Source organism: Escherichia sp. WS1451 (assembly GCF_046487365.1).
Classification (GTDB): Bacteria; Pseudomonadota; Gammaproteobacteria; order Enterobacterales; family Enterobacteriaceae; genus Escherichia; species Escherichia coli.
In genome coordinates, this window is the sequence record NZ_JBJQJP010000020.1 from 1 (window position 1) to 57,671 (window position 57,671).

General features: G+C 51.2%; 50 protein-coding genes, 2 rRNA genes, 1 pseudogene and 1 riboswitch (1 of these 54 running past the window's edge). Of the genes and pseudogenes, 33 read left to right on the top strand and 20 right to left on the bottom strand.

The window, feature by feature from the left end:
* Both ACJHX7_RS20440 and rrf read left to right on the top strand, forming a co-directional pair.
* Positions 1-222: ribosomal RNA gene (locus ACJHX7_RS20440) — 23S ribosomal RNA — on the top strand; the annotation flags it as partial.
* A 94-nt stretch (positions 223-316) separates the two neighbouring features.
* Positions 317-432 (top strand): 5S ribosomal RNA (rrf, locus tag ACJHX7_RS20445).
* Between the two features lie 125 nt (positions 433-557).
* Here rrf and ACJHX7_RS20450 read toward each other — a convergent pair.
* Positions 558-1,001 carry an acetyltransferase gene (locus ACJHX7_RS20450; RefSeq protein WP_000236990.1) on the bottom strand — a complete coding sequence of 148 codons (444 nt, stop codon included), beginning with the start codon at positions 999-1,001 and terminating at the stop codon, positions 558-560.
* Between the two features lie 156 nt (positions 1,002-1,157).
* Here ACJHX7_RS20450 and metA point away from each other — a divergent pair, with 156 nt between their 5' ends.
* The 4 genes from metA to aceK all read left to right on the top strand — a co-directional run bounded on the left by metA (position 1,158) and on the right by aceK (position 7,101).
* A complete protein-coding gene (gene metA / locus ACJHX7_RS20455) occupies positions 1,158-2,087 on the top strand; it encodes a homoserine O-succinyltransferase (RefSeq protein WP_001122786.1) in 930 nt (309 codons plus the stop codon).
* Between the two features lie 268 nt (positions 2,088-2,355).
* On the top strand, positions 2,356-3,957 hold the full coding sequence (gene aceB / locus ACJHX7_RS20460) for a malate synthase A (protein ID WP_094030395.1): 1,602 nt from the start codon (positions 2,356-2,358) through the stop codon (positions 3,955-3,957).
* A 29-nt stretch (positions 3,958-3,986) separates the two neighbouring features.
* Positions 3,987-5,291 carry an isocitrate lyase gene (gene aceA / locus ACJHX7_RS20465; protein WP_000857856.1) on the top strand — a complete coding sequence of 435 codons (1,305 nt, stop codon included), beginning with the start codon at positions 3,987-3,989 and terminating at the stop codon, positions 5,289-5,291.
* 85 nt (positions 5,292-5,376) lie between these two features.
* On the top strand, positions 5,377-7,101 hold the full coding sequence (gene aceK / locus ACJHX7_RS20470) for a bifunctional isocitrate dehydrogenase kinase/phosphatase (protein WP_001137238.1): 1,725 nt from the start codon (positions 5,377-5,379) through the stop codon (positions 7,099-7,101).
* A gap of 16 nt (positions 7,102-7,117) precedes the next feature.
* On the opposite strand, the gene iclR is transcribed toward aceK, so the two are convergent.
* Positions 7,118-7,942, bottom strand: coding sequence for a glyoxylate bypass operon transcriptional repressor IclR (gene iclR, locus ACJHX7_RS20475; RefSeq protein WP_000226403.1), 825 nt, complete (start codon positions 7,940-7,942; stop codon positions 7,118-7,120).
* A 199-nt stretch (positions 7,943-8,141) separates the two neighbouring features.
* On the opposite strand from iclR, the gene metH reads away from it, so the two are divergent.
* From metH to ACJHX7_RS20495, 4 genes are all read left to right on the top strand, one after another.
* A complete protein-coding gene (gene metH / locus ACJHX7_RS20480) occupies positions 8,142-11,825 on the top strand; it encodes a methionine synthase (RefSeq protein ID WP_094030394.1) in 3,684 nt (1,227 codons plus the stop codon).
* Positions 11,826-11,884: 59 nt separating this feature from the next.
* Positions 11,885-12,205: a hypothetical protein gene (locus ACJHX7_RS20485; RefSeq protein ID WP_052925210.1), complete on the top strand. Its 321-nt coding sequence runs from the start codon at positions 11,885-11,887 to the stop codon at positions 12,203-12,205.
* Between the two features lie 42 nt (positions 12,206-12,247).
* Positions 12,248-12,697, top strand: a complete 450-nt coding sequence (locus ACJHX7_RS20490; protein WP_001189562.1) for a hypothetical protein — start codon at positions 12,248-12,250, stop codon at positions 12,695-12,697.
* A gap of 170 nt (positions 12,698-12,867) precedes the next feature.
* A complete protein-coding gene (locus ACJHX7_RS20495; RefSeq protein ID WP_094030393.1) occupies positions 12,868-14,499 on the top strand; it encodes a Na/Pi cotransporter family protein in 1,632 nt (543 codons plus the stop codon).
* A gap of 89 nt (positions 14,500-14,588) precedes the next feature.
* Here ACJHX7_RS20495 and pepE read toward each other — a convergent pair whose 3' ends face one another.
* The 9 genes and pseudogenes from pepE to ACJHX7_RS20540 form a co-directional block, all read right to left on the bottom strand.
* Entirely contained in the window at positions 14,589-15,278 is a 690-nt protein-coding gene (pepE, locus tag ACJHX7_RS20500; protein WP_000421763.1) for a dipeptidase PepE, read from the bottom strand.
* Positions 15,279-15,400: 122 nt separating this feature from the next.
* A pseudogene (locus tag ACJHX7_RS20505) lies at positions 15,401-16,213 on the bottom strand (shikimate 5-dehydrogenase).
* Positions 16,206-17,435, bottom strand: coding sequence for an L-sorbose 1-phosphate reductase (gene sorE, locus ACJHX7_RS20510; protein WP_000858564.1), 1,230 nt, complete (start codon positions 17,433-17,435; stop codon positions 16,206-16,208). The pseudogene ACJHX7_RS20505 and the gene sorE overlap by 8 nt, the downstream one beginning before the upstream one ends.
* Before the next feature lie 51 nt (positions 17,436-17,486).
* Positions 17,487-18,311 carry a PTS system mannose/fructose/sorbose family transporter subunit IID gene (locus ACJHX7_RS20515; RefSeq protein WP_000437897.1) on the bottom strand — a complete coding sequence of 275 codons (825 nt, stop codon included), beginning with the start codon at positions 18,309-18,311 and terminating at the stop codon, positions 17,487-17,489.
* 10 nt (positions 18,312-18,321) lie between these two features.
* The gene (locus ACJHX7_RS20520) at positions 18,322-19,119 is read right to left on the bottom strand and encodes a PTS mannose/fructose/sorbose transporter subunit IIC (RefSeq protein WP_000406332.1); all 798 of its coding nucleotides are present in this window, start codon (positions 19,117-19,119) and stop codon (positions 18,322-18,324) included.
* Between the two features lie 65 nt (positions 19,120-19,184).
* A complete protein-coding gene (locus tag ACJHX7_RS20525; RefSeq protein ID WP_001027853.1) occupies positions 19,185-19,679 on the bottom strand; it encodes a PTS system mannose/fructose/N-acetylgalactosamine-transporter subunit IIB in 495 nt (164 codons plus the stop codon).
* Complete coding sequence (locus ACJHX7_RS20530; RefSeq protein WP_000245623.1) at positions 19,679-20,086, bottom strand: mannose/fructose/sorbose PTS transporter subunit IIA; 408 nt, start codon at positions 20,084-20,086, stop codon at positions 19,679-19,681. The genes ACJHX7_RS20525 and ACJHX7_RS20530 overlap by 1 nt, the downstream gene beginning before the upstream one ends.
* Positions 20,087-20,095: 9 nt before the next feature.
* Complete coding sequence (locus ACJHX7_RS20535) at positions 20,096-20,902, bottom strand: SDR family oxidoreductase (protein WP_001195408.1); 807 nt, start codon at positions 20,900-20,902, stop codon at positions 20,096-20,098.
* 69 nt (positions 20,903-20,971) lie between these two features.
* Positions 20,972-21,919, bottom strand: coding sequence for a sugar-binding transcriptional regulator (locus ACJHX7_RS20540; protein WP_000431660.1), 948 nt, complete (start codon positions 21,917-21,919; stop codon positions 20,972-20,974).
* Between the two features lie 347 nt (positions 21,920-22,266).
* Here ACJHX7_RS20540 and rluF point away from each other — a divergent pair, with 347 nt between their 5' ends.
* Positions 22,267-23,139, top strand: coding sequence for a 23S rRNA pseudouridine(2604) synthase RluF (gene rluF, locus ACJHX7_RS20545; protein WP_000936365.1), 873 nt, complete (start codon positions 22,267-22,269; stop codon positions 23,137-23,139).
* On the opposite strand, the gene ACJHX7_RS20550 is transcribed toward rluF, so the two are convergent.
* Positions 23,140-23,412: a DUF3811 domain-containing protein gene (locus ACJHX7_RS20550; protein ID WP_001207638.1), complete on the bottom strand. Its 273-nt coding sequence runs from the start codon at positions 23,410-23,412 to the stop codon at positions 23,140-23,142.
* A 252-nt stretch (positions 23,413-23,664) separates the two neighbouring features.
* Positions 23,665-25,014 carry a lysine-sensitive aspartokinase 3 gene (gene lysC / locus ACJHX7_RS20555; RefSeq protein WP_001290321.1) on the bottom strand — a complete coding sequence of 450 codons (1,350 nt, stop codon included), beginning with the start codon at positions 25,012-25,014 and terminating at the stop codon, positions 23,665-23,667.
* Between the two features lie 91 nt (positions 25,015-25,105).
* Positions 25,106-25,302, bottom strand: a riboswitch (Lysine riboswitch).
* 236 nt (positions 25,303-25,538) lie between these two features.
* Here lysC and pgi point away from each other — a divergent pair.
* The 5 genes from pgi (at position 25,539) to ACJHX7_RS20580 (ending at position 31,366) form a co-directional block, all read left to right on the top strand.
* On the top strand, positions 25,539-27,188 hold the full coding sequence (gene pgi / locus ACJHX7_RS20560; protein WP_000789981.1) for a glucose-6-phosphate isomerase: 1,650 nt from the start codon (positions 25,539-25,541) through the stop codon (positions 27,186-27,188).
* A gap of 353 nt (positions 27,189-27,541) precedes the next feature.
* Complete coding sequence (gene yjbE / locus ACJHX7_RS20565) at positions 27,542-27,784, top strand: exopolysaccharide production protein YjbE (protein ID WP_000757333.1); 243 nt, start codon at positions 27,542-27,544, stop codon at positions 27,782-27,784.
* 113 nt (positions 27,785-27,897) lie between these two features.
* Positions 27,898-28,536: a YjbF family lipoprotein gene (locus tag ACJHX7_RS20570; protein WP_001314342.1), complete on the top strand. Its 639-nt coding sequence runs from the start codon at positions 27,898-27,900 to the stop codon at positions 28,534-28,536.
* Positions 28,533-29,270 carry a capsule biosynthesis GfcC family protein gene (locus tag ACJHX7_RS20575; protein ID WP_094030392.1) on the top strand — a complete coding sequence of 246 codons (738 nt, stop codon included), beginning with the start codon at positions 28,533-28,535 and terminating at the stop codon, positions 29,268-29,270. The genes ACJHX7_RS20570 and ACJHX7_RS20575 overlap by 4 nt, the downstream gene beginning before the upstream one ends.
* The gene (locus ACJHX7_RS20580; protein ID WP_024225438.1) at positions 29,270-31,366 is read left to right on the top strand and encodes a YjbH domain-containing protein; all 2,097 of its coding nucleotides are present in this window, start codon (positions 29,270-29,272) and stop codon (positions 31,364-31,366) included. The genes ACJHX7_RS20575 and ACJHX7_RS20580 overlap by 1 nt, the downstream gene beginning before the upstream one ends.
* Positions 31,367-31,412: 46 nt before the next feature.
* Here the strand turns inward: ACJHX7_RS20580 and ACJHX7_RS20585 are convergent, their stop codons facing one another.
* Positions 31,413-31,691 (bottom strand): periplasmic protein, encoded by a 279-nt coding sequence (locus ACJHX7_RS20585; RefSeq protein ID WP_001295279.1) that lies wholly within the window; start codon positions 31,689-31,691, stop codon positions 31,413-31,415.
* Positions 31,692-31,905: 214 nt separating this feature from the next.
* On the opposite strand from ACJHX7_RS20585, the gene psiE reads away from it, so the two are divergent.
* On the top strand, positions 31,906-32,316 hold the full coding sequence (psiE, locus tag ACJHX7_RS20590) for a phosphate-starvation-inducible protein PsiE (RefSeq protein ID WP_000202902.1): 411 nt from the start codon (positions 31,906-31,908) through the stop codon (positions 32,314-32,316).
* A 93-nt stretch (positions 32,317-32,409) separates the two neighbouring features.
* On the opposite strand, the gene malG is transcribed toward psiE, so the two are convergent.
* From malG to malE, 3 genes are all read right to left on the bottom strand, one after another.
* The gene (gene malG, locus ACJHX7_RS20595; protein WP_001252058.1) at positions 32,410-33,300 is read right to left on the bottom strand and encodes a maltose ABC transporter permease MalG; all 891 of its coding nucleotides are present in this window, start codon (positions 33,298-33,300) and stop codon (positions 32,410-32,412) included.
* A 14-nt stretch (positions 33,301-33,314) separates the two neighbouring features.
* Positions 33,315-34,859, bottom strand: coding sequence for a maltose ABC transporter permease MalF (gene malF / locus ACJHX7_RS20600; protein WP_001361466.1), 1,545 nt, complete (start codon positions 34,857-34,859; stop codon positions 33,315-33,317).
* Positions 34,860-35,012: 153 nt separating this feature from the next.
* Positions 35,013-36,203 carry a maltose/maltodextrin ABC transporter substrate-binding protein MalE gene (gene malE / locus ACJHX7_RS20605; protein WP_000695387.1) on the bottom strand — a complete coding sequence of 397 codons (1,191 nt, stop codon included), beginning with the start codon at positions 36,201-36,203 and terminating at the stop codon, positions 35,013-35,015.
* Positions 36,204-36,567: 364 nt separating this feature from the next.
* Here malE and malK point away from each other — a divergent pair, with 364 nt between their 5' ends.
* The 6 genes from malK to ubiA all read left to right on the top strand — a co-directional run bounded on the left by malK (position 36,568) and on the right by ubiA (position 43,670).
* A complete protein-coding gene (malK, locus tag ACJHX7_RS20610) occupies positions 36,568-37,683 on the top strand; it encodes a maltose/maltodextrin ABC transporter ATP-binding protein MalK (protein ID WP_000179165.1) in 1,116 nt (371 codons plus the stop codon).
* Positions 37,684-37,754: 71 nt separating this feature from the next.
* Positions 37,755-39,095: a maltoporin LamB gene (lamB, locus tag ACJHX7_RS20615; protein ID WP_000973665.1), complete on the top strand. Its 1,341-nt coding sequence runs from the start codon at positions 37,755-37,757 to the stop codon at positions 39,093-39,095.
* 241 nt (positions 39,096-39,336) lie between these two features.
* A complete protein-coding gene (gene malM / locus ACJHX7_RS20620; protein ID WP_000783444.1) occupies positions 39,337-40,257 on the top strand; it encodes a maltose operon protein MalM in 921 nt (306 codons plus the stop codon).
* A gap of 227 nt (positions 40,258-40,484) precedes the next feature.
* Positions 40,485-42,065, top strand: coding sequence for a SopA family protein (locus ACJHX7_RS20625; protein ID WP_097465957.1), 1,581 nt, complete (start codon positions 40,485-40,487; stop codon positions 42,063-42,065).
* 222 nt (positions 42,066-42,287) lie between these two features.
* Complete coding sequence (gene ubiC / locus ACJHX7_RS20630; RefSeq protein ID WP_001308201.1) at positions 42,288-42,785, top strand: chorismate lyase; 498 nt, start codon at positions 42,288-42,290, stop codon at positions 42,783-42,785.
* A 12-nt stretch (positions 42,786-42,797) separates the two neighbouring features.
* On the top strand, positions 42,798-43,670 hold the full coding sequence (gene ubiA / locus ACJHX7_RS20635) for a 4-hydroxybenzoate octaprenyltransferase (protein WP_000455227.1): 873 nt from the start codon (positions 42,798-42,800) through the stop codon (positions 43,668-43,670).
* A 154-nt stretch (positions 43,671-43,824) separates the two neighbouring features.
* Here ubiA and plsB read toward each other — a convergent pair whose 3' ends face one another.
* Positions 43,825-46,248: a glycerol-3-phosphate 1-O-acyltransferase PlsB gene (plsB, locus tag ACJHX7_RS20640; RefSeq protein WP_001361470.1), complete on the bottom strand. Its 2,424-nt coding sequence runs from the start codon at positions 46,246-46,248 to the stop codon at positions 43,825-43,827.
* A gap of 170 nt (positions 46,249-46,418) precedes the next feature.
* Here plsB and dgkA point away from each other — a divergent pair, with 170 nt between their 5' ends.
* The 4 genes from dgkA to ACJHX7_RS20660 all read left to right on the top strand — a co-directional run bounded on the left by dgkA (position 46,419) and on the right by ACJHX7_RS20660 (position 49,228).
* Positions 46,419-46,787 (top strand): diacylglycerol kinase, encoded by a 369-nt coding sequence (gene dgkA / locus ACJHX7_RS20645; protein ID WP_000002907.1) that lies wholly within the window; start codon positions 46,419-46,421, stop codon positions 46,785-46,787.
* A 109-nt stretch (positions 46,788-46,896) separates the two neighbouring features.
* Positions 46,897-47,505: a transcriptional repressor LexA gene (lexA, locus tag ACJHX7_RS20650; protein WP_000646078.1), complete on the top strand. Its 609-nt coding sequence runs from the start codon at positions 46,897-46,899 to the stop codon at positions 47,503-47,505.
* 72 nt (positions 47,506-47,577) lie between these two features.
* A complete protein-coding gene (gene dinF, locus ACJHX7_RS20655) occupies positions 47,578-48,903 on the top strand; it encodes an MATE family efflux transporter DinF (RefSeq protein WP_001562441.1) in 1,326 nt (441 codons plus the stop codon).
* 115 nt (positions 48,904-49,018) lie between these two features.
* Positions 49,019-49,228 carry a CsbD family protein gene (locus tag ACJHX7_RS20660; RefSeq protein WP_001296638.1) on the top strand — a complete coding sequence of 70 codons (210 nt, stop codon included), beginning with the start codon at positions 49,019-49,021 and terminating at the stop codon, positions 49,226-49,228.
* Between the two features lie 41 nt (positions 49,229-49,269).
* Here the strand turns inward: ACJHX7_RS20660 and zur are convergent, their stop codons facing one another.
* Positions 49,270-49,785 (bottom strand): zinc uptake transcriptional repressor Zur, encoded by a 516-nt coding sequence (gene zur / locus ACJHX7_RS20665; protein WP_000416263.1) that lies wholly within the window; start codon positions 49,783-49,785, stop codon positions 49,270-49,272.
* Positions 49,786-50,102: 317 nt separating this feature from the next.
* On the opposite strand from zur, the gene ACJHX7_RS20670 reads away from it, so the two are divergent.
* The 3 genes from ACJHX7_RS20670 to pspG all read left to right on the top strand — a co-directional run bounded on the left by ACJHX7_RS20670 (position 50,103) and on the right by pspG (position 52,882).
* A complete protein-coding gene (locus tag ACJHX7_RS20670; protein ID WP_000014228.1) occupies positions 50,103-51,107 on the top strand; it encodes a DUF2713 family protein in 1,005 nt (334 codons plus the stop codon).
* 361 nt (positions 51,108-51,468) lie between these two features.
* Positions 51,469-52,506: a tRNA dihydrouridine(20/20a) synthase DusA gene (gene dusA / locus ACJHX7_RS20675; RefSeq protein WP_001298868.1), complete on the top strand. Its 1,038-nt coding sequence runs from the start codon at positions 51,469-51,471 to the stop codon at positions 52,504-52,506.
* Positions 52,507-52,639: 133 nt separating this feature from the next.
* A complete protein-coding gene (gene pspG / locus ACJHX7_RS20680) occupies positions 52,640-52,882 on the top strand; it encodes an envelope stress response protein PspG (RefSeq protein ID WP_000891407.1) in 243 nt (80 codons plus the stop codon).
* A 165-nt stretch (positions 52,883-53,047) separates the two neighbouring features.
* Here the strand turns inward: pspG and ACJHX7_RS20685 are convergent, their stop codons facing one another.
* Entirely contained in the window at positions 53,048-54,031 is a 984-nt protein-coding gene (locus ACJHX7_RS20685) for a quinone oxidoreductase (RefSeq protein WP_000235517.1), read from the bottom strand.
* 82 nt (positions 54,032-54,113) lie between these two features.
* Between ACJHX7_RS20685 and dnaB the strand changes: the two genes are divergently transcribed.
* The 3 genes from dnaB to tyrB all read left to right on the top strand — a co-directional run.
* Positions 54,114-55,529: a replicative DNA helicase gene (gene dnaB / locus ACJHX7_RS20690; protein WP_000918363.1), complete on the top strand. Its 1,416-nt coding sequence runs from the start codon at positions 54,114-54,116 to the stop codon at positions 55,527-55,529.
* A 52-nt stretch (positions 55,530-55,581) separates the two neighbouring features.
* Positions 55,582-56,661 (top strand): alanine racemase, encoded by a 1,080-nt coding sequence (alr, locus tag ACJHX7_RS20695; protein WP_001147328.1) that lies wholly within the window; start codon positions 55,582-55,584, stop codon positions 56,659-56,661.
* A 252-nt stretch (positions 56,662-56,913) separates the two neighbouring features.
* Positions 56,914-57,671 carry the 5' portion of an aromatic amino acid transaminase gene (tyrB, locus tag ACJHX7_RS20700; RefSeq protein ID WP_000486954.1) on the top strand. 436 nt of this gene lie beyond the right edge of the window, so the window shows 758 of its 1,194 coding nt (coding positions 1-758); it begins with the start codon at positions 56,914-56,916; the stop codon falls past the right edge of the window.

Consider the following 57,671-nt stretch of genomic DNA (forward strand, 5'->3'; position numbering starts at 1 on the left):
CTGGTGTTCGGGTTGTCATGCCAATGGCACTGCCCGGTAGCTAAATGCGGAAGAGATAAGTGCTGAAAGCATCTAAGCACGAAACTTGCCCCGAGATGAGTTCTCCCTGACTCCTTGAGAGTCCTGAAGGAACGTTGAAGACGACGACGTTGATAGGCCGGGTGTGTAAGCGCAGCGATGCGTTGAGCTAACCGGTACTAATGAACCGTGAGGCTTAACCTTACAACGCCGAAGATGTTTTGGCGGATGAGAGAATATTTTCAGCCTGATACAGATTAAATCAGAACGCAGAAGCGGTCTGATAAAACAGAATTTGCCTGGCGGCCTTAGCGCGGTGGTCCCACCTGACCCCATGCCGAACTCAGAAGTGAAACGCCGTAGCGCCGATGGTAGTGTGGGGTCTCCCCATGCGAGAGTAGGGAACTGCCAGGCATCAAATTAAGCGAAAGGCCATCCGTCAGGATGGCCTTTTTGCATTGGCGCAGAAAAAATGCCGGATGCGACGCTGGCGCGTCTGCTCCAGCTTACGCAGGCACGATAGCACGATAGGGGGCAGCTTATTCCCCCACATATGCCAGATTCAGCAATGGATACGGTTTCCCCAAATCGTCCACCTCAGAGCGTCCCGTAACCTTAAAACCCACCTTCTTATAGAACCCAACCGCCTGCTCATTTTGCTCATTAACATTGGTTGTCAGTTCCGGGGCCATTGAGAGCGCATGCTTCACCAGCATCCGACCCACGCCGCAGCCGCGCACATCAGGATCGATAAACAGCGCATCCATATGCTGCCCACTTAACAACATAAACCCAACCGGCCGATCCCGCTCATTAACCGCGACCCACAACGGCGCTTCCGGCAGGAAGGAACGAACTAGCTCCTCCAGCTCGGCCCGATACTCTGCTGATAAAAAATCGTGAGTGGCATCGACAGAACGACACCAAATCGCAACGAGTTCCTCCCCTTCCTCATGCCGTGAGCGGCGAATACTAATAACCATTTTCTCTCCTTTTCGTCATTCTTATATTCTAACGTAGCCTTTTCCTTGAAACTTTCTCACCTTCAACATGCAGGCTCGACATTGGCAAATTTTCTGGTTATCTTTAGCTATCTGGATGTCTAAACGTATAAGCGTATGTAGTGAGGTAATCAGGTTATGCCGATTCGTGTGCCGGACGAGCTACCCGCCGTCAATTTCTTGCGTGAAGAAAACGTTTTTGTGATGACAACTTCTCGTGCGTCTGGTCAGGAAATTCGTCCGCTAAAGGTGCTTATCCTTAACCTGATGCCGAAGAAGATCGAAACTGAAAATCAGTTTCTGCGCCTGCTTTCAAACTCACCTTTGCAGGTCGATATTCAGCTGTTGCGCATCGATTCCCGTGAATCGCGCAACACGCCCGCAGAGCATCTGAATAACTTCTACTGTAACTTTGAAGATATTCAGGAACAAAACTTTGATGGTCTGATAGTTACCGGCGCGCCGCTGGGCCTGGTGGAGTTTAATGATGTCGCTTACTGGCCGCAGATCAAACAGGTGCTGGAGTGGTCGAAAGATCACGTCACCTCGACGCTGTTTGTCTGTTGGGCGGTCCAGGCCGCGCTCAATATCCTCTACGGCATCCCTAAGCAAACCCGCACCGACAAACTCTCTGGCGTTTACGAGCATCATATTCTCCATCCTCATGCGCTTCTGACGCGTGGCTTTGATGATTCATTCCTGGCACCGCATTCGCGCTATGCTGACTTTCCGGCAGCGTTGATTCGTGATTACACCGATCTGGAAATTCTGGCAGAGACGGAAGAAGGGGATGCATATCTGTTTGCCAGCAAAGATAAGCGCATTGCCTTTGTGACGGGCCATCCCGAATATGATGCGCAAACGCTGGCGCAGGAATATTTCCGCGATGTGGAAGCCGGACTAGACCCGGAAGTACCGTATAACTATTTCCCGCACAATGATCCGCAAAACAAACCGCGAGCGAGCTGGCGTAGTCACGGTAATTTGCTGTTTACCAACTGGCTCAACTATTACGTCTACCAGATCACGCCATACGATCTACGGCACATGAATCCAACGCTGGATTAATCTTCTGTGATAGTCGATCGTTAAGCGATTCAGCACCTTACCTCAGGCACCTTCGGGTGCCTTTTTTATTTCCGAAACGCACCTCAGTAGGTGAATAAAATTTATTCATATTGTTATCAATAAGTTATCAAGTATTTTTAATTAAAATGGAAATTGTTTTTGATTTTGCATTTTAAATGAGTAGTCTTAGTTGTGCTGAACGAAAAGCGCACAACGATCCTTCGTTCACAGTGGGGAAGTTTTCGGATCCATGACGAGGAGCTGCACGATGACTGAACAGGCAACAACAACCGATGAACTGGCTTTCATAAGGCCGTATGGCGAGCAGGAGAAGCAAATTCTTACTGCCGAAGCGGTAGAATTTCTGACTGAGCTGGTGACGCATTTTACGCCACAACGCAATAAACTTCTGGCAGCGCGCATTCAGCAGCAGCAGGATATCGATAACGGAACGTTGCCTGATTTTATTTCGGAAACAGCTTCCATTCGTGATGCTGGCTGGAAAATTCGTGGTATTCCCGCGGACTTACAAGATCGTCGGGTAGAGATTACCGGCCCGGTTGAGCGCAAGATGGTGATCAACGCACTGAACGCCAATGTGAAAGTCTTTATGGCCGATTTCGAAGATTCACTGGCCCCGGACTGGAACAAAGTGATCGACGGGCAAATTAACCTGCGCGATGCGGTTAACGGCACCATCAGCTATACCAATGAAGCAGGCAAAATTTACCAGCTCAAGCCCAATCCAGCGGTGTTGATTTGTCGGGTACGCGGTCTGCACTTGCCGGAAAAACATGTCACCTGGCGTGGTGAGGCAATCCCCGGTAGCCTGTTTGATTTTGCGCTCTATTTCTTCCACAACTATCATGCACTGTTGGCAAAGGGCAGCGGTCCCTATTTCTATCTGCCGAAAACCCAGTCCTGGCAGGAAGCGGCCTGGTGGAGCGAAGTCTTCAGCTATGCAGAAGATCGCTTTAATCTGCCGCGCGGCACCATCAAGGCGACGTTGCTGATTGAAACGCTGCCCGCCGTGTTCCAGATGGACGAAATCCTTCACGCGCTGCGTGACCATATTGTTGGTCTGAACTGCGGTCGTTGGGATTACATCTTCAGTTATATCAAAACGTTGAAAAACTATCCCGATCGCGTCCTGCCAGACAGACAGGCAGTGACGATGGATAAACCATTTCTGAATGCTTACTCACGCCTGTTGATTAAAACCTGCCATAAACGCGGTGCTTTTGCGATGGGCGGTATGGCGGCATTTATTCCGAGCAAAGATGAAGAGCGCAATAACCAGGTGCTCAACAAAGTAAAAGCGGATAAATCGCTGGAAGCTAATAACGGTCACGATGGCACATGGATTGCCCACCCAGGCCTTGCGGATACGGCAATGGCGGTATTCAACGACATTCTCGGCTCCCGTAAAAATCAGCTTGAAGTGATGCGCGAACAAGACGCGCCGATTACTGCCGATCAGCTGCTGGCACCTTGTGATGGTGAACGCACCGAAGAAGGTATGCGCGCCAACATTCGCGTGGCTGTGCAGTACATCGAAGCATGGATCTCCGGCAACGGCTGCGTGCCGATTTATGGCCTGATGGAAGATGCGGCGACGGCTGAAATTTCCCGTACCTCAATCTGGCAGTGGATCCATCATCAAAAAACGTTGAGCAATGGCAAACCGGTGACCAAAGCCTTGTTCCGCCAGATGCTGGGCGAAGAGATGAAAGTCATTGCCAGCGAACTGGGCGAAGAACGTTTCTCCCGGGGGCGTTTTGACGATGCCGCACGTTTGATGGAACAGATCACCACTTCCGATGAGTTAATTGATTTCCTGACCCTGCCAGGCTACCGCCTGTTAGCGTAAACCACCACATAACTATGGAGCATCTGCACATGAAAACCCGTACACAACAAATTGAAGAATTACAGAAAGAGTGGACTCAACCGCGTTGGGAAGGCATTACTCGCCCGTACAGCGCGGAAGATGTGGTGAAATTACGCGGTTCAGTCAATCCTGAATGCACGCTGGCGCAACTGGGTGCGGCGAAAATGTGGCGTCTGCTGCACGGCGAGTCGAAAAAAGGCTACATCAACAGCCTCGGTGCACTGACTGGCGGTCAGGCGCTGCAACAGGCGAAAGCGGGTATTGAAGCAGTCTATCTGTCGGGATGGCAGGTAGCGGCGGACGCTAACCTGGCGGCCAGCATGTATCCGGATCAGTCGCTCTATCCGGCAAACTCGGTGCCAGCTGTGGTGGAGCGGATCAACAACACCTTCCGCCGTGCGGATCAGATCCAATGGTCCGCAGGCATTGAGCCGGGCGATCCGCGCTATGTCGATTACTTCCTGCCGATCGTTGCCGATGCGGAAGCCGGTTTTGGCGGTGTCCTGAATGCCTTTGAACTGATGAAAGCGATGATTGAAGCCGGTGCAGCGGCAGTTCACTTCGAAGATCAGCTGGCATCAGTGAAGAAATGCGGTCACATGGGCGGCAAAGTTTTAGTGCCAACTCAGGAAGCTATTCAGAAACTGGTCGCGGCGCGTCTGGCAGCTGACGTGACGGGCGTTCCAACCCTGCTGGTTGCTCGTACCGATGCCGATGCGGCGGATCTGATTACCTCCGATTGCGACCCATATGACAGCGAATTTATTACCGGCGAGCGTACCAGCGAAGGCTTCTTCCGTACTCATGCAGGTATTGAACAAGCGATCAGCCGTGGCCTGGCGTATGCGCCATATGCTGACCTGGTATGGTGTGAAACCTCCACGCCGGATCTGGAACTGGCGCGTCGCTTTGCACAAGCCATCCACGCGAAATATCCGGGCAAACTGCTGGCTTATAACTGCTCGCCGTCGTTCAACTGGCAGAAAAACCTCGACGACAAAACTATTGCCAGCTTCCAGCAGCAGCTGTCGGATATGGGCTACAAGTTCCAGTTCATCACCCTGGCAGGCATCCACAGCATGTGGTTTAACATGTTCGATCTGGCAAACGCCTATGCCCAGGGCGAAGGTATGAAGCACTACGTTGAGAAAGTGCAGCAGCCGGAATTTGCCGCCGCGAAAGATGGCTATACCTTCGTATCTCACCAGCAGGAAGTGGGTACAGGTTACTTCGATAAAGTGACGACCATTATTCAGGGCGGCACGTCTTCAGTCACCGCGCTGACCGGCTCCACTGAAGAATCGCAGTTCTAAGCAACCTACAAACGTTGCTGACTGTAGGCCGGATAAGGCATTTACGCCGCATCCGGCAATTCTCTGCTCCTGATGAGGGCGCTAAATGCCGCGTGGCCTGGAATTACTGATTGCACAAACCATTTTGCAAGGCTTCGATGCTCAGTATGGTCGATTCCTCGAAGTGACTTCCGGGGCGCAGCAGCGTTTCGAACAGGCCGACTGGCATGCTGTCCAGCAGGCGATGAAAAACCGTATCCATCTTTACGATCATCACGTGGGTCTGGTGGTGGAGCAACTGCGCTGCATTACCAACGGCCAAAGCACGGACGCGGCATTTTTACTGCGCGTCAAAGAGCATTACACGCGGCTGTTGCCGGATTACCCGCGCTTCGAGATTGCGGAGAGCTTTTTTAACTCCGTGTACTGTCGGTTATTTGACCACCGCTCGCTTACTCCCGAGCGGCTTTTTATCTTTAGCTCCCAGCCAGAGCGCCGTTTTCGTACCATTCCGCGCCCGCTGGCGAAAGACTTTCACCCCGATCACGGCTGGGAATCTCTGCTGATGCGTGTTATCAGCGACCTGCCGTTGCGTCTGCGCTGGCAGAATAAAAGCCGTGACATTCATTACATCGTTCGCCATCTGACGGAAACGCTGGGGACAGACAACCTCGCGGAAAGTCATTTACAGGTGGCGAACGAACTGTTTTACCGCAATAAAGCCGCCTGGCTGGTGGGCAAACTGATCACGCCTTCCGGCACATTGCCATTTTTGCTGCCGATCCACCAGACGGACGACGGCGAGTTATTTATTGATACTTGCCTGACGACGACCGCCGAAGCGAGCATTGTTTTTGGCTTTGCGCGTTCTTATTTTATGGTTTATGCACCGCTGCCCGCAGCGCTGGTCGAGTGGCTACGGGAAATTCTGCCAGGTAAAACCACCGCTGAATTGTATATGGCTATCGGCTGCCAGAAGCACGCTAAAACCGAAAGCTACCGCGAATATCTCGTTTATCTACAGGGCTGTAATGAGCAGTTCATTGAAGCGCCGGGTATTCGTGGCATGGTGATGCTGGTGTTTACGTTGCCGGGTTTTGATCGGGTCTTCAAAGTCATCAAAGACAGGTTCGCGCCGCAGAAAGAGATGTCTGCCGCTCACGTTCGTGCCTGCTACCAACTGGTGAAAGAGCACGATCGTGTGGGCCGAATGGCGGACACCCAGGAGTTTGAAAACTTTGTGCTGGAGAAGCGGCATATTTCCCCGGCATTAATGGAATTACTGCTCCAGGAAGCAGCGGAAAAAATCACCGATCTCGGCGAACAAATTGTGATTCGCCATCTTTATATCGAGCGGCGGATGGTGCCGCTCAATATCTGGCTGGAACAAGTGGAAGGTCAGCAGCTGCGCGACGCCATTGAAGAGTACGGTAACGCTATTCGCCAGCTTGCCGCCGCTAACATTTTCCCTGGCGACATGCTGTTTAAAAACTTTGGTGTCACCCGTCACGGGCGTGTGGTGTTTTATGATTACGACGAAATTTGCTACATGACGGAAGTGAACTTCCGCGACATCCCACCGCCGCGCTACCCGGAGGACGAACTTGCCAGCGAACCGTGGTACAGCGTCTCGCCGGGCGATGTTTTCCCGGAAGAGTTTCGCCACTGGCTATGTGCCGACCCGCGTATTGGTCCGCTGTTTGAAGAGATGCACGCCGACCTGTTCCGCGCTGATTACTGGCGCGCACTACAAAACCGCATTCGTGAAGGGCATGTGGAAGATGTTTATGCGTATCGGCGCAGGCAGCGGTTTAGCGTTCGATTCGTATAAATCAGAGGCGAAAAAGTCAGCGCATTCCACCGTACGCCAGCGTCACTTCCTTCGCCGCTTTAATCACCATCGCGCCAAACTCGGTCACGCGGTCATCGGTAATACGTGAAATCGGTCCGGAAATAGAAATTGCGGCAAACGGTTCACGGTGCTCATCGAAAATACACGCTGCAAGGCAACGTAGCCCCAGCGCATGTTCCTCATCGTCAAATGAATAACCCCGTTTGCGCGTTTGGGCGAGATCTTCTTTTAAATGCACAGGAGACACCAGCGTTGCGTGGGTATAGGCATGTAATCCTTTGCGGTGCAACAGCTTCGTCACCTGTTCTTCGCTCAGTTGGGCTAAAAAGGCTTTACCCGCACCGGAAGCGTGCATAGGTAATTTACCGCCGATAGGCGCGGACATTCGCATCAGGTGGGTACACTGTACCTGGTCGATAATAATCGCTTCATGATCGCTTTGATCAAGCACCGCCATATTGACCGTTTCGCCAGACTCTTCCATTAGATTGCGCAGGATAGGGTGAACAATTGCTAACAAATTACGGCTCTGGAGAAAGCTGCTGCCGACCATAAAGGCATGTGCGCCGATTGCCCAGTGTCCCAGTTCACCGACCTGACGTACGAAACCCTGCTGTTGCATCGTGGTTAGCAGGCGGTGGGTCGTGGAATTGGGTAACCCGGCTTGTTGTGCCAGTTCCGTGAGTGCCACACTGCCATTGGATTCGGCAATCCACTCCAGTAATTTCAGGCCACGCGTTAAAGACTGAACCTGTCCAGTCGCTGGTGCGGTGGCAACGGCGGGTTTTCTGCCGCGTTTCGCGGGAATGGGTGCGACCATGACAGTCTCCTTTTTCTGTATCGTGGAAATCATTTTCATTTTTATTGTTAGCTAATGCAATAGTTGCTGAACTGATCCGATGAGTTAATGTTGAACAAATCTCATGTTGCGTGGTGGTCGCTTTTACCACAGATGCGTTTATGCCAGTATGGTTTGTTGAATTTTTATTAAATCTGGGTTGAGCGTGTCGGGAGCAAGTGTGAGCAGCAAAGTGGAACAACTGCGTGCGCAGTTAAATGAACGTATTCTGGTGCTGGACGGCGGTATGGGCACCATGATCCAGAGCTATCGACTGAACGAAGCCGATTTTCGTGGTGAACGCTTTGCCGACTGGCCATGCGACCTCAAAGGCAACAACGACCTGCTGGTACTCAGTAAACCGGAAGTGATCGCCGCTATCCACAACGCCTACTTTGAAGCGGGCGCGGATATCATCGAAACCAACACCTTCAACTCCACAACCATTGCGATGGCGGATTACCAGATGGAATCCCTGTCGGCGGAAATCAACTTTGCGGCGGCGAAACTGGCGCGCGCCTGTGCTGATGAGTGGACCGCGCGCACGCCGGAGAAACCGCGCTACGTTGCCGGTGTTCTCGGCCCGACCAACCGCACGGCGTCTATTTCTCCGGACGTCAACGATCCGGCATTCCGCAACATCACTTTTGACCAGCTGGTGGCGGCCTATCGCGAATCCACCAAAGCGCTGGTGGAAGGTGGTGCGGATCTGATCCTGATCGAAACCGTTTTCGACACCCTTAACGCCAAAGCGGCGGTTTTTGCGGTGAAAACGGAGTTTGAAGCGCTGGGCGTTGAGCTGCCGATTATGATCTCCGGCACCATCACCGACGCCTCCGGGCGCACGCTCTCCGGGCAGACCACCGAAGCGTTTTATAACTCTCTGCGCCACGCCGAAGCGCTGACTTTCGGCCTTAACTGTGCGCTGGGGCCAGACGAACTGCGCCAGTACGTGCAGGAGCTGTCACGGATTGCGGAATGCTACGTCACCGCGCACCCGAACGCCGGGCTACCCAACGCCTTTGGTGAGTACGATCTCGACGCCGACACGATGGCAAAACAGATACGTGAATGGGCGCAAGCGGGTTTTCTCAATATCGTCGGCGGCTGCTGTGGCACCACGCCACAACATATTGCAGCGATGAGTCGTGCAGTAGAAGGATTAGCGCCGCGCAAACTGCCGGAAATCCCCGTAGCCTGCCGTTTGTCCGGCCTGGAGCCGCTGAACATTGGCGAAGATAGCCTGTTTGTGAACGTGGGTGAACGCACCAACGTCACCGGTTCCGCTAAGTTCAAGCGCCTGATCAAAGAAGAGAAATACAGCGAGGCACTGGATGTGGCCCGCCAGCAGGTGGAAAACGGCGCGCAGATTATCGATATCAATATGGATGAAGGGATGCTCGACGCCGAAGCGGCGATGGTGCGTTTTCTCAATCTGATTGCCGGTGAACCGGATATCGCTCGCGTGCCGATTATGATCGACTCCTCAAAATGGGATGTCATTGAAAAAGGTCTGAAGTGTATCCAGGGCAAAGGCATTGTTAACTCTATTTCGATGAAAGAAGGCGTCGACGCTTTTATCCATCACGCGAAACTGTTGCGTCGCTACGGTGCGGCAGTCGTGGTAATGGCTTTTGACGAACAGGGCCAGGCCGATACCCGCGCACGGAAAATCGAGATTTGCCGTCGGGCGTACAAAATCCTCACCGAAGAGGTTGGCTTCCCGCCAGAAGATATCATCTTTGACCCGAACATCTTCGCGGTCGCAACTGGCATTGAAGAGCACAACAATTACGCGCAGGACTTTATCGGCGCGTGTGAAGACATCAAACGTGAACTGCCGCACGCACTGATTTCCGGCGGCGTTTCTAACGTTTCTTTCTCATTCCGTGGCAACGATCCGGTGCGCGAAGCCATTCACGCGGTGTTCCTCTACTACGCTATTCGCAATGGCATGGATATGGGGATCGTCAACGCCGGGCAACTGGCGATTTACGACGACCTACCCGCTGAACTGCGCGACGCGGTGGAAGATGTGATTCTTAACCGTCGCGACGATGGCACTGAGCGTTTACTGGAGCTTGCCGAGAAATACCGCGGCAGCAAAACCGACGACACCGCTAACGCCCAGCAGGCGGAGTGGCGCTCGTGGGAAGTGAATAAACGTCTGGAATACTCGCTGGTCAAAGGCATTACCGAGTTTATCGAGCAGGATACCGAAGAAGCCCGCCAGCAGGCTACGCGCCCGATTGAAGTGATTGAAGGCCCGTTGATGGACGGCATGAACGTGGTCGGAGACCTGTTTGGCGAAGGGAAAATGTTCCTGCCACAGGTGGTGAAATCGGCGCGCGTGATGAAGCAGGCGGTGGCCTACCTCGAACCGTTTATTGAAGCCAGCAAAGAGCAGGGCAAAACCAACGGCAAGATGGTGATCGCCACCGTGAAGGGTGACGTCCACGATATCGGTAAAAATATCGTTGGCGTGGTGCTGCAATGCAACAACTACGAAATTGTCGATCTCGGCGTGATGGTGCCTGCGGAAAAAATCCTGCGTACCGCCAAAGAAGTGAATGCTGATTTGATTGGCCTTTCGGGGCTGATCACTCCGTCGCTGGACGAGATGGTTAACGTGGCGAAAGAGATGGAGCGTCAGGGCTTCACCATTCCGCTATTGATTGGCGGCGCGACCACCTCAAAAGCGCACACGGCGGTGAAAATTGAGCAGAACTACAGCGGCCCGACGGTGTATGTGCAGAACGCTTCACGCACCGTTGGTGTGGTGGCGGCGTTGCTTTCCGACACTCAGCGTGATGATTTCGTTGCTCGTACCCGCAAGGAGTACGAAACCGTGCGTATTCAGCACGGACGAAAGAAACCACGCACACCACCGGTCACGCTGGAAGCGGCGCGTGATAACGACTTCGCTTTTGACTGGCAGGCTTACACGCCGCCGGTGGCGCACCGTCTCGGTGTGCAGGAAGTCGAAGCCAGCATCGAAACGCTGCGTAATTACATCGACTGGACGCCGTTCTTTATGACCTGGTCGCTGGCCGGGAAGTATCCGCGCATTCTGGAAGATGAAGTGGTAGGTGTTGAGGCGCAGCGGCTGTTTAAAGACGCCAACGACATGCTGGATAAATTAAGCGCCGAAAAAATGCTGAACCCGCGTGGTGTGGTGGGCCTGTTCCCGGCAAACCGTGTGGGCGATGACATTGAAATCTACCGTGACGAAACGCGTACCCATGTGATTAATGTCAGCCACCATCTACGCCAACAGACCGAAAAAACCGGCTTCGCTAACTACTGTCTCGCTGACTTCGTTGCGCCGAAGCTTTCTGGTAAAGCAGATTACATCGGCGCATTTGCCGTGACTGGCGGGCTGGAAGAGGACGCACTGGCTGATGCCTTTGAAGCACAGCATGATGATTACAACAAAATCATGGTGAAAGCGCTTGCCGACCGCCTGGCGGAAGCCTTTGCGGAGTATCTTCATGAGCGTGTGCGTAAAGTCTACTGGGGCTATGCGCCGAACGAGAACCTCAGCAACGAAGAGCTGATCCGCGAAAACTACCAGGGCATCCGCCCGGCACCGGGCTATCCGGCCTGCCCGGAACATACGGAAAAAGCCACCATCTGGGAGCTGCTGGAAGTGGAAAAACATACCGGCATGAAACTCACGGAATCCTTCGCCATGTGGCCCGGTGCATCGGTTTCGGGTTGGTATTTCAGCCACCCGGACAGCAAGTACTACGCGGTGGCGCAAATTCAGCGCGACCAGGTCGAAGACTATGCCCGCCGTAAAGGAATGAGCGTCTCAGATGTTGAGCGCTGGCTGGCACCGAATCTGGGGTATGATGCCGAGTAAGTGATAACACCGGGGTATTTGCCCCGGTTTTTAATGTCATAAATAATGGATTATTGAACATGATAAAAATCGATGAAATAGATTTTTTTGCTTTCGAAGGATGTTCAGAGTCCGAAGTTACTGAACTATTAGGAAAAAAACCAACAGGTTATAATGATTGGATAATTAATATAAAAACAGGTGTGGAGTGGGTATTTTATGATGGTCGTTTTTGGTTAGATTTTCGTAAATCCAAAGAGGGTATAAGGTGTATCTCATGCAGTATTCTGTATCACGATAAAAGTAAAGGGCGTATCGATGTCTTGTTTAGTGAAGGTATGGCTGACAGGATTTTTAAAAATACGGGTGGAGTGTTAATCCAAAAACGCCCGCAATTATAATAATTCCTGGTAATATTTGTTTTCGTAAAAAGGATTTACTTTATGCAACGTCAATATAAAAAATACATTCTTCTTTTTTGGGGTGTCATGGATGTTATCGCGATAGCCACATATTTGTTCTACTCGCTTGGTAATGGTCGTATCCCTTTTTATTCCGATATCGTTCATTCACTTTCTTTACTTAAGGATATCGGTGTTGAAGGCGGTTTTTACGCTTATGCAGTCGCCACTGTTACGCTACAAATAGTATTATTGTTCTCTTTATTCTTTTCTGCGCAATGTTTTTTAAGACAAGAATTATTTAGTTTCTCTTTTTTGGCGATTCAGGAGTTTATGCGTTTTGCTACCGTAAGCTGTTCAATCTCCGTAATACCGTTGTTACTTAATTATTTTCATTCACAGGATCTGGTCTTAAATATTTCGTTGTTTATCTTCTCAGAGGTCACAAAAGTGACAACGATTATCTGGTGTAAACGACAGGGGAAAGTGTGACAGAAATAGCAACAGATACAGGTGGATTTTTATATAAATGCCTTTTTAAATGCTTTCTTGTATAAATCTCTTATACTGAAAGTACATACAAGAGAAATGCCTGGATAAAAACAACGTGATTAGAAAAATCTTAACAGGAAAATGCATAACAAAAAGGAGAACCTGATTCCGTGCTAACTTTGCTTCACCTGCTTTCTGCCGTCGCCCTGCTGGTCTGGGGGACTCATATTGTTCGAACAGGCGTAATGCGCGTCTTCGGCGCGCGTCTGCGTACTGTCCTTAGCCGGAGCGTCGAAAAAAAACCGCTCGCCTTTTGCGCGGGGATCGGCGTTACCGCACTGGTGCAGAGCAGTAATGCCACCACCATGCTGGTGACCTCGTTCGTCGCTCAGGATCTGGTTGCTCTCGCGCCTGCGCTGGTGATTGTGCTGGGGGCTGATGTCGGGACGGCGCTAATGGCGCGGGTCCTCACCTTCGATTTATCCTGGTTGTCACCGCTGCTCATTTTTATTGGCGTGATTTTTTTCCTCGGACGCAAACAGTCACGCGCCGGGCAACTGGGCCGCGTCGGTATTGGTCTTGGGCTGATTTTGCTGGCGCTGGAGTTGATTGTGCAGGCTGTAACGCCGATCACCCAGGCAAACGGCGTTCAGGTGATCTTTGCTTCGTTGACTGGCGATATTCTGCTGGATGCGCTGATTGGCGCGATGTTCGCCATTATCAGCTACTCCAGCCTTGCTGCTGTACTGCTGACCGCGACTCTGACCGCCGCAGGCATCATCTCCTTCCCGGTGGCGCTCTGTCTGGTAATCGGAGCCAACCTCGGTTCCGGCCTGCTGGCGATGCTCAACAACAGTGCCGCCAATGCCGCCGCTCGCCGTGTTGCGATGGGTAGTTTGTTGTTTAAGTTGGTGGGGAGCTTGATTATCCTGCCATTTGTCCATGTTCTGGCTGAATCAATGGATAAACTGCCTTTGCCAAAAGCGGAACTGGTGATCTATTTCCACGTCTTCTACAACCTCGTTCGTTGCCTGGTCATGCTGCCGTTTGTCGATCCAATGGCGCGATTTTGCAAAACGATTATTCGCGATGAACCTGAGTTGGATGCCCATCTGAAACCAAAACATCTGGACGTTAGTGCGCTGGATACTCCGACTCTTGCTCTGGCGAATGCCGCCCGTGAAACACTGCGCATCGGTGACGCGATGGAACAGATGATGGAAGGGCTGAATAAAGTGATGCACGGCGAGCCACGGCAGGAGAAAGAGCTGCGTAAGCTGGCAGATGATATCAACGTTCTCTATACCGCCATTAAGCTGTATCTGGCGCGGATGCCAAAAGAAGAGCTGGCGGAGGAAGAGTCGCGCCGCTGGGCGGAGATCATCGAAATGTCGCTCAACCTTGAACAGGCCTCCGATATCGTCGAGCGCATGGGGAGCGAAATTGCCGATAAATCGCTGGCAGCACGGCGGGCATTTTCGCTTGATGGCTTGAAGGAACTGGATGCGCTCTATGAGCAATTGCTCAGTAATTTAAAACTGGCAATGTCGGTTTTCTTCTCTGGCGATGTTACCAGCGCCCGTCGTTTGCGCCGCAGCAAGCATCGCTTTCGCATTCTTAATCGCCGTTATTCCCATGCTCACGTCGATCGCCTGCATCAGCAAAACGTGCAAAGCATTGAAACCAGTTCGCTACATTTAGGCTTACTGGGAGATATGCAGCGTCTGAACTCGCTGTTTTGTTCGGTGGCTTACAGTGTGCTGGAACAGCCGGATGAAGACGAAGGACGGGACGAGTATTAATACCGTGACCCTGTAGGCCTGATAAGACGCGTAAAGCGTCGCATCAGGCACGATGAACAAGATGCCGGATCATGCATCCGGCAATTCATTTAAAAACGGTGACCCGCTTCCAGCGGAACCGCTTCTTCACCAGCCTTAAACACATAAGTGGTGTTCGGGCCACCCAGCGTAGCGTGACCTTTACTCACCGTGATCCAGTTACCTTCCGGTAGACCAATAATTGTGAGTTCTGGCGCGACGACCAGCAGTTCGCGAATACGCTGCTCACGCGTTTCACCTTTATGGCCTTCCGGCAGCGCGTTGGTGAAGTGCGGGTTGATTTGCAACGGGAACAGATTCAGCGCATCGAAACCTTGCGGATCGACAATCGGCATATCGTTGGTGGTACGAATGGTTGGGCAAGCAAGGTTAGCGCCTGCGCTCCAGCCAATATACAGCGCGCCACGTTTCACCACGTCAGTAATTGGTGCCAGCAGCCCGCGCTCGCGGCACTGTTTCAGCAACTGGAAAGTATTCCCGCCGCCGACAATCACGATCTCAGCATTTTCAATCGCGGCAACGGGATCGACAACGCTATGAATACCGGTGACAGAAACACCCAGCGGAGCGAGAACCGCAGCCGTTTTCGCTGTGTAATCATCCCAGGTCTGCGTTACGCCAGCGAAAGGAATAAATACCGCTGAACGGCGACCCTGCAACTGTTCAGCAATCAGCGGCAGCGCATGTTCCAGCCAGGCTTTACCCGGCAGCGTCGAGTTACTCAATAAAAGCAGTTCCATTACTTCTCCGGTTAGTAAGAAATCACGGGAGCCATGCTACCACTGTGATTTTAACCGCTTACTGACATGGCTCACGATGTTGCGCATTGCTTCTGGCGTGGCAAACAAGGCGCTGATGTTTCTTATCCTTCTCGTGCAAATTGTGCCGCCTCAGCAATCAGTTGCGCATCAGGCCGTACGCCGGTATACATTGCGAACTGCTCGACGGCCTGTAAAGCAATCACCTCCGCACCGCTAATCGTCTGCTTATCAAGCCGTTGCGCCAGGCGAATGAGCGGCGTTTCCGGCGGCAAGGCCACGACATCAAAAACGACGCTTGCCGTTGAGACCATCGCTTCGCTGAAGGCCAGCTCATGGCTCTCTTTACCGCCGCTCATGCCAACGGGCGTCACGTTGACCAGAATGTCGCAGGCGATGCCTTCCGGCTGCGGTTGCCACTGAAACCCATACTGCTTCGCCAGCGCCGGGCCGCTCTCGCGGTTGCGGGCGGCAATGATAACATCCGTAAACCCCGCGTCGCGAAAGGCGGCAATCACCGCTTTGCCCATGCCGCCACTGCCGCGAATCATCACTCGCGTGGTGGTATTGAGCTGGTGGTGGGTAATCAGGCTTTTCACCGCGATATAGTCGGTGTTAAACCCGGTCAGCCTGCCGTCGTCATTCACGATGGTATTCACGGAATCAATGACCTTCGCCGACGGATCGATCGCGTCGAGAAAAGGCATGCAGCTTTCTTTAAACGGCATCGACACAGCGCAACCGCGAATACCCAACGCGCGAATCCCTTTCACCGCCGCTGCAATATCCTGGGTGGTGAACGCTTTATAGATGAAATTCAGCCCCAGCTATTCATAAAGATAATTGTGAAAACGCGTGCCGAAGTTACCGGGGCGGCCGGCCAGCGACATGCAGAGTTGAGTATCGCGATTAATCATGGGAAATCGCCTCTGCATGGGCGAGCAGGTACTGCTCCGCCTCGCCGGACCAGACTCCCTGATGACGCGCCAGAATCGCCGCCAGTTCTTCATCCTGAATCTGCGTGAGTGATGTCAGCGGCAGATATTTCCCGGTATACACCAGTTTTTTCCCGCCGCCGACGGCAGGCAATTCAAGCGTGGTTTCGCCCGCGGCATTCAGCCCAAGAATATGTGTTACCACTTTTGCGGCCTGCACTTTTTTCTCTTCGATCAGTTTGACCGCCGCGCGCATGTCGTCGGTATTGCCGCCTGACGTGCCCACGTAGTGGGTAAATGCATAATGCACATCGTAGAAATTAATTGGCGCGCTGAAATGTTTATCCTGCGGTCCGGCGAAGAAATTCAGGCAACCATCTGTCGCCAGCAAGGAAGAGGCGAGAGTCACCAGTCCTTCATTAGGCACAAAGACGAAAATATCATCGAAGCCGTGACCGCCACTCAGCGCCATTAACGTATCAAATGCTGCATCGGTGGCATTGAGATAATGAATCAGTGTTTGCGGTTCTGATGGATAGTGCTTGCGCGCATAACTCAATTTGTCGTTGTCGGTATCGGTAATAACGAGCAGCGACGGGTTAACGGGTCCATGCAGCGCATAATCAATCGCCAACAGTCCCATTGGTCCGGTGCCGCCGAGGATCAGCGTGCGCCCTTGCGGGCGAATCCCCATCGTGTGGTTATAACTACCTTCCTGAAGATGATAGTTGGCGTTGAACGCGCCAATCACGCAGGAAAGCGGTTCAACCAGCGAGCCTTCAAAATAGGTTTCGCCGTCGTATGCCAGCAGGCAATCTTGTTCCATGACCTCGTTGGGAATAACCACATGCGTCGCTTCGCCGCCTACCCACGGGAAGGAGTAGCCGGGGCAGTCCGGGCGGTCGGGGAGTTGCAGGTTGGCCTGAATCACATAACGCTGACCCGGCTGGAATTTGTGCTGCCACTTTTTACCCACGGCCAGAATATCGCCGCAAAATTCGTGGCCGATGATGATGGGATTGGTCGCCACATCGTCGGGTACTTTTTTATGGTTTTCCCCCAGATTGGCCTCTTTCCAGGAAGAGAGGCACAGGCTGTCAGTGACCACCGTCGCGAGGATTTCATCCTCCTGCATTTCAGGAAGGTCAAAGGTTTCCAGACGCAGGTCACGTTTGCCATAAAGACGCAGAGCTGTTGTTTTCATAAACCACCTCATGTTGAGCGATGACCCCGGCAGTCGTGCCGGGGCGAAGAATCAGGACAGGAAGCCCAGCGCATTACCGATAATCCCTAAACCAAACAGGGCGAAAATCAGCCATACCGGGTTAATTTTTTTGTTGAGCAGACGTACCATCAGCAGCGTCAAACCGAGCGCCAGCAATCCAGGGCAAAGCTGGTCGAGAATGTTCTGTACGGTCATAGTGACGGTGGCACCATCGGCGGCAGGCGTTTGTGAAACCACTAACGGCACGTTGATCGATGTCCATTTGGTCACCAGTACGCCCATTACAAACAGCCCGAGAATCGACGCGCCTTCGGTCAGTTTTTGCAGCAAATTACCGCCCATATCGCTGACGATATTCACCCCTTTACGAAAGCCCAGTTGCAGCCCATACCATTTCATTGCCAGACGTACTGCATTGAAAATAAAGAAGAACAGCAGGGGGCCGAGAATGTTGCCCGAAAGTGCCAGAGATGCGCCGAGCGCGGCGGTAATCGGGCGCAGCGTTCCCCAGACCAGTGGATCGCCAACACCTGCCAACGGTCCCATCAGGCCGACTTTGATGCCGTTAATGGTACCGTCATCAATTTCCGCGCCGTTGGCTCGCGCCTCTTCCATGGCGGCAGTGACGCCGATGACCGGGCCACATACGGCTGGCGTGGTATTGAAGAACACCAGGTGTCGCCTGAGCGCCGCAACCTGATCCTCTTTTAATGGGTAAAGTCGTTTGATGGCGGGGATCATGTCGTAGCAAAAACCCAGCCCGTGAATACGTTCAAAGTTAAAGGATGCCTGTTGCAGGTTGGAGCGCAGAAACATGCTCACCAGATCGCTGCGTGTAATTTTTCTCTGTTCCATGATGGCTCCGTTAATCATCAAGTTGGTCAAGGGCGGTGATAGTGGTGGTCTGGGGATGTGGTTCAGCTTTACGCCACTGTGGATTTAACTGGATGTAGAGCAGGGCCATGATCACGCCGACGCCACCGAACGCCAGCAGACTGAGATCGAGGTAGCCACCTGCGAGGAAACCGAGGAAAAAGAAAGGCATCAAATATTTCACGCCCATCATGCGAAGCACCATGGCGTAACCGACCACCACGATAAAACCGCCAGCAATCTGCAGTCCACGGGTCACAAATTCGGGAATGGCGCTCAGCATATTGCTCACCATATCGGCGCTGACGAACAGCGAGACAATCAGTGCCGGAATAGCAACGCGCAGCGCCTGCACGCCAAGCGCGGAGACATGCAGAATATCGAGAGTGCGAAACCGCGCCTCTTCTGCTGCTTTATCCGCCGCGTGCTGGAACACTACTGTGATGGTACGGGCAAACACCGTCAGCACCTGGCCTGCCGCAGCCACAGGCAACGCGATGGCGATTCCGGTGGCGATGCTTTGCTGACCAACGATAACCAGAATGGCGGAGATTATGCTGGCGAGTGCAGAATCCGGAGATTGCGCCGCGCCGACGTTCATCCAGCCGAGAGCTATCAATTCCAGCGTACCACCGAGCATAATTCCGGTTTTTAAATCACCGAGAATTAAACCAATCACCGTACAGGCAATTAACGGACGATGAGTCTGAAATTCATCCAGCACGCTGCCCATTCCGGCAATACAGGAAAAAAGAAATATAGCAATAATTTGTAGGGTACTTATTTCCATGATTTGTCACCTTTTAAGTGTCATCATCCCTGCCTGTTAAAGCATATGTACACAGGCGCTATTATTTAATTTGCGATTAACTGTTCGTTTATTTTGTCGATAATATTGATTGAGGGATCTGACGCTACGACGCGTAAATCCAGTATGACGCCAAGATTATTTAACTCATGAAATGCGTTAATATCATCGTCATCTAATGAAACTGCTTTGGTTAACTGTTTCTTACCAGGACGCCAGGCCATACCGCCAATATTCAGGGTACCTATTTTTACCCCCTGGCGAACCATTGCTAAGGCATCTTGTGGGCGAGTGAAAAGATAAAAAACGGTTTCGTCCTGATATTGCGGGTTGTGATAAACCGCGACGGCTTTTTCAATATTGACCACGTTAACCTTCATTCCCGGTGGCGCAGCCTGACGCAATAATGTCCGGCGAACTTCATCGTTATAAACTTCGTCATTGCAGATAATAATGCGTTGGGCGTTAGCCACCTTAGACCAGACGGTAGTGACCTGGCCGTGGATCAGGCGGTCATCAATGCGGGCGAGCGTAATGTTCATCAGAAATCCTCCTCCGCTGTTGCCACCTGTCTCCAGACGACGCAGATTTGCTTTGCGATTTGCGTCAGGTGTTCACACAGTTCATCAATATTCATGCTGTCCTGGTTATCAACCAGTTCGAGCGCCAGCGGCAGAGAAAGGCCGCTGATTACCCGCAGACGAGGATTGCGCATCGCAAGCATCGCTGCCGCATTCCACGGGCTGCCGCACTGTAAATCCACGGCGATTAGCCACTCGTCATGATTGTGAATGCTCACTAACTTCTCCAGCTTTGCCACAATGTCTCCGGCGTTCTCGCCGGGCACAAATTCAACGGCCTCGACCCTGGCATCGCCGTACACCATCTGAACCGATTCCAGCATGGCGCAGGCTAATTTGCCGTGGGCGCAAAAAATGGCATTGACCATAAAGCCTCCTTAGCCGCGCGTTTTGCCGCCCGCAATGTTAGTGGTTACTCCGGTGATATAGCTGGCGCGTTCAGACAGCAGATAACAAACAAAATCAGCCACTTCTGCTAATCTTCCGGCGCGCCCAATAGGAATGGCGTTTTTGGTATAGCCTTCACGCAGCTGCTCGACGGTGATATTGCGCGTCCACGCCAGCGCTTCTTCATATTCCGGCGTACGCAGTCCTGTTTTTTCCAGAATCCCCGGCGCGATACCGACCACACGGATACCGTGCTTACCCAGCTCTTTCGACCAGGAGCGCGTGAAGCTATTGAGCGCGGCTTTGGTCGCGGCGTAACAGCTTTGGCCTTCTGAGCCTTCCAGCCCACTTTCTGAGGAAACATTCACAATCACGCCATCATGTTGTTTGACCATCTGTCGCGCCACCGCCTGCGACATCAGAAAAACGCCTTTCTGGTTGATATTGACCATTTTTTCGAATGCCGCTTCGTTGAGTTCATACTGCCCGGCAGGCGCTTTCTCATCGACCAGCAGACGCGGGAAATTGACCCCGGCGTTATTGACCAGACCGTCGATGCGACCAAAACGCTGGATAATTTCTGCTACCGTATGATTTACCTCTTTGGCGCTGGAAATATCGGTCGGCCAGAACTGATAACCTTTATGGTTTTCATATTGACCATCGCCACCGTGAATATCGACCATCTGTACATTCGCGCCTTGTGCTAATAATTCATCCACAATCGCCAGACCAATACCGGATGCGCCGCCGGTGACAATAATGATTTTATCCTGCAAATTTAACCACGTTTGCATAACAGACTCCTGATTTTAGATAATAGGGACCCGCCGTAATTTTTATTACGGTAAACATCGGGAAGATTTTTATTTCAGTAATAGTTCAGCTGTGCTGCTATTCGTTACCAGACAATTAATATATTTTCCACGCAGTGCACCAACAATTCCGCTGTATTTTTCTTCGCTCATGGCAATGCCAATGGAATACCGTGCCTGCTTTAATTTATTCATTTCGATAGAGAGTGTTTTTTCGCTCATATTCGTTTCAACCATTGCGCCGTGAATATCAAAAAAGCGCGAGCAAATATCGCCAGCAACCTGGCGGGCATTCAGGTCGTCACTCTCTTCACCACCATAAAACGCATGCCAGTTAGCGCCGTCGCGAATGGCCGGTGAGCCAATTCCCACCAGGGCGACATCCAGATTATCCCAGTAGGCAGAGATGGTTTTAAAGTGCTGAGACTGCATGATCCCATTACGAATTAATGGGTTATCCAGCAGAGCCGGAAAATCCGCGAGATGCGATTCCCCTTTCAGCTTCGCTGCCGCGCTGTAGGTTAATGTGTTTACGTGATAGCGGCTTTCGAGTTTACCGGACGGGCCGCCAATAATCGGCACGCAAATTAACTGCCGCGATTGCCCCGCCTGCGGCAAGTTTTCAACCAGTGCGCTCACCGCGCGGCCCCAGGAAAAACCGACAATATCGCCAGGTTCCAGCAAGCGATCCAGCAGTTGCGCGCCGTGTAACCCCATCATCGCCAGTTGAGTCTCTTCATCCTCATCATTTCCCGACACCACCACAACGTCTTTCAGGCCAAACTTTTGCTTCAGTTGCTGCTCCAGCCAGAGATTTTCGTTGTAGTCATAGTTGATGGCGATGGTGACAATTCCCTGATCGCGGCCTCGTTTAAGCAAGCGGCTGATGGTGGTGCGGTAAATACCCAGTTCGCGCGCGATTTGCGCCTGCGTCATATCCTGTTCGTAATAGAGTTGGGCAATCTTCACAATCAAACGGATATCGTCACTGTTTTCCATTGCCGCCTCCTGGTTCTGCACATTTGTGCAAATACGCTTTCTCACCGCTTGATCTGATATAACCCCATCATGATGGCCTTTCAAAGCGATTTTTCACTCTTTGCATGGGGAGAAATAGCGCTTTCTCTTGCACATTTGTTTCTCTGCGTAGTAGTCATCAGCACAGGTGTGCAGCGATTCGTAATATGTTGATTATCCTTATTTTGCCAGGCGAATTTGCATCGTACTTCCGGAGACACTTTTGTGATAAAAGGCGTGGCAGATCACATTTAATTTCGACGTTGCCGCATAACCCTGTTTTTCCCCGCTAAGAGGTACGGTATATTCCGCGTTTTACAGGAGAATTTATGCTGCCCGACTCATCAGTCCGTTTAAATAAATACATCAGCGAAAGCGGAATTTGCTCACGCCGCGAAGCGGATCGCTATATCGAGCAAGGCAATGTGTTCCTTAATGGCAAGCGAGCCACCATTGGCGATCAGGTGAAACCCGGCGACGTTGTGAAAGTAAACGGTCAGTTGATTGAGCCTCGGGAAGCCGAAGATTTGGTACTTATCGCCCTGAACAAGCCCGTCGGTATTGTCAGCACCACCGAAGATGGCGAGCGCGATAACATTGTCGATTTCGTTAACCACAGCAAACGCGTGTTCCCGATTGGCCGCCTGGATAAAGATTCCCAGGGGCTGATTTTCCTCACCAATCACGGCGATCTGGTGAATAAGATCCTCCGTGCGGGTAACGATCATGAGAAAGAGTATCTGGTGACGGTTGATAAACCGATTACCGATGAATTTATTCGTGGTATGGGGGCGGGAGTACCGATCCTCGGGACGGTGACGAAAAAGTGCAAAGTCAAAAAAGAAGCGCCGTTTGTCTTCCGCATTACCCTGGTGCAGGGGCTGAACCGTCAGATCCGTCGCATGTGCGAGCACTTTGGTTACGAAGTGAAAAAGCTGGAACGTACGCGCATTATGAACGTCAGTTTAAGCGGCATTCCGCTGGGTGAGTGGCGCGATTTAACCGACGATGAGTTAATCGACCTCTTTAAGCTCATCGAAAATTCCTCTTCCGAGGCAAAACCTAAAGCGAAGGCCAAGCCGAAAACGGTAGGCATCAAACGTCCAGTCGTCAAGATGGAAAAAACGGCGGAAAAAGGCGGTCGCCCGGCGTCCAACGGTAAGCGTTTTACCTCGCCGGGGCGAAAAAAGAAGGGACGTTAATCAGCGCCTGCCGCGCGTCGACGTATTTGCTGACCAGCTAAATGACGCCTCAGGATCCGGTTTATAAGCCTGCTTTTTCTTTAACTGGCGGGCTTTTTTCGCTTCAGCCTCACGCTCGACCATTAATTTATCGATGTACTCTTTCTTAATGCTGTTGGTTTCGGAGTTGGTCAGTACGCGACCATGCGCAATCCGCGCCCGATCCAGCAGTGTTTTAAGTTCACGCTGCTCGCGTTCAGTCATCTCTTTTTGGGTAATACGGGGGAGTGCCATGATGGTGCCCTCAGTGAGCCAGAGAGTTCAGTGTACGGGAATTCGTTTGCGAGCAGAACTGATAATATTCATTTTGCCTTCTCTTAACTATTTATCTCTTTCGATAATTAATTAGAGATGCAGATAAAAAAATTAAAGGCAATTATTCTCCGATAAAGACGTTGGTTAACAGAGTACAGGCTCGTTTATTGATAAGCATAGTGACAGGAAAATCAATACGGCCCGAAATATAGCTTCCAGGCCATACAGTATTTACTCAAATAAATTAAAATGCAGCTTCTGCACCACCTGCTCGGCATCTTCGCCGGGCACCAGGAAGCACAGGTTATGGCTGGATGCGCCGTAACAAATCATGCGAATGTTGAACGGTTCCAGTACGCCGAATACCTCTTTGCCAACGCCGCAGGCTTTTGACAGGTCATTGCCAATCAACGCGACCAGCGCCAGCCCCTCTTCCACTTCCACCCGGCACAGTGCGGAAAGCTCCATCAGCAGGGATTGCGTCAGCAACGTATCGCCAGTGGAGGTTGAACCGGTGGTATCAAGGGTTAATGCCACGCTCACTTCTGATGTGGTGATTAAGTCTACCGAAATATTATGCCGCGCGAGGATGCCGAAAACTTCCGCGAGGAAACCGCGAGAATGCAGCATATTCAGGCTGTGCAAAGTGAGCAGAGTCTGATTGCGACGAAGCGCCAGCGCGCGGAACAGCGGCGGATTTTCAGTTTTATTGCACACCAGCGTACCACCTGCGCGTGGGTCTTTGCTGGAGCCGACAAAGACCGGGATATCGCTGCGTACTGCGGGTAGCAACGTTGCCGGATGCAGTACTTTTGCACCAAAAGTTGCCATCTCTGCCGCTTCGGCAAACGCGATTTCATCAATGCGTTTTGCTGCGGAAACCACGCGTGGATCGGTGGTGTAGATGCCCGGGACGTCGGTCCAGATATCAACACGAGATGCGTGTAAAGCCTCCGCCAGCAAGGCTGCCGTATAATCGCTGCCTCCACGGCCAAGCGTCGTTGTCCGACCTTTATTTTCGCTACCGATAAATCCCTGGGTGATCACTAAGCCTTCATTGAGGCGTGGGAGCAGCTGCAGCGCGGCCAGTTCCGCCAGCGCGGCTACATCTGGCTCTGCACGACCAAATCGGTCGTTGGTACGCATCACTTTACGTACATCAAACCACTGTGCCTGAACATCGCGTTCGCGCAGGATTTCGACAAACAGCAGGGTCGACATCAGCTCGCCGTGGCTGACCAGTTCATCTGTCAGCGCCGGAGACGTTGCCAGCGCCGCCGCTTCTGCCAGAACAGTAATGTTCTCCAGCAGACGTTCAATCTCTTCACGGATAACGTTCGGGTAACGCAGACGTTCCAGAATGGCAAACTGGATATTGCGGATTGCGTCGAGTTTTTCGAATCGCTCGCCAGGTTCCAGTCCTTCAGCTAAAGCGACCAGCAGATTAGTGATACCAGCAGAAGCCGAGAGGACAACTAAACGCACGTTGGCATCAGAAAGCACAATATCAGCGCTGCGGTTCATGGCGTCAAAATCAGCTACGCTGGTACCGCCAAATTTGGAGACAACAATTTCAGACATAACTACCTCGTGTCAGGGGATCCATTTTCAGCCTTGGCACAAGGGAAGAGCGGAAGACGGGTGGGCGCAGAGCGATACTTCGCTACTATTTTCACCCAGAAGTGCTCCACCACTTGCGAAACGCCCGACTGCGAACGCTTCTGGTGACAACCCAGGGGATTCAGCCCCTGTAGCCGATGATGAACGTGGCCAGCCGTTCAATCACCTCGGCGATGCACCCCCTCAGGTGTTATCACAGGACTGGCTCCTCCAACACCGTTACTTGGGCAACGCGCCTCTTCTGGCCTGCGCTAGCGCAGGTAGTACATTTATAAATAAAGGGTGAGCGGGGCGGTTGTCAACGATGGGGTCATGCGGATTTTTCATCCACTCCTGGCGGTCAGTAGTTCAGCTAATAAATGCTTCACTGCGCTAAGGGTTTACACTCAACATTACGCTAACGGCACTAAAACCATCACATTTTTCTGTGACTGGCGCTACAATCTTCCAAAGTCACAATTCTCAAAATCAGAAGAGTATTGCTAATGAAAAACATCAATCCAACGCAGACCGCTGCCTGGCAGGCACTACAGAAACACTTCGATGAAATGAAAGACGTTACGATCGCCGATCTTTTTGCTAAAGACGGCGATCGTTTTTCTAAGTTCTCCGCAACTTTCGACGATCAGATGCTGGTGGATTACTCCAAAAACCGCATCACTGAAGAGACGCTGGCGAAATTACAGGATCTGGCGAAAGAGTGCGATCTGGCGGGCGCGATTAAGTCGATGTTCTCTGGCGAGAAGATCAACCGCACTGAAAACCGCGCCGTGCTGCACGTAGCGCTGCGTAACCGTAGCAATACCCCGATTCTGGTTGATGGCAAAGATGTTATGCCGGAAGTCAACGCGGTGCTGGAGAAGATGAAAACCTTCTCGGAAGCGATTATTTCCGGTGAGTGGAAAGGCTATACCGGCAAAGCAATCACTGACGTAGTGAACATCGGGATCGGCGGTTCTGACCTCGGCCCGTACATGGTGACTGAAGCACTGCGTCCATACAAAAACCACCTGAACATGCACTTTGTTTCTAACGTCGATGGGACTCACATCGCGGAAGTGCTGAAAAAAGTAAACCCGGAAACCACGCTGTTCCTGGTAGCATCTAAAACCTTCACCACTCAGGAAACCATGACCAACGCCCATAGCGCGCGTGACTGGTTCCTGAAAGCGGCAGGTGATGAGAAACACGTTGCGAAACACTTTGCGGCGCTTTCCACCAACGCCAAAGCCGTTGGCGAGTTTGGTATTGATACTGCCAACATGTTCGAATTCTGGGACTGGGTCGGCGGTCGTTACTCTTTGTGGTCAGCGATTGGCCTGTCGATTGTTCTCTCCATCGGCTTTGATAACTTCGTTGAACTGCTTTCTGGCGCACACGCGATGGACAAGCATTTCTCCACCACGCCTGCCGAGAAAAACCTGCCTGTCTTGCTGGCGCTGATTGGCATCTGGTACAACAATTTCTTTGGTGCGGAAACTGAAGCGATTCTGCCTTATGACCAGTATATGCACCGTTTCGCGGCGTACTTCCAGCAGGGCAATATGGAGTCCAACGGTAAGTATGTTGACCGTAACGGTAAGGTTGTGGATTACCAGACTGGCCCGATTATCTGGGGTGAACCAGGTACGAACGGTCAGCACGCGTTCTATCAGCTGATCCACCAGGGAACCAAAATGGTACCGTGCGATTTCATCGCTCCGGCTATCACCCATAACCCGCTCTCTGATCATCACCAGAAACTGCTGTCTAACTTCTTTGCTCAGACCGAAGCGCTGGCGTTTGGTAAATCCCGCGAAGTGGTTGAGCAGGAATATCGCGATCAGGGTAAAGATCCGGCAACGCTTGACTACGTGGTGCCGTTCAAAGTGTTCGAAGGTAACCGCCCGACCAACTCCATCCTGCTGCGTGAAATCACTCCGTTCAGCCTGGGTGCGTTGATTGCGCTGTATGAGCACAAAATCTTTACTCAGGGCGTGATCCTGAACATCTTCACCTTCGACCAGTGGGGCGTGGAGCTGGGTAAACAGCTGGCGAACCGTATTCTGCCAGAGCTGAAAGATGACAAAGAAATCAGCAGCCACGATAGCTCGACCAATGGTCTGATTAACCGCTATAAAGCGTGGCGCGGTTAATTAAATAACCCTAATAAAAATGCCGACGTTATGTCGGCATTTTTTATCAGATAAACCCCCTTGTCTGTGATTTAACGGGAATCATACCGTGAGGTTAATCCTAAAATAGATTTTTAATCATGGTTGATTTCGGAAAATACGTAGGTTAATTATTTTTGATTTTATTTTAACTATTTGATTTTTAATATTATTTATATATGAGTTGAAGCTTATATTTGATATTCATTCCAATTATCCTAAAACCCCATCGCTAATTCCCCGCGCCGTAATTCGCATGCTTTAGTTGTGTATACTCGATCCCGCCCGAAATGTTTTTGGGTAAATCTCCATTCATTCAATGAAGGGAAATTGTTATGAAAAAAGTTCTGTATGGCATTTTTGCCATATCTGCGCTTGCGGCGACTTCTGCGTGGGCTGCACCTGTACAGGTGGGCGAAGCGGCAGGGTCGGCAGCAACGTCGGTTTCGGCGGGGAGTTCCTCCGCGACCAGCGTCAGCACCGTAAGCTCGGCGGTGGGTGTCGCGCTCGCGGCAACCGGTGGCGGTGATGGTTCTAATACCGGGACCACCACAACCACGACCACCAGTACCCAGTAATAAAGTATGTATCCCCAAAATAATTCGAGTCATCGCATCTGTGGCTTGAAGTATGAAGGGATTTACCATAACCACACTCCGGTGTGGTTATTCTGCCCCTCTGGAGAAGAGTCGTGAAGCGACCTGCACTCATTCTTATCTGCCTGCTATTACAGGCTTGTTCAGCCACGACTAAAGAGCTGGGCAATTCACTGTGGGACAGTCTGTTCGGCACGCCAGGCGTACAGCTGACGGACGATGATATTCAAAATATGCCCTACGCCAGCCAGTACATGCAGCTTAATGGCGGGCCGCAGTTATTTGTGGTGCTGGCCTTTGCTGAAGACGGACAACAAAAATGGGTCACTCAGGATCAGGCCACTCTCGTCACACAACATGGTCGTCTGGTGAAGACTTTGCTTGGCGGCGACAACCTGATTGAAGTGAATAACCTTGCCGCCGACCCGCTGATTAAACCCGCACAAATCATTGATGGTGCAACCTGGACGCGCACGATGGGCTGGACCGAGTACCAGCAGGTACGCTACGCCACCGCGCGCTCAGTCTTCAAATGGAATGGCACCGATACCGTCAAGGTCGGCAGCGATGAAACCCCGGTTCGCGTGCTGGACGAAGAAGTCTTTACTGACCAGGCGCGCTGGCATAACCGCTATTGGATCGACAGCGAAGGGCAAATTCGCCAGTCGGAACAGTATCTCGGCGCGGATTACTTCCCGGTGAAAACCACCCTCATCAAGGCGGCAAAACAATGATTAAACAAACTATTGTCGCGTTGCTTTTGAGTGCGGGGGCGTCATCAGTCTTCGCGGCGGGAACCGTCAAGGTGTTCAGCAATGGCAGCAGTGAGGCTAAAACGCTGACGGGCGCAGAGCATTTAATCGATCTGGTAGGCCAACCGCAGCTGGCAAACAGCTGGTGGCCTGGTGCGGTGATTAGCGAAGAGCTGGCCACGGCGGCAGCATTGCGTCAGCAGCAGGCGTTGCTGACACGGCTGGCAGAACTGGCTGCAGATTCCAGCGCCGACGATGCCGCCGCAATTAACGCCTTACGCCAGCAAATTCAGGCGTTGAAAGTGACGGGCAGGCAAAAAATCAATCTTGATCCTGATATCGTCCGCGTTGCCGAACGCGGTAACCCGCCGTTGCAGGGCAACTACACGCTGTGGGTCGGACCGCCGCCGTCCACGGTCACGTTGTTCGGGCTTATCAGTCGTCCTGGCAAGCAGCCATTCACTCCAGGTCGCGACGTGACGAGCTATCTCTCTGACCAGAGCCTGCTCAGCGGTGCGGATCGCAGCTACGCGTGGGTGGTTTACCCGGACGGACGCACGCAAAAAGCGCCGGTGGCTTACTGGAACAAGCGTCACGTAGAGCCGATGCCCGGCAGCATTATTTATGTTGGCCTCGCGGACTCCGTCTGGAGTGAGACGTCTGATGCCCTTAACGCCGACATTCTTCAGACTCTGACGCAGCGGATACCTCAATAATGAAAAAAAGACATCTGCTTAGCTTACTGGCGCTGGGCATTAGCACAGCTTGCTACGGCGAAACATATCCTGCGCCCATTGGTCCGTCGCAATCGGATTTCGGTGGCGTAGGATTATTACAAACTCCCACCGCACGCATGGCGCGGGAAGGGGAGTTGAGCCTGAACTATCGCGATAACGATCAGTACCGTTATTACTCAGCTTCAGTGCAACTCTTCCCGTGGCTGGAAACAACGCTGCGCTACACCGACGTGCGCACCCGGCAGTACAGCAGCGTCGAAGCGTTCTCTGGTGATCAAACGTATAAAGATAAAGCCTTCGATCTCAAACTGCGTTTGTGGGAAGAGAGTTACTGGCTGCCGCAAGTGGCGGTTGGTGCGCGGGATATCGGCGGTACGGGGCTGTTTGATGCGGAATATCTTGTTGCCAGCAAAGCCTGGGGGCCGTTCGATTTTACGCTCGGCCTGGGATGGGGATATCTGGGCACCAGCGGTAATGTGAAAAATCCGCTCTGTTCAGCCAGTGATAAATATTGCTATCGCGATAACAGCTACAAACAAGCGGGATCTATCGACGGCAGTCAGATGTTCCACGGCCCGGCCTCACTGTTTGGCGGCGTGGAATACCAGACGCCCTGGCAACCGCTGCGCCTGAAACTGGAGTATGAAGGCAATAATTATCAGCAGGATTTTGCCGGGAAGCTGGAGCAAAAAAGTAAGTTTAACGTCGGGGCGATTTATCGCGTTACCGATTGGGCCGACGTTAACCTTAGCTATGAACGTGGCAACACCTTTATGTTTGGCGTCACGCTGCGCACCAACTTTAACGATCTACGTCCTTCGTACAACGATAACGCCCGCCCGCAATATCAACCGCAGCCGCAGGATGCCATTTTGCAGCACTCGGTGGTGGCGAATCAGTTAACGCTGTTGAAATACAACGCCGGACTGGCCGATCCGCAGATCCAGGCGAAAGGCGATACGCTGTATGTTACCGGCGAGCAGGTGAAATATCGTGATTCGCGCGAAGGGATCATCCGTGCTAATCGGATCGTGATGAACGATCTACCGGATGGGATCAAAACGATCCGCATTACGGAAAATCGCCTTAACATGCCGCAGGTGACGACGGAAACCGATGTCGCCAGCCTGAAAAATCATCTCGCCGGAGAGCCGTTGGGCCACGAAACGAAGCTGGCGCAAAAACGCGTCGAGCCAGTGGTTCCGAAGTCCACCGAGCAGGGCTGGTATATCGACAAATCACGCTTTGATTTCCATATCGATCCGGTGCTGAACCAGTCGGTCGGTGGCCCGGAAAACTTTTACATGTATCAGCTGGGCGTGATGGGAACGGCAGATTTGTGGCTGACGGACCATCTGCTGACCACCGGCAGCCTGTTCGCTAACCTTGCCAACAACTACGACAAGTTTAACTACACCAATCCGCCGCAGGACTCGCACTTACCGCGCGTTCGTACCCATGTGCGCGAGTATGTGCAGAATGATGTCTATGTGAATAACCTGCAAGCCAACTACTTCCAGCATCTGGGCAACGGCTTCTACGGTCAGGTCTACGGAGGTTATCTCGAAACCATGTTTGGCGGCGTGGGGGCTGAAGTGTTGTATCGCCCGCTGGACAGCAACTGGGCGTTTGGTCTGGATGCCAACTACGTTAAACAGCGCGACTGGCGTAGCGCAAAAGATATGATGAAATTCACCGATTACAGCGTGAAAACCGGACATCTGACCGCCTACTGGACGCCATCTTTCGCTCAGGATGTGTTAGTGAAAGCGAGCGTCGGGCAGTATCTGGCAGGGGATAAAGGCGGCACGCTGGAGATCGCCAAACGCTTTGACAGCGGCGTGGTGGTGGGTGGCTATGCCACGATCACGAATGTTTCGAAAGAGGAGTACGGCGAAGGGGACTTCACCAAAGGCGTGTATGTCTCTGTACCGCTGGATCTCTTCTCGTCTGGCCCGACACGCAGCCGTGCGGCAATTGGCTGGACGCCGCTGACGCGTGACGGTGGTCAGCAACTTGGGCGTAAGTTCCAGTTGTATGACATGACCAGCGACCGTAGCGTCAATTTCCGCTAAGTCATGGAAAAGGTGCCAGTTTTCGCACTCACTGGCACCCTCATTCTTAATGGCCTGTCGAGCCATCAGGAACGCAGTTCACCCCCGGTTTGCGATCTGGTGTGTAAAGGCGAAAACATTCTGTCTTCCTGTCCGTCGATATTGGTTGCAGGTCTGGTTGCCTGAGCGACTGGGCCATCATTGGGCTGGAGACATTGCTTTGCGGTAGGTCGGCTTTATCAGCAGTACCGAGCGGACCAGCATAAGCAGGAAGAACAGAGACTGATAACATCAAAGCAGCAAAATAAGGCTTCATTTTTACCACCTTTATCAGGTTACGTTTCATTTGTTCCAGAGGAACATTGTCGATTTTTCGCGCATTGCTGGTGGCTGGGAATCACCTGAATGGGTGATTTTTTTGGGCTGTGTGTTTTGCCAGATGCGACGTTGATGGGAGATGCTCACTTAATCGAGCTGAACAAAACATACACAAAAAATATAGATCTCCGTCACATTTTTGCGTTATACAGGAAGCTCGCCACTGTGAAGGAGGTACTGCTATGACGTCACTCTCTCGTCCGCGCGTGGAGTTTATCTCCACCATTTTGCAGACCGTACTCAATCTTGGCCTGCTGTGCCTCGGCCTTATTTTGGTTGTCTTCCTCGGCAAAGAAACGGTGCATCTGGCTGATGTGCTGTTCGCGCCAGAACAAACCAGCAAATATGAGCTGGTAGAAGGGCTGGTGGTTTACTTTCTCTATTTCGAATTTATCGCGCTGATTGTGAAGTACTTTCAGTCCGGTTTTCACTTCCCGCTACGTTACTTTGTCTATATTGGGATCACCGCCATTGTGCGCTTGATCATCGTCGATCATAAATCGCCACTGGATGTGTTGATCTACTCGGCAGCGATCCTGTTACTGGTGATCACCCTGTGGCTGTGTAATTCGAAACGGCTGAAGCGGGAGTAAAAAAAGGCGCTCCGTGGAGCGCCGAATAACAGTCACAAGTTGGGATAACGTAAGTTGAGGGTGCAGCGGCATAACATTGGCAGAACAACATCTTTAACCTTTCACACCACCTGCCGTCAGGCCGTTGACCAGCCAGCGTTGAGCCAGCAAGAAGACGATGGTGATCGGTAATGCAGACATCACGGCAGCGGCGGCAAAGTCACCCCACAGGTAGTTTTGCGGGTTGAGGTATTGCTGCATCCCCACAGCCAGGGTGTAGCTGTTTACGTCACGCAGTAATAGCGACGCGACCGGAACTTCAGTAATGGCAGCGATAAACGACAGGATGAACACCACCGCCAGAATCGGTACTGACAGCGGCAACAGGACAAGGCGGAAGGCCTGCCACGGTGTCGCACCATCCAGCGCCGCCGCTTCTTCCAGCGAACTGTCGATGGTTTCGAAATAACCTTTGATGGTCCAGACATGCAGCGCAATCCCGCCCAGATACGCGAAAATTACGCCGCCGTGAGTATTCAGGCCAATGAATGGAATGTACTCACCCAGACGATCAAACAACGCATACAACGCGACCAGTGAAAGTACTGCCGGGAACATCTGGAAAATCAGCATTCCTTTCAGCAGCGTCGCTTTGCCTGGAAAGCGCATACGGGCGAAAGCGTAGGCGCAGGTGGTGGAGAGCGCCACAATGCCAATCGCGGAAATCCCGGCGACCTTTACCGAGTTCCACAGCCACAGCAGTACCGGGAATGGCGGTGGCGTAATGCGACCATCAGCCTGTTCCACACTAAAACCTAACGCCAGTTTCCAGTGATCCCAGGAGATTTGCTCCGGGATCAGGCTGCCAGTCGCGAAGTTCCCCTGACGCAGCGAGATGGCGACGACCATCAGCAGCGGGAACATAATCGCCGCGATAAAAAGTAGCAGTAGCAGGTGAGTAATAAACAAACGTGCTTTTTGCGATTTCGGTTGGACCATTGCCATTTTTGTTATCTCCCTTAATCAAACTTCATTCGCGTGGCTTTCAGGTTCACTATCGCCAGCGCACCCACCAGCAGGAAGATCAGCGTGGCAATTGCTGCTGCCAGACCGAAGTCCTGACCCCCGCCGCCTTCAAAAGCGATGCGGTAGGTGTAGTTAACAAGCAGGTCGGTATAACCGGCTGGCGTGGTCGTGCCAAGACGATCCGGGCCGCCGTTGGTTAACAGTTGAATCAGCACGAAGTTGTTAAAGTTAAAGGCGAAGCTGGCGATCATCAGCGGCGTCAGCGGTTTAATCAGCAGCGGCAGCGTAATCTTAAAGAAGTTCTGGAACGGACCTGCGCCATCCATTGCTGAGGCTTCATACAAATCGTCCGGAATCGCTTTCAGCAAGCCCATGCAGAGGATCATCATGTACGGATAACCCAGCCAGGTATTGACGATAATCAGCATCGTTCGGGCGGTGGTCGGATCGCTGAACCAGGCGGGCTTCACGCCAAACAGCGCGCTCAACATCATGTTGATCTCACCGAAGCTCTGGTTAAACAACCCTTTGAAAATCAAGATTGAAATGAACGATGGCACCGCGTAGGGCAGAATAAGCAGGACGCGATAGACCGCTTTGCCGCGCAACGCTTCCCACTGCACCAGACACGCCAGAACCATGCCGACCGCCACCGTTAAAAAGACAGTGATCAGCGAGAACACCACGGTCCAGACGAAAATGGCGAGGAACGGTTTCTGAATGCCTTCGTCGGTAAAGACGCGGGTAAAGTTTTTCCAGCCGGTGGTCACGGTGTAACCGGGGCTTAGCTTTTCATCACCCCAGTTGCCGTCAGCAGTGATGGACTGGTAAAAACCAATCTGGTCGTTTGGACGATATTTTACGCCGCTCTGATTATTCGTCAGCGTGCCGTCACCGTCGAGTGTGTAGAGCGGCTGCGTGCCAGAAAACTGGCGCAGGGAGCTCATCATCACTTTGTTGCCATCCGGCAGAATGGCGGTAATGTCACTCAGTGCCTGACGATTCTGGGTAATCACGCGCAGATTCGCGCGTTCGCCTTCGGGCTGGGCGGTCGTTTCTTTCAGTTGCAGTTTTTGCTCGCCGCCAAATTTAAACGCGTCGGAGAGGTAATTTTTGCCGGTTTCGCCGTCGCTGAGCGCCAGTTGCCACTCATCGCCCGCCGGGTAAAGACCAAAATTATAGGTTTTGCCTGCTTGCCAGGAGCGATCTAACAACACTTCCTGCGCACGTTCAAAAGTCAGCTGGTTAGTGCTGCTGTAGTTGGTAAAGGCAATGGCGATGGTGCAGACCAAAGGGAAGAGGACGAATAATCCCATTCCAGCCATTCCCGGGTAAACATAGCGCCAGGCGTAGGCTTTACGATTGGCGAAAATATACAGCCCCGCTGAACTCAATATCAGCGTGGTAATGGCGAACAGGTATTCCCCTTGTGCGTACATTAAAACAACAAGGTAACCCACCAGCAGGCCGAGCAGACCTAACACTGACCATTTCAGCGCGTCGCTTTGCCACCAATGTTTCTTTTTAATGACATCCATGGGGTTCTTCCTCATTCCAGGACGGATAAGGCTTTCACGCCTTATCCGACAACAACTGCCTGATGCGACGCTGACGCGCCTTACCAGGCCTACATACGTTTCGGTTTTGTAGGCCGGACAAGGCGTTCACGCCGCATCCGGCATTTCACAGCATTACTTGGTGATACGAGTCTGCGCGTCTTTCAGGGCTTCATCGACAGTCTGACGACCGCTGGCGGCGTTGATCACCGCAGTACGCACGGCATACCAGAAAGCGGACATCTGCGGGATGTTCGGCATGATTTCACCTTTCTGGGCGTTTTCCATGGTGGCGGCAATACGTGGATCTTTCGCCAACTCTTCCTCGTAAGACTTCAGCGCCACTGCACCCAGCGGTTTATCTTTATTGACCGCTTCCAGACCTTCGTCAGTCAGCAGATAGTTTTCGAGGAACTCTTTCGCCAGCTCTTTGTTCGGACTGGCGGCGTTAATACCGGCGCTCAGCACGCCAACGAACGGTTTGGATGGTTGACCCTTGAAGGTCGGCAGTACCGTTACACCATAATTCACTTTGCTGGTGTCGATGTTGGACCATGCCCACGGGCCGTTGATGGTCATCGCTGTTTCGCCTTTATTAAAGGCAGCTTCTGCGATGGAGTAATCGGTGTCTGCATTCATGTGTTTGTTTTTAATCAGGTCAACCAGGAAGGTCAGACCCGCTTTCGCGCCAGCGTTATCCACGCCCACGTCTTTAATGTCGTACTTGCCGTTTTCATACTTGAACGCATAACCCCCGTCAGCCGCAATCAGCGGCCAGGTGAAGTATGGTTCTTGCAGGTTGAACATCAGCGCGCTCTTACCTTTCGCTTTCAGTTCTTTATCCAGCGCCGGGATCTCTTCCCAGGTTTTTGGCGGGTTCGGCAGCAGATCTTTGTTATAAATCAGCGATAACGCTTCGACAGCAATCGGGTAAGCAATCAGCTTGCCGTTGTAACGAACGGCATCCCAGGTAAACGGATACAGCTTGTCCTGGAACGCTTTGTCCGGGGTGATTTCAGCCAACAGGCCAGATTGAGCGTAGCCACCAAAGCGGTCGTGCGCCCAGAAGATAATGTCAGGGCCATCGCCAGTTGCCGCAACCTGAGGGAATTTCTCTTCCAGTTTATCCGGATGCTCGACGGTGACTTTAATTCCGGTATCTTTCTCGAATTTCTTACCGACTTCAGCGAGACCGTTATAGCCTTTATCGCCGTTAATCCAGATTACCAGTTTACCTTCTTCGATTTTGGCGAGAGCCGAGGCGGAAAACATCATCGTCGTTAATGCGGATAATGCGAGGATGCGTGCACCTGTTTTTATTTTCATAATCTATGGTCCTTGTTGGTGAAGTGCTCGTGAAAACACCTAAACGGACTCTAGTTTCTTTATACGGCAACCTCTTTCCATCCTCCTTGCCCCTACGCCCCACCGTTGCTTTGTGTGATCTCTGTTACAGAATTGGCGGTAATGTGGAGATGCGCACATAAAATCGCCACGATTTTTGCAAGCAACATCACGAAATTCCTTACATGACCTCGGTTTAGTTCACAGAAGCCGCGTTCTCATCCTCCCGCCTCCTCCCCCATAAAAAAGCCAGGGGGTGGAGGATTTAAGCCATCTCCTGATGACGCATAGTCAGCCCATCATGAATGTTGCTGTCGATGACAGGTTGTTACAAAGGGAGAAGGGCATGGCGAGCGTACAGCTGCAAAATGTAACGAAAGCCTGGGGCGAGGTCGTGGTATCGAAAGATATCAATCTCGATATCCATGAAGGTGAATTCGTGGTGTTTGTCGGACCGTCTGGCTGCGGTAAATCGACTTTACTGCGCATGATTGCCGGGCTTGAGACGATCACCAGCGGCGACCTGTTCATCGGTGAGAAACGGATGAATGACACTCCGCCAGCAGAACGCGGCGTTGGTATGGTGTTTCAGTCTTACGCGCTCTATCCCCACCTGTCAGTAGCAGAAAATATGTCATTTGGCCTGAAACTGGCAGGCGCAAAAAAAGAGGTGATTAACCAACGCGTCAACCAGGTGGCGGAAGTGCTGCAACTGGCGCATTTGCTGGATCGCAAACCGAAAGCGCTCTCCGGTGGTCAGCGTCAGCGTGTGGCGATTGGCCGTACGCTGGTGGCCGAGCCAAGCGTATTTTTGCTCGATGAACCGCTCTCCAACCTCGATGCTGCACTGCGTGTGCAAATGCGTATCGAAATCTCCCGTCTGCATAAACGCCTGGGCCGCACAATGATTTACGTCACCCACGATCAGGTCGAAGCGATGACACTAGCCGACAAAATCGTGGTGCTGGACGCCGGTCGCGTGGCACAGGTTGGGAAACCGCTGGAACTGTACCACTATCCGGCAGACCGTTTTGTCGCCGGATTTATCGGTTCGCCAAAGATGAACTTCCTGCCGGTAAAAGTGACCGCCACTGCAATCGATCAAGTGCAGGTGGAGCTGCCGATGCCAAATCGTCAGCAAGTCTGGCTGCCGGTTGAAAGCCGTGATGTCCAGGTTGGAGCCAATATGTCGCTGGGTATTCGCCCGGAACATCTACTGCCGAGTGATATCGCTGACGTCATCCTTGAGGGTGAAGTTCAGGTCGTCGAGCAACTCGGCAACGAAACCCAAATCCATATCCAGATCCCTTCCATTCGTCAAAACCTGGTGTACCGCCAGAACGACGTGGTGTTGGTAGAAGAAGGTGCCACATTCGCTATCGGCCTGCCGCCAGAGCGTTGCCATCTGTTCCGTGAGGATGGCACTGCATGTCGTCGACTGCATAAGGAGCCGGGCGTTTAAGCACCCCACAAAACACACAAAGCCTGTCACAGGTGATGTGAAAAAAGAAAAGCAATGACTCAGGAGATAGAATGATGATTACTCTGCGCAAACTTCCTCTGGCGGTTGCCGTCGCAGCGGGCGTAATGTCTGCTCAGGCAATGGCTGTTGATTTCCACGGCTATGCACGTTCCGGTATTGGCTGGACAGGTAGCGGCGGTGAACAACAGTGTTTCCAGACTACCGGTGCTCAAAGTAAATACCGTCTTGGCAACGAATGTGAAACTTATGCTGAATTAAAATTGGGTCAGGAAGTGTGGAAAGAGGGCGATAAGAGCTTCTATTTCGACACTAACGTGGCCTATTCCGTCGCACAACAGAATGACTGGGAAGCTACCGATCCGGCCTTCCGTGAAGCAAACGTGCAGGGTAAAAACCTGATCGAATGGCTGCCAGGCTCCACCATCTGGGCAGGTAAGCGCTTCTACCAACGTCATGACGTTCATATGATCGACTTCTACTACTGGGATATTTCTGGTCCTGGTGCCGGTCTGGAAAACATCGATGTTGGCTTCGGTAAACTCTCTCTGGCAGCAACCCGCTCCTCTGAAGCTGGTGGTTCTTCCTCTTTCGCCAGCAACAATATTTATGACTATACCAACGAAACCGCGAACGACGTTTTCGACGTGCGTTTAGCGCAGATGGAAATCAACCCGGGCGGCACATTAGAACTGGGTGTCGACTACGGTCGTGCCAACCTGCGTGATAACTATCGTCTGGTTGATGGCGCATCGAAAGACGGTTGGTTATTCACTGCTGAACATACTCAGAGTGTCCTGAAGGGCTTTAACAAGTTTGTTGTTCAGTACGCTACTGACTCGATGACCTCGCAGGGTAAAGGTCTGTCGCAGGGTTCTGGCGTCGCGTTTGATAACGAAAAATTTGCCTACAATATCAACAACAACGGTCACATGCTGCGTATCCTCGACCACGGAGCGATCTCCATGGGCGACAACTGGGACATGATGTACGTGGGTATGTACCAGGATATCAACTGGGATAACGACAACGGCACCAAGTGGTGGACCGTCGGTATTCGCCCGATGTACAAGTGGACGCCAATCATGAGCACCGTGATGGAAATCGGCTACGACAACGTCGAATCCCAGCGCACCGGCGACAAGAACAATCAGTACAAAATTACCCTTGCACAACAATGGCAGGCTGGCGACAGCATCTGGTCACGCCCGGCTATTCGTGTCTTCGCAACCTACGCCAAGTGGGATGAGAAATGGGGTTATGACTACACCGGTAACGCCAATACCAACACTAACTTCGGCAAAGCCGTTCCTGCTGATTTTAACGGCGGCAGCTTCGGCCGTGGTGACAGCGACGAGTGGACCTTCGGTGCCCAGATGGAAATCTGGTGGTAATAGCAAAACCTGGGCCGGATAAGGTGCTTGCGCCGCATCCGGCAACCAACGCCTGATGCGACGCTTGCGCGTCTTATCAGGCCTACAACGGCTGTCAAATGTAGGCCGGATAAGGCGTTTACGCCGCATCCGGCATAAAAACAGGTTGTCATTATCTGAAAGGGGCGAAAGCCCCTCTGATTATCGGGTTTAGCGCGCTATTGCCTGGCTACCGCTGAGCTCCAGATTTTGAGGTGAAACAATGAAAATGAATAAAAGTCTCATCGCCCTCTGTTTATCAGCAGGGTTGCTGGCAAGCGCGCCTGGAATCAGCCTTGCCGATGTTAACTACGTACCGCAAAACACCAGCGACGCGCCAGCCATTCCATCTGCCGCGCTGCAACAACTCACCTGGACACCGGTCGATCAATCTAAAACCCAGACCACCCAACTGGCGACTGGCGGCCAACAACTGAACGTTCCCGGCATCAGTGGTCCGGTTGCTGCGTACAGCGTCCCGGCAAACATTGGCGAACTGACCCTAACGCTGACCAGCGAAGTGAACAAGCAAACTAGCGTATTTGCGCCGAACGTGCTGATTCTTGATCAGAACATGACCCCATCAGCCTTCTTCCCCAGCAGTTATTTCACCTACCAGGAACCAGGCGTGATGAGTGCAGATCGGCTGGAAGGTGTTATGCGCCTGACACCGGCGTTGGGGCAGCAAAAACTTTATGTTCTGGTCTTTACCACGGAAAAAGACCTCCAGCAGACGACCCAACTGCTCGACCCGGCTAAAGCCTATGCCAAAGGCGTCGGTAACTCGATCCCGGATATTCCTGACCCGGTTGCTCGTCATACCACCGATGGCTTACTGAAACTGAAAGTGAAAACGAACTCCAGTTCCAGCGTGTTGGTCGGGCCTCTATTTGGTTCTTCCGCTCCAGCTCCGGTTACGGTAGGCAACACGGCGGCACCAGCTGTGGCTGCACCCGCTCCGGCACCGGTGAAGAAAAGCGAGCCGATGCTCAACGACACGGAAAGTTATTTTAATACCGCGATCAAAAACGCTGTCGCGAAAGGTGATGTTGATAAGGCGTTAAAACTGCTTGATGAAGCTGAACGCCTGGGGTCAACATCTGCCCGTTCCACCTTTATCAGCAGTGTAAAAGGCAAGGGGTAATTACGCCCCACAGTGCTGATTTTGCAACAACTGGTGCGTCTCCTGGCGCACCTTTTTTTATGCTTCATTCCTGGGATATGAGCGATTTTTTATAGTACTTCGCTTCTTCTTCACTAAGAATATCCATTATCTCAATGCCTTATCAGAGATTCTTTTCCTTTCGCCGGTAGTGTCTGGACGCTCAGGCTACTTTTCCAGTTATTTCATTTCTGTAATACAGAGGTTTTATGATAGGTCATATCACAAATTCTGGCGGCAATGACTCTTTGATGAAACATGATGTGGTGCAAGGAAATAATAAATTAGATCTTGATTTACTACGTAATTTTAATGGGGTGCCAGGTTTAAATAGAGATAACTTTATTTATATCAGTGATATATTTTTAAATATAAAACAACGGAACAAAAAAAATCATGCAATAAATATGTTTCGTGAAGTCTCAATCAGTAATGATATTATAAGCGTAAAATTTTATAGAAATGAAGAAATAGAATGTGCTTGTGATTTTCTGATGGATAAAGATGCGCAGGGGTATACTGACCTGTCTGATTTGGATTTAACAAGTTGTCATTTTAAAGGTGACGTTATTTCGAAGGTGTCTTTCATATCATCAAATCTACAACATGTAACATTCGAATGTAAAGAAATAGGGGATTGCAATTTTACTACTGCAACAGTTGATAATGTCATATTTAAATGTCGACGTTTACACAATGTGATTTTTATCAAAGCGACTGGCGAATATGTCGATTTTAGCCAAAGTATTCTTGATACAGTTGACTTCTCGCGGAGCCAGCTTACTCATAGTAATTTTCGTGAATGTCAGATTAGAAATTCAAAGTTCAATAATTGTTATCTTTATGCTTCGCACTTCACCAGAGCAGAATTTCTTTCTACCAAAGAAATATCATTTATTAAATCGAATCTGACAGCTGTTATGTTTGATCATGTGCGAATGTCGACAGGGAATTTTAAAGATTGCATTACAGAACGATTGGAATTAACTATTGATTATTCAGATATATTTGGAAATGAATATCTCGATGGTTATATCAATAACATTATAAAAATGATTGATACATTGCCAGATGATCCAGCGATATTGAAATCCGTTCTGGCAGTAAAACTGGTGATGCAATTAAAAATTCTTAATATTGTTAATAAAAACTTTATTGAGAATATGAAGAAAATATTTAGCCATTGTCCTTATATAAAAAATCCAATTATACGTAGTTATATCCATCCTGATGAAGATAACAAGTTCGATAATTTTATGCGTCAACATCGATTCAGTAAAGTGAATTTCGATACCCAACAGACGATCGATTTTATTAACAGATTTAATATGAATAAAGGGCTGATTGATCAAAATAACAATTTTTTTATCCAACTTATCGATCAGGCTCTACGATCAACGGATGATACGATCAAAGCAAATGCCTGGCATCTTTATAAAGAGTGGATTCGTAGTGATGATGTTTCACCTTTATTTATAGAAATTGAAGATAATTTAAGAACCTTTAACACGAATGAATTAACACGAAACGATAATATCTTTATCCTGTTCTCCTCTGTCGATGATGGGCCAGTTATGGTGGTAAGCTCCCAGCGCTTACATGATATGTTGAATCCTACAAAAGATACCAATTGGAATTCCACGTATATCTACAAATCCAGACATGAGATGTTGCCTGTTAATCTTACTCCGGAAACACTTTTCGGCTCCAAATCTCAGGATAAACATGCGCTTTTCCCCATTTTTACTGCGAGTTGGCGAGCTAATCGTATAAAGAATAAAGGTATTTAAGTAAAGGAAAACATCACCGTTCCTGGCATCCTGGGCGGTGATGCCCCTATGGTTGACCTCGCCAGCACGGGCATCGGCAAAGCGTAAGGTTCAACAGCGTTTTACCACTTCATGCGATTGTTGCGTTTTTGTTGCGCATTAGATCACTTAATTTGCTTTACATCTCCCGTAAACACTTTTCTGCGATACAATGCCTTTACGTTATGTAACGGAGAGTTCGGCATGTCACACCCCGCGTTAACGCAACTGCGTGCGCTGCGCTATTTTACAGAGATCCCTGCTCTGGATCCGCAACTGCTCGACTGGCTGTTGCTGGAAGATTCCATGACAAAACGTTTTGAACAGCAGGGAAAAACGGTAAGCGTGACGATGATCCGCGAAGGGTTTGTCGAGCAGAATGAAATCCCCGAAGAACTGCCGCTGCTGCCGAAAGAGTCTCGTTACTGGTTACGTGAAATTTTGTTATGTGCCGATGGTGAACCGTGGCTTGCCGGTCGTACCGTCGTTCCTGTGTCAACGTTAAGCGGGCCGGAGCTGGCGTTACAAAAATTGGGTAAAACGCCGTTAGGACGCTATCTGTTCACATCATCGACATTAACCCGGGACTTTATTGAGATAGGCCGTGATGCCGGACTGTGGGGGCGACGTTCCCGCCTGCGATTAAGCGGTAAACCGCTGTTGCTAACAGAACTGTTTTTACCGGCGTCACCGTTGTACTAAGAGGAAAAAAATATGGAGTGGAGTCTGACGCAGAATAAGCTGCTGGCGTTTCATCGCTTAATGCGTACGGATAAGCCAATTGGCGCGTTACTGCTGCTCTGGCCAACATTATGGGCGTTGTGGGTGGCGACACCGGGCGTTCCCCAGCTCTGGATCCTGGCGGTGTTTGTCGCGGGTGTCTGGCTGATGCGCGCTGCCGGATGTGTGGTGAATGATTATGCTGACCGCAAGTTTGATGGTCATGTTAAGCGCACGGCGAACCGACCACTTCCCAGCGGTGCGGTAACAGAGAAAGAGGCGCGCGCGCTGTTTGTAGTGCTGGTACTGATTTCGTTTTTACTGGTGCTGACGCTGAATACGATGACCATTCTATTGTCGATTGCCGCGCTGGCGCTGGCGTGGGTGTACCCGTTTATGAAGCGGTATACCCATCTACCGCAAGTGGTGCTGGGCGCGGCGTTTGGCTGGTCGATTCCAATGGCTTTTGCTGCTGTGAGTGAGTCGGTGCCATTGAGTTGCTGGTTAATGTTCCTCGCCAATATTCTCTGGGCGGTGGCATACGACACGCAGTATGCGATGGTTGACCGCGATGATGATGTGAAGATTGGCATTAAATCCACCGCAATCCTGTTCGGCCAATACGATAAATTGATTATTGGTATTTTGCAGATTGGCGTACTGGCGCTGATGGCGATTATCGGTGAGTTAAATGGCTTAGGCTGGGGATATTACTGGTCAATTCTGGTGGCTGGCGCGCTGTTTGTTTATCAACAAAAACTGATTGCCAACCGCGAGCGTGAAGCCTGCTTTAAAGCATTTATGAATAATAACTATGTTGGTCTGGTACTGTTTTTAGGGCTGGCAATGAGTTACTGGCATTTCTGATGATGTAAAAAAGCCGGATGATCATCCGGCTTTCTTCTGGGCTGCCTGATGCGCTGCGCTTCTCAGGCCTACACAACAGATCGCAATTTATTGAATTTGCAGATCATGGAAGGCCGGATAAGGCGTTTGAGCCGCATCCGGCAATTCTCACTGATTACCCCTCGCCCTGCGTCGCACTCTCAATCGTCAAACGCACGTCTGATGTAATCAACTCCGCCAGCAACTGATAAACCTTCATCGTTTCTGCCGGTTCGGCATCGCCGCTATCGCTGATATACCCTTCATCACGCAGCGTCAGCACCAGCGAACTGAACACCGCTTTGTCGAAGAACTCCGGCGCGTTGATACCGTGCAGCACGGAGAGACGTTGCGCGACGGTGCGGCTCTCTTTTTCCAGCGTACCGCGGTTGATCGACGGGTTGGCGCTCAACAGCCAGAAGGTAATGGCATAACGTTGCAGCGTTTCGCGCGCGCCTGCGGCCAGCAGCTGTAGCGTGCGAGAATGCGCCGGGTTGATATGCAACTCATCATCTTGCAGGGTAATCAGCCCCTGACGTTGCATCTCATTTGCCAGCGCATCAATAACGTCTGGCAATTCGTCGCGATCCCAGCGCAGGAACAGCTCCGCTTTCAGCATTGGGTAAAGCACATTGACGTGCTCCATCAATACGTCGCGGGAGATGTGGCGATGCTGAGTGACAATTGCCGCCATCAGCGAAGGCAGCACCAACATATGCGCAATGTTGTTGCGATAGTAGGTCATCAACACCGCTTGCTCGCGCGGCAGAATGATGATGTCGCCGATAGTGTCTTTCTCGACTTCAAACTTGTTCATTTGCAGCGCGTGATCGATAAGCTCGCTGGCGCTGGCTGAAGGAACGGTAGAGTCCGTGGAGTAAGGTACGTTGCGCATCAGATTCAGGTAGCAGTTGAGTTGCTCGGTTAACTGCTCGCGGGTGAGTGAGCGCTGACGTGACGCCAGAAGCGCAGTACAGCACAGGTTCATGGCGTTTGCCGCGCCTGCGTTGTTAATGCGTACCATCAGATCGGCAGCAATATTATTGACCGTCGGCGTTAACCAGGCCGGACGCACCGCTTCGATGGGATCGATAGATTCACGCCAGTCTGGTACGTGCTGGTTAAGGTAGGTCATCAACGGCATTGGTTCACCGAAGTTGACGTAACCCTGACCGAGATTACGCAGCTTGCTTAAACCGCGCAGCATCTGCGGCAGGCTCTCTTTCTCTTTCGTCGCACCGCGCAGTTCTTTGGCGTAAGTACCCACTTCCATGACGTGCTCATAACCGATATAGATCGGAATCAGCGTAATCGGACGCGTGCCGCCACGCAGCATCGCCTGAATGGTCATCGACAGCGTACCGGTTTTCGGATCCAGCAAACGCCCCGTACGGGAACGACCGCCTTCCACGAAATACTCGACGGAATAACCACGGCTGAACAGTTCGCCGAGATACTCACGGAAAACGGTGGAATAGAGCTTATTGCCTTTAAACGTACGGCGAATAAAGAACGCACCCAGACGGCGGAAAATCGGCCCGGCCGGCCAGAAGTTCAGGTTGATCCCGGCGGCGATATGCGGCGGCACCAGCCCCTGGTGATACAGCACGTAAGAAAGCAGCAGGTAGTCCATGTGACTGCGGTGGCAAGGCACATACACCAGCTCATGACCGTCGTGGGCCAACTGGCGAACGCGCTCGGCGTTATGGACGTTGATACCCTGGTAAAGGCGGTTCCAGGTGAAGCCCAGAATGCGGTCAGTCAGGCGGATCATCTCGTAAGAGAAATTCGCCGCAATCTCTTCCATCAGCGCAATCGCGTTCTGCTGCGCTTTTTCATGGGAGATTTTTTTGCTGCGCGCTTCATCTTCTACCGCTTTGGCAATGGCGCGGGAGGCGAGCAGCTTATTAAACAGATCCTGACGAGCAGGCAGACGTGGGCCTACGGCAGCCAGACGTTGACGGGCAAAGTGCATACGCGCCACGCGCGCCAGTTTCTGCGCGATAGTTTTATCCGTGCCGTGTTCATCCGCCATACGGCGCAGCGAAACTGACGGCGAGAAACGCACAAAACTGTCGCGACCGAGCCACAGTACAGCGAAAAATTTCTGTACGCCGTTAAGCATACGCAGCGGCGGGTTCACTTCGCCTTTTTCACGCCCCGGCGCGCGACCAAACATCACCGATACTGGCACCATCTGCACATCCAGATTTGGGTTGCTACGGTGCAAATCGAGATAGTCGTGGAACAGCTTAATAGACTCTTCTTTCGGCGTGTAATAGGTGAACACACGCGGCCCGCCGTGAATGAACACATAGCGCGGCAGTAGCGTGCCGTCGATTTCCAGCGGCTCTAACGGGTCAGGCAGGTCATGTGCCAGACACTGGGCGCGCAACGTCAGCAAGTCAGCTTTCGAGTTGTACGGTAAAACGTACATAATTGGACGAGAGGTATCCAGCCCCAGTTCCGGGGCAGGATCTGCCGGAATAGACTTGCTTTTTACCAGGATGCTTAATGGTAAATTCAGTAATTTGTAGTAAATTCGTGGCCAGCCGGACATAAACGATGTAAAGCCTCTGGTTAATAATGCAAATGCGCGGCAAGGATAGCAGAAAGTCATGGGAAATTCTGTGGTATCCGCTCATGTTTCGCGCGGCGTTACGCAAACCCGAATCATCGGATTTAACGGTACACTGATATTGACGCTCATAATGTAAAAAGGTTCTTTCAATGGCCAATAATACCACTGGATTCACCCGAATTATCAAAGCTGCTGGCTATTCCTGGAAAGGTTTACGCGCTGCATGGATCAACGAAGCGGCATTCCGTCAGGAAGGCGTAGCGGTATTGTTGGCGGTGGTCATCGCCTGCTGGCTGGATGTGGACGCAATTACCCGCGTGCTGCTTATCAGCTCCGTGATGCTGGTGATGATTGTGGAAATCCTCAATAGCGCCATCGAAGCAGTGGTTGACCGAATTGGCTCTGAATACCATGAGCTTTCCGGACGCGCTAAAGATATGGGATCCGCCGCGGTTCTGATTGCGATTATCGTCGCCGTGATTACCTGGTGCATCCTGTTATGGTCGCATTTTGGATAACCCTTCCAGATTTCGATAAATCTCTGGTTTATTGTGCAGTTTATGGTTCCAAAATCGCCTTTTGCTGTATATACTCACAGCATAACTGTATATACACCCAGGGGGCGGAATGAAAGCGTTAACGGCCAGGCAACAAGAGGTGTTTGATCTCATCCGTGATCACATCAGCCAGACAGGTATGCCGCCGACGCGTGCGGAAATCGCGCAGCGTTTGGGGTTCCGTTCCCCAAACGCGGCTGAAGAACATCTGAAGGCGCTGGCACGCAAAGGCGTTATTGAAATTGTTTCCGGCGCATCACGCGGGATTCGTCTGTTGCAGGAAGAGGAAGAAGGGTTGCCGCTGGTAGGTCGTGTGGCTGCCGGTGAACCGCTTCTGGCGCAACAGCATATTGAAGGTCATTATCAGGTCGATCCTTCCTTATTCAAGCCGAATGCTGATTTCCTGCTGCGCGTCAGCGGGATGTCGATGAAAGATATCGGCATTATGGATGGCGACTTGCTGGCAGTGCATAAAACTCAGGATGTACGTAACGGTCAGGTCGTTGTCGCACGTATTGATGACGAGGTTACCGTTAAGCGCCTGAAAAAACAGGGCAATAAAGTCGAACTGTTGCCAGAAAATAGCGAGTTTAAACCAATTGTCGTTGACCTTCGTCAGCAGAGCTTCACCATTGAAGGGCTGGCGGTTGGAGTTATTCGCAACGGCGACTGGCTGTAACATATATCTGAGACCGCGATGCCGCCTGGCGTCGCGGTTTGTTTTTCATCTCTCTTCATCAGGCTTGTCTGCATGGCATTCCTCACTTCATCTGATAAAGCACTCTGGCATCTCGCCTTACCCATGATTTTCTCCAATATCACCGTTCCGTTGCTGGGACTGGTCGATACGGCGGTAATTGGTCATCTTGATAGTCCGGTTTATTTGGGCGGCGTGGCGGTTGGTGCAACGGCGACCAGCTTTCTCTTTATGCTGTTGCTGTTTTTACGCATGAGCACCACCGGGCTGACTGCGCAGGCTTATGGTGCCAAAAATCCTCAGGCATTAGCCCGTGCGCTGGTGCAACCGTTGCTGTTGGCGTTGGGGGCTGGGGCGTTAATTGCGCTGCTGCGTACGCCGATTATCGATCTGGCGCTGCATATTGTTGGCGGCAGCGAAGCGGTGCTAGAACAGGCGCGACGCTTTCTTGAAATCCGCTGGTTAAGTGCACCGGCGTCGCTGGCGAATCTGGTATTACTTGGTTGGTTACTCGGTGTGCAATATGCCCGTGCGCCAGTAATTTTGTTAGTGGTCGGCAATATCCTCAACATTGTGCTGGATGTCTGGCTGGTGATGGGGCTGCATATGAACGTGCAGGGCGCGGCGCTGGCGACGGTTATTGCGGAATATGCAACATTGCTGATTGGTCTGCTAATGGTGCGTAAAATCCTCAAACTACGCGGAATCTCCGGCGAAATGCTGAAAACTGCCTGGCGAGGAAACTTCCGTCACTTGCTGGCGCTTAACCGCGATATCATGCTGCGCTCGCTGTTGTTGCAACTCTGTTTCGGCGCGATCACCGTACTTGGCGCGCGACTGGGGAGTGACATTATCGCTGTTAACGCGGTTCTGATGACGTTACTCACCTTTACCGCCTATGCGCTGGATGGTTTTGCCTACGCGGTTGAAGCGCATTCCGGTCAGGCGTACGGTGCGCGCGATGGTAGCCAGTTACTGGATGTCTGGCGGGCAGCGTGCCGCCAGTCGGGGATTGTAGCGTTACTGTTTTCGGTGGTTTATTTGCTGGCAGGGGAACACATCATTGCGTTGCTGACGTCGTTAACCCAGATTCAGCAGCTGGCTGACCGCTATCTTATCTGGCAGGTGATTTTGCCGTTGGTCGGCGTCTGGTGTTATCTGCTCGACGGCATGTTTATAGGTGCAACGCGCGCCGCCGAAATGCGTAACAGTATGGCGGTGGCCGCCGCAGGTTTTGCGCTGACGCTCCTTACGCTGCCGTGGCTGGGGAATCATGGTTTGTGGCTGGCATTAACCGTCTTTCTGGCGTTACGCGGGCTTTCTCTGGCGGCTATCTGGCGGCGTCACTGGCGCAACGGTACCTGGTTTGCCGCAACGTGACGGTTAAAAATTCTGAATAAATAATCCTAAGCCAAATTGCTGACTACACTTAATCTCACGTTCAGAAGAAAAGTGAACGTACTCTCATTCACAACCTAACGATGAGGTCTTGATTATGAATAAAGATGAAGCCGGCGGTAACTGGAAACAGTTTAAAGGTAAAGTGAAAGAGCAATGGGGCAAACTGACCGATGATGATATGACGATCATTGAAGGTAAACGTGATCAACTGGTCGGTAAAATCCAGGAACGCTACGGTTATCAGAAAGATCAGGCAGAAAAAGAGGTTGATAGTTGGGAAAAACGCCATGATTACCGCTGGTAATTAATCCCTCCTGCCCGACGTGTACAAGGATGTACGCCCTCTTAACGTGATTTCTTTTTCACCTGTACAGAGTGATCATGCTGGCACTGTTCAGGATGACGACACGCCTCCACTTCCACGCATGCCGCACAGAGTCCATGTGCTTCAATCACATTATGCCGCAGGGCAAACCCCATTTTTGCCGCCAGCGTATGCATAATGTCTTCCACGCCTTCTGCACATTCTTCTTTCACTGCGCCGCAGCGATCGCAAATAAACATGGCTGACGTATGGGTGGGCTGGTCGAACAGATGACAGAGCACATAACTGTTGGTGGATTCCACCTTATGCACAAAACCTTGCTCAAGCAGAAAATCCAGCGCGCGATAAACCGTTGGCGGCTTGGCTTGCGGTTCAGCTTCGCGCAGCAAATCAAGCAGATCATAAGCGCTGATAGCGCCATCCTGCAGACTCATCAGGCGCAACACTTCCAGGCGCTGTGGGGTCAGGCGCACATTACGCTGCGCGCAGATTTTTTCAGCCTGCGCTAATAACTCCTGCGTTGTGGTCTTTTCCATCGGGCACCTCAAAGTGGGGGTTAAGAATGTCCTTACTTTACCATGTTCCAGGAAAAACACCGAGAACCCTTATTGTTGCTGTAATGTTGATTTTCTGTTTTGTACGTAAGGTGTTGTGTTGCCTGGTCGTACCATTATCAACACGATAATAATTAATACTTCATTTTTAAATAAATTGCTTTAAGTTAACTCGCTATTTATTTAACTGGGGTTGATCGCATACCTGTACTTCAGAAATTATGAGCGATTTTTGATAGTGACCATATGGCAAAACACTTATAAGGAGGACACGGTACGACAAAAAAGGTGCGTATATCATGTCAGGTATAATTTCAAGTGCAACAGAATTCTTCAATAATACACTCCATTCAAATCAATACGAAATTAAAGATGCGAGCAAAGAAAAAATAAAGGATATATATAATAAATCGGTTGATTATGCAACGATGAGTAATCGCGCTGCGATTATTGCAAAAATAGATTTGTTTATTCAGAGAATTACCCATAATTTATGGACTGCAAGTGATAATAATGTTTCCTTAATTAAGCGAATAGATGCTCTCAAAAATTGGGTTGAGGAGTGTATTGATCAGTGCACTAATGAGCAATTAGGTGATCGTGACTATATTTCTGCATTTGTGGATCGGGCGATTTTTCATTACGCGATGAATTTTGTTTGTAATCCAATGGAAAATAGTGATGTAACTCTAATAGACAAGTGTACTTTCGACGTAATAAATCATAATGGCCTTCCTTCCACGATTCAGCTATTTTATGATAAATCCTATTGTAAAGCACCTGTAGCGTCATTACATCTAAAAACAGTAAGCGAAGGCTTTTTAAATTTGGAAAATGCATATAATGTAAAGAAAGATACTCGCTTAAAACCCCTGGCCTCCCTTTTACTTTCATTTTCATATGATAGTGCATCAGCAGATATCATAGGAGCAGCAGAGAGAGTTAATGATGATTGTGAAAACTACATAAAAAGTCAGATAAAAATATTATCTCGTCAAGTGATGAAAAAAAACCTGGCGGAGCTGAAAGACTTGATAGATAAAAAAGAATTGGATTTTAATGTAATGCTGCAGGAGATGAAAAATCAGGCCGGAGAAGAAAAAGAAGACATCAAAAACATTACAAAAATGCAGGCTGCAGGTGAGACGTTAATTAAATTTATTCAATCATTTGACCCGGACTCAACGGGGCCAATTATAATTGGTAAAGATATGGATGACAAAAATATAAATGACAACGATCTAATTAACGAAGATATTATTAAGTTCATTTATGTCCTATTAGGTACTGAGTTAGAAAAATAAAATGTGAATTTTCCCTATAGCATGGAAGTTTTTACATAAAAGAACCCAATATTGATTGGGTTCTTTTTTCTCTATCAGTGCTATTAGCAGGGAGAGATATCACCGTAGTTTAATGTGTGATTTTTATTTATCGTCGAACCTGGATTGTTTATCATTGGCCTTAACAAAGCTAACGGCTAATAAGATTATTTCCATCACTTCGTGAGAGCTTCATGCCTTGAGAGGATCTCAATTTTCTTTTGCAATGAGACAGGCGCTTCCTGTTGTTATGGTATAGTACCCCGCTATTGAGCCTCCTGAACAGTGATGCTGAATAACATAACTTAATGATATATCGATAAAATAATCTCTACATTTGAAAATGCACGGTAATTCTGAAATGCAAAAAATCAACCAAACCAGCGCAATGCCTGAAAAAACTGACGTTCACTGGAGTGGTCGGTTTAGCGTTGCACCAATGCTCGACTGGACGGACAGACATTGCCGCTATTTCTTGCGTCTGCTTTCCCGCAATACGTTGCTGTATACCGAAATGGTGACCACAGGGGCGATTATTCACGGTAAAGGTGATTATCTGGCGTACAGTGAAGAAGAACATCCGGTAGCGTTGCAACTCGGCGGTAGCGATCCGGCGGCGCTGGCGCAGTGTGCAAAGCTGGCAGAAGCGCGCGGATATGATGAGATCAACCTGAATGTCGGCTGCCCGTCTGACCGGGTGCAGAACGGCATGTTTGGGGCGTGTCTGATGGGTAATGCGCAGCTGGTTGCCGACTGCGTGAAAGCGATGCGCGATGTGGTGTCGATTCCGGTGACGGTGAAAACGCGTATTGGCATTGACGACCAGGACAGCTATGAATTTCTCTGCGATTTCATCAACACCGTTTCCGGCAAAGGCGAGTGTGAGATGTTCATCATCCACGCACGTAAAGCCTGGCTTTCGGGGTTAAGCCCGAAAGAAAACCGTGAAATCCCGCCGCTCGATTATCCGCGTGTGTATCAACTGAAGCGTGACTTTCCGCATCTGACAATGTCGATTAACGGTGGTATCAAGTCGCTGGAAGAGGCTAAAGCGCATTTGCAACATATGGATGGCGTGATGGTCGGGCGCGAAGCGTATCAGAATCCGGGTATTCTGGCGGCGGTAGACCGAGAGATCTTTGGTTCCTCGGATACCGATGCCGATCCGGTGGCGGTAGTGCGCGCCATGTATCCGTACATTGAGCGTGAACTCAGCCAGGGGACGTATCTTGGCCATATTACCCGGCATATGTTGGGCTTGTTCCAGGGTATTCCTGGCGCGCGGCAGTGGCGGCGTTATTTAAGTGAAAATGCCCATAAAGCGGGTGCAGACATTAATGTGCTGGAACACGCGCTCAAACTGGTGGCGGATAAGCGTTAACTTTTCACCAAAAAGTAGTCAAATTCACCACGCCCTGCGCACCGTCGCGGGGCGTTTTGCTGTTAAATCAATAGATTATTTTTGGCATGATTCTTGTAATGCCTGCAAGAGATTTCATATTTGGGAGAGCATCATGCTGGAACTACTTTTTGTGATTGGCTTTTTTGTCATGCTGATGGTCACCGGCGTTTCGTTGCTGGGCATTATCGCCGCGCTGGTTGTGGCGACGGCCATTATGTTCCTCGGCGGTATGCTGGCATTGATGATTAAGTTGCTGCCGTGGTTACTACTGGCGGTTGCGATGGTGTGGGTTATTAAGGCGATTAAAGCACCAAAAGTGCCGAAATATCAGCGTTATGACCGCTGGCGTTACTAAGGGATTGTGCGGATGATCACAACCTAAGGTTTTATCCTTAGAACAAAATAGGAATTGATAATCAAATCTGTCACTATTGCGCCTCTAACAGATTCATCGTGCTGTACCCTACATACAGCCGAACTATAAAAAGAAAGGGCTTCCCAGGTGGAAGCCCTATTTCTTTTATGGAATCAACAGGCTGGAACCTTGCGTCGCCCGGCTTTCCAGAATCTCATGCGCACGCTGCGCATCCTTCAGCGGATATTTCTGCTGCTCGGCGACATCGACCTTAATCACACCGCTGGCAATCAAAGAGAACAGTTCATTACTGGCCTCGGTTAATTCCTCCCGCGTGGTGATATAGCCTTGCAGGGAAGGGCGTGTCACATACAACGAGCCTTTCTGATTGAGAATGCCTAAGTTCACACCGGTAACCGCACCTGATGAGTTGCCAAAACTCACCATTAAGCCGCGGCGTTGCAGGCAATCCAGCGACCGTTCCCAGGTGTCTCTGCCCACGGAATCGTACACCACGCGCACTTTCTTACCAGCGGTGATCTCTTTCAATCGCTCGACCAGATTCTCTTCACGATAGTTAATAACCTGCCACGCGCCGGCTTTTAGCGCGCTCTGCGCTTTTTGCGCGGTTCCTACGGTGCCGATAAGTTTCGCGCCCAGGGCTTTTGCCCACTGGCAGGCAATTAAGCCAACGCCGCCAGCCGCTGCGTGGAACAGGAACTGCTCATCGGGTTTAATTTCATAGGTTTTGCGCAGCAGATAATAAACCGTTAAGCCTTTCAGGAAGGATGCCGCCGCTTGCTCAAAAGAAATTGCCGCAGGCAGAATCGCCGCTTTATCCGCATTAATGTTATGCACCGAGCTGTAAGCGCCTAACGCCGACTGCGCATAGACTACACGATCGCCTGCCTTAATATGCTTTACACCACTGCCGACTTTACTCACGATGCCTGCCGCTTCGGTACCTAATCCGCTGGGTAGCGATGGCGGCGGGTAAAGGCCGCTGCGGATATACGTGTCGATAAAATTGATGCCGATGGCTTTATTTTCGACCTGGATTTCATTCTCCGCCGGATCGGCAGGAGTGAACTCTACGGCTTGAAGTACTTCCGGGCCACCGTGCTTGTGAAATTCAATTCGTGTTGCCATGTGTCCTCCAGAACGTATCGTCAGGGTCTGCTTCATATGGTAAAGTTTCGACCCATTCTTTATCTCGGTAACTCCATTCACTATGGCAGGAAATAAACCCTTCAACAAACAGCAGGCTGAACCCCGCGAACGCGATCCACAAGTTGCCGGGCTGAAAGTGCCTCCGCACTCGATCGAAGCGGAGCAGTCGGTGTTGGGCGGTTTAATGCTGGATAACGAACGCTGGGATGATGTAGCCGAGCGGGTGGTGGCAGACGACTTTTACACCCGCCCACACCGTCATATCTTTACTGAAATGGCGCGTTTGCAGGAAAGCGGTAGTCCTATCGATCTGATTACCCTTGCGGAATCGCTGGAACGCCAGGGGCAACTTGATAGCGTCGGTGGTTTCGCTTATCTGGCGGAGCTGTCAAAAAATACGCCAAGTGCGGCGAACATCAGTGCTTATGCTGACATCGTGCGTGAACGTGCCGTTGTTCGCGAGATGATTTCGGTTGCGAATGAGATTGCCGAAGCCGGTTTTGATCCGCAGGGGCGTACCAGCGAAGATCTGCTGGACCTGGCTGAATCCCGCGTCTTTAAAATTGCCGAAAGTCGTGCAAACAAAGACGAAGGGCCGAAGAACATCGCCGATGTGCTCGACGCCACGGTGGCGCGTATTGAGCAGTTGTTTCAGCAGCCACACGATGGCGTTACCGGGGTAAACACCGGTTATGACGATCTCAACAAAAAAACCGCTGGCTTGCAGCCGTCGGATTTGATCATCGTCGCCGCGCGTCCGTCGATGGGTAAAACAACATTTGCGATGAACCTCGTCGAAAACGCGGCGATGTTGCAGGATAAACCAGTACTTATCTTCTCGCTGGAGATGCCATCAGAACAGATTATGATGCGTTCTTTGGCGTCGCTGTCGCGCGTTGACCAGACTAAAATCCGTACCGGGCAGCTCGATGATGAAGACTGGGCACGTATTTCCGGCACCATGGGTATTTTGCTCGAAAAACGCAATATCTATATCGATGACTCCTCCGGCCTGACGCCAACGGAAGTGCGTTCCCGCGCACGCCGTATTGCCCGTGAACACGGCGGCATCGGGCTTATCATGATCGACTACCTGCAACTGATGCGCGTACCGGCGCTTTCCGATAACCGTACGCTGGAAATTGCAGAAATCTCCCGCTCGCTGAAAGCACTGGCGAAAGAACTGAACGTGCCGGTGGTGGCGCTGTCCCAGTTGAACCGTTCTCTGGAACAACGTGCCGACAAACGCCCGGTCAACTCCGACCTGCGTGAATCTGGCTCTATCGAGCAGGATGCGGACTTGATCATGTTTATCTATCGTGATGAGGTGTATCACGAAAACAGTGATTTAAAAGGCATCGCGGAAATTATTATCGGTAAACAACGTAACGGCCCAATCGGGACGGTACGCCTGACCTTTAACGGTCAATGGTCGCGCTTCGACAACTATGCGGGGCCGCAGTACGACGACGAATAATAATTATTTTATGAATTAGGTAATTAAAGCAAACACTTATCAAGGAACACAAATGCAAGCGGCAACTGTTGTGATTAACCGCCGCGCTCTGCGACACAACCTGCAACGTCTTCGTGAACTGGCACCTGCCAGTAAAATGGTTGCGGTGGTGAAAGCGAACGCTTATGGTCACGGTCTTCTTGAGACCGCGCGAACGCTCCCCGATGCTGACGCCTTTGGCGTAGCCCGTCTCGAAGAAGCTCTGCGACTGCGTGCGGGGGGAATCACCAAACCTGTACTGTTACTCGAAGGCTTTTTTGATGCCAGAGATCTGCCGACGATTTCTGCGCAACATTTTCATACCGCCGTGCATAACGAAGAACAGCTGGCTGCGCTGGAAGAGGCCAGCCTGGACGAGCCGGTTACCGTCTGGATGAAACTCGATACCGGTATGCACCGTCTGGGCGTAAGGCCGGAACAGGCTGAGGCGTTTTATCATCGCCTGACCCAGTGTAAAAACGTTCGTCAGCCGGTGAATATCGTCAGCCATTTTGCGCGCGCGGATGAACCAAAATGCGGCGCAACCGAGAAACAACTCGCTATCTTTAATACCTTTTGCGAAGGCAAACCAGGTCAACGTTCCATTGCCGCATCGGGTGGCATTCTGCTGTGGCCACAGTCGCATTTTGACTGGGTGCGCCCGGGCATCATTCTTTATGGCGTCTCGCCGCTGGAAGATCGTTCCACCGGTGCCGATTTTGGCTGTCAGCCAGTGATGTCACTAACCTCCAGCCTGATTGCCGTGCGTGAGCACAAAGCCGGAGAGCCTGTCGGTTATGGTGGAACCTGGGTAAGCGAACGTGATACGCGCCTGGGCGTAGTCGCGATGGGTTATGGCGATGGTTATCCGCGCGCCGCGCCGTCCGGTACGCCAGTGCTGGTGAACGGTCGCGAAGTGCCGATTGTCGGGCGAGTCGCGATGGATATGATCTGCGTCGACTTAGGTCCACAGGCGCAGGATAAAGCCGGGGACCCGGTCATTTTATGGGGCGAAGGTTTGCCCGTAGAACGTATCGCTGAAATGACGAAAGTGAGCGCTTACGAACTTATCACGCGCCTGACTTCAAGGGTCGCGATGAAATACGTGGATTAATCGTTCTGTAATATTTGATTGTCTGTGCCGGATGCGGCGTGAATGCCTTATCCGGCCAATAAAATCCTACCAATTCAATAAGTTGATATTCTTTCATGCTCTTATAAAGGTCGTGCCTCTGGCGGATGTACGTTTATCATTAGTCTCACTCTGTTGCTAATTGCCGTTCGCCCCTGAACATCCACTCGATCTTCGTCTACTTCCGGTTTATTGTGTTTTAACCACCTGCCCGTAAACCTGGAGAACCATCGCGTGTTTCAAAAAGTTGACGCCTACGCTGGCGACCCGATTCTTACGCTTATGGAGCGTTTTAAAGAAGACCCTCGCAGCGACAAAGTGAATTTAAGTATCGGTCTGTACTACAACGAAGACGGAATTATTCCACAACTGAAAGCCGTGGCGGATGCGGAAGCGCGCCTGAATGCGCAGCCTCATGGCGCTTCGCTTTATTTACCGATGGAAGGGCTTAACAGCTATCGCCATGCTATTGCGCCGCTGCTGTTTGGTGCGGACCATCCGGTACTGCAACAACAGCGCGTAGCAACCATTCAAACCCTTGGCGGCTCAGGGGCATTGAAAGTGGGCGCAGATTTCCTGAAACGCTACTTCCCGGAATCAGGCGTCTGGGTCAGCGATCCTACCTGGGAAAACCACGTAGCAATATTCACCGGGGCTGGATTCGAAGTAAGTACTTACCCCTGGTATGACGAAGCGACTAACGGCGTGCGCTTTAATGACCTGTTGGCGACGCTGAAAACATTACCTGCCCGCAGTATTGTGTTGCTGCATCCATGTTGCCACAACCCAACGGGTGCCGATCTCACTAATAACCAGTGGGATGCGGTGATTGAAATTCTCAAAGCTCGCGAGCTTATCCCATTTCTTGATATTGCCTATCAAGGATTTGGTGCCGGTATGGAAGAGGATGCCTACGCCATTCGCGCCATTGCCAGCGCTGGATTACCCGCTCTGGTGAGCAATTCGTTCTCGAAAATTTTCTCCCTTTACGG

Excerpts from the sequence above, each read along its gene's own strand:
- dnaB (WP_000918363.1), top strand. The coding sequence starts at position 54,114 with ATGGCAGGAAATAAACCCTTCAACAAACAGCAGGCTGAACCCCGCGAA.
- ubiA (WP_000455227.1), top strand. The coding sequence starts at position 42,798 with ATGGAGTGGAGTCTGACGCAGAATAAGCTGCTGGCGTTTCATCGCTTA.
- zur (WP_000416263.1), bottom strand. The coding sequence starts at position 49,785 with ATGGAAAAGACCACAACGCAGGAGTTATTAGCGCAGGCTGAAAAAATC.
- malF (WP_001361466.1), bottom strand. The coding sequence starts at position 34,859 with ATGGATGTCATTAAAAAGAAACATTGGTGGCAAAGCGACGCGCTGAAA.
- ACJHX7_RS20490 (WP_001189562.1), top strand. The coding sequence starts at position 12,248 with ATGCAACGTCAATATAAAAAATACATTCTTCTTTTTTGGGGTGTCATG.
- ACJHX7_RS20485 (WP_052925210.1), top strand. The coding sequence starts at position 11,885 with ATGATAAAAATCGATGAAATAGATTTTTTTGCTTTCGAAGGATGTTCA.
- ACJHX7_RS20550 (WP_001207638.1), bottom strand. The coding sequence starts at position 23,412 with ATGGCACTCCCCCGTATTACCCAAAAAGAGATGACTGAACGCGAGCAG.
- ACJHX7_RS20520 (WP_000406332.1), bottom strand. The coding sequence starts at position 19,119 with ATGGAAATAAGTACCCTACAAATTATTGCTATATTTCTTTTTTCCTGT.
- ACJHX7_RS20580 (WP_024225438.1), top strand. The coding sequence starts at position 29,270 with ATGAAAAAAAGACATCTGCTTAGCTTACTGGCGCTGGGCATTAGCACA.
- dgkA (WP_000002907.1), top strand. The coding sequence starts at position 46,419 with ATGGCCAATAATACCACTGGATTCACCCGAATTATCAAAGCTGCTGGC.
- ACJHX7_RS20525 (WP_001027853.1), bottom strand. The coding sequence starts at position 19,679 with ATGAACATTACGCTCGCCCGCATTGATGACCGCCTGATCCACGGCCAG.
- ACJHX7_RS20670 (WP_000014228.1), top strand. The coding sequence starts at position 50,103 with ATGTCAGGTATAATTTCAAGTGCAACAGAATTCTTCAATAATACACTC.
- ACJHX7_RS20575 (WP_094030392.1), top strand. The coding sequence starts at position 28,533 with ATGATTAAACAAACTATTGTCGCGTTGCTTTTGAGTGCGGGGGCGTCA.
- dinF (WP_001562441.1), top strand. The coding sequence starts at position 47,578 with ATGGCATTCCTCACTTCATCTGATAAAGCACTCTGGCATCTCGCCTTA.
- malG (WP_001252058.1), bottom strand. The coding sequence starts at position 33,300 with ATGGCAATGGTCCAACCGAAATCGCAAAAAGCACGTTTGTTTATTACT.
- sorE (WP_000858564.1), bottom strand. The coding sequence starts at position 17,435 with ATGAAAACAACAGCTCTGCGTCTTTATGGCAAACGTGACCTGCGTCTG.
- metA (WP_001122786.1), top strand. The coding sequence starts at position 1,158 with ATGCCGATTCGTGTGCCGGACGAGCTACCCGCCGTCAATTTCTTGCGT.
- ubiC (WP_001308201.1), top strand. The coding sequence starts at position 42,288 with ATGTCACACCCCGCGTTAACGCAACTGCGTGCGCTGCGCTATTTTACA.
- aceA (WP_000857856.1), top strand. The coding sequence starts at position 3,987 with ATGAAAACCCGTACACAACAAATTGAAGAATTACAGAAAGAGTGGACT.
- iclR (WP_000226403.1), bottom strand. The coding sequence starts at position 7,942 with ATGGTCGCACCCATTCCCGCGAAACGCGGCAGAAAACCCGCCGTTGCC.
- ACJHX7_RS20540 (WP_000431660.1), bottom strand. The coding sequence starts at position 21,919 with ATGGAAAACAGTGACGATATCCGTTTGATTGTGAAGATTGCCCAACTC.
- lexA (WP_000646078.1), top strand. The coding sequence starts at position 46,897 with ATGAAAGCGTTAACGGCCAGGCAACAAGAGGTGTTTGATCTCATCCGT.
- aceK (WP_001137238.1), top strand. The coding sequence starts at position 5,377 with ATGCCGCGTGGCCTGGAATTACTGATTGCACAAACCATTTTGCAAGGC.
- dusA (WP_001298868.1), top strand. The coding sequence starts at position 51,469 with ATGCACGGTAATTCTGAAATGCAAAAAATCAACCAAACCAGCGCAATG.
- lamB (WP_000973665.1), top strand. The coding sequence starts at position 37,755 with ATGATGATTACTCTGCGCAAACTTCCTCTGGCGGTTGCCGTCGCAGCG.
- ACJHX7_RS20450 (WP_000236990.1), bottom strand. The coding sequence starts at position 1,001 with ATGGTTATTAGTATTCGCCGCTCACGGCATGAGGAAGGGGAGGAACTC.
- ACJHX7_RS20685 (WP_000235517.1), bottom strand. The coding sequence starts at position 54,031 with ATGGCAACACGAATTGAATTTCACAAGCACGGTGGCCCGGAAGTACTT.
- alr (WP_001147328.1), top strand. The coding sequence starts at position 55,582 with ATGCAAGCGGCAACTGTTGTGATTAACCGCCGCGCTCTGCGACACAAC.
- plsB (WP_001361470.1), bottom strand. The coding sequence starts at position 46,248 with ATGTCCGGCTGGCCACGAATTTACTACAAATTACTGAATTTACCATTA.
- ACJHX7_RS20625 (WP_097465957.1), top strand. The coding sequence starts at position 40,485 with ATGATAGGTCATATCACAAATTCTGGCGGCAATGACTCTTTGATGAAA.
- aceB (WP_094030395.1), top strand. The coding sequence starts at position 2,356 with ATGACTGAACAGGCAACAACAACCGATGAACTGGCTTTCATAAGGCCG.
- ACJHX7_RS20585 (WP_001295279.1), bottom strand. The coding sequence starts at position 31,691 with ATGAAACGTAACCTGATAAAGGTGGTAAAAATGAAGCCTTATTTTGCT.
- ACJHX7_RS20515 (WP_000437897.1), bottom strand. The coding sequence starts at position 18,311 with ATGGAACAGAGAAAAATTACACGCAGCGATCTGGTGAGCATGTTTCTG.
- pspG (WP_000891407.1), top strand. The coding sequence starts at position 52,640 with ATGCTGGAACTACTTTTTGTGATTGGCTTTTTTGTCATGCTGATGGTC.
- lysC (WP_001290321.1), bottom strand. The coding sequence starts at position 25,014 with ATGTCTGAAATTGTTGTCTCCAAATTTGGCGGTACCAGCGTAGCTGAT.
- malK (WP_000179165.1), top strand. The coding sequence starts at position 36,568 with ATGGCGAGCGTACAGCTGCAAAATGTAACGAAAGCCTGGGGCGAGGTC.
- malM (WP_000783444.1), top strand. The coding sequence starts at position 39,337 with ATGAAAATGAATAAAAGTCTCATCGCCCTCTGTTTATCAGCAGGGTTG.
- ACJHX7_RS20535 (WP_001195408.1), bottom strand. The coding sequence starts at position 20,902 with ATGCAAACGTGGTTAAATTTGCAGGATAAAATCATTATTGTCACCGGC.
- rluF (WP_000936365.1), top strand. The coding sequence starts at position 22,267 with ATGCTGCCCGACTCATCAGTCCGTTTAAATAAATACATCAGCGAAAGC.
- malE (WP_000695387.1), bottom strand. The coding sequence starts at position 36,203 with ATGAAAATAAAAACAGGTGCACGCATCCTCGCATTATCCGCATTAACG.
- pgi (WP_000789981.1), top strand. The coding sequence starts at position 25,539 with ATGAAAAACATCAATCCAACGCAGACCGCTGCCTGGCAGGCACTACAG.
- ACJHX7_RS20530 (WP_000245623.1), bottom strand. The coding sequence starts at position 20,086 with ATGGTCAATGCCATTTTTTGCGCCCACGGCAAATTAGCCTGCGCCATG.
- psiE (WP_000202902.1), top strand. The coding sequence starts at position 31,906 with ATGACGTCACTCTCTCGTCCGCGCGTGGAGTTTATCTCCACCATTTTG.
- pepE (WP_000421763.1), bottom strand. The coding sequence starts at position 15,278 with ATGGAACTGCTTTTATTGAGTAACTCGACGCTGCCGGGTAAAGCCTGG.
- ACJHX7_RS20660 (WP_001296638.1), top strand. The coding sequence starts at position 49,019 with ATGAATAAAGATGAAGCCGGCGGTAACTGGAAACAGTTTAAAGGTAAA.
- yjbE (WP_000757333.1), top strand. The coding sequence starts at position 27,542 with ATGAAAAAAGTTCTGTATGGCATTTTTGCCATATCTGCGCTTGCGGCG.